The sequence below is a fragment of the Nostoc sp. T09 genome, from assembly GCF_002154695.1.
Lineage (GTDB): Bacteria > Cyanobacteriota > Cyanobacteriia > Cyanobacteriales > Nostocaceae > Aulosira.
Genome location: NZ_MTAV01000131.1, coordinates 1 through 57,671, shown reverse-complemented (window position 1 = coordinate 57,671; position 57,671 = coordinate 1). Strand labels below are relative to the sequence as shown.

Genomic DNA, 57,671 nt, shown 5'->3' with positions numbered 1-57,671 from the left:
GATGGTTTGCATCTTTCGCATGACGATCGCTACAAACTTACAGACGAATTTTTGACAGTGTGGCGGCAAATAGCAGCAAGCGAAGTGACTAATTTTCAAGGCGACTATCTCAACGTCCAAGATGGCAAGATACTGTTTCCACCTGTACAAAAACCTTATCCGCCTTTGTGGTTTGGTGGTTCTTCACCGATTGCGCAAGAAATCGCTGCTAAACACGTGGATGTTTACTTAACTTGGGGGGAAACACCTGCACAAGTTGCTGAAAAAATTGCCTCAGTGCGTCGGCTAGCAGAAGCACAAGGACGGACAATCCGCTTTGGTATAAGGCTACACGTAATTGTCAGAGAAACCGAAAGCAAAGCTTGGGATGCGGCAAATGATTTAATTCGCTATGTAGATGAAGATGCGATCGCCAAAACTCAACAAGCTTACGCCCGCATGGACTCAGAAGGGCAGCGCCGGATGCAAGAATTACACAAAGGTAGCCGGGACGCTTTAGAAATTAGCCCCAATTTATGGGCAGGAATTGGTTTAGTGCGCGGTGGTGCGGGGACTGCTTTAGTCGGCGATCCTGATACTGTGGCTCGCAGAATGTTGGAATATACAAATTTAGGGATTGAGACTTTCATCTTTTCTGGCTATCCTCATTTAGAAGAAGCGTATCGTGTCGCCGAATTACTCTTCCCACATTTGCCTTTAGAAAATTTACCTGCCATCGAACCACAGATGACTAGTCCGTTTGGCGAAATAGTTGCCAATCGTGAATTTCCCAAACAACAAGTTAATAAAACAGCAGCAGCGACTGTAGATTAAACATTTAAGTAGTAAGGCAGATGGCAGAGGGCAGAAGGTTAAATTAAGTTTTTCAGTAAAACTTTTGCCTCAAAACAAAAAAGCATACAAGCCCTGAGATTTATTTATGAATAAGCTAAAAACTTCTTCCTACTTAAATCCGAACATACTTATTCCTGGGCTTTCCTTCCGCCTCCTGCCCTCTGCCTCCTGCCTTTCTTCAAATATAATTCCCAGGAGAACTTCAAACCATGCCCCACATTTTAGCGATCGCAGGTAGCCCTTCCCATCCTTCCCGAACCTACTCTTTACTGGAGTATGCAAGCAAAATTCTTGTGCAGCAAGGCTTCACAGTAGATATTATTTCGGTGCGTGACATTCCTGCTGAAGATTTAGCATTTGGACGTTACGATAGTCCAGCTTTAGAAAAACCGAAAGCTATTTTAGCAAAAGCTGATGGTGTTATTATTGCAACACCCATCTACAAAGCAGCATACACAGGTGTCCTGAAAGCATTCTTGGACTTGTTACCCCAAAAAGCCTTAGCGGGGAAAGTCATAGTTCCGTTGGCAACAGGCGGGACGATCGCTCATTTATTGGCAATAGAGTATGCTTTAAAACCCGTGCTGTCAGAATTAGGAGGACGGCACATACTCAGTACTATCTACAGTGTCGATAAGCAAATTCAAGTACAACCTGATGGCAGTATTCAGCTAGATGCAGAAATTGCCCAGAGGCTACAGGATGTTTTGCATGATTTGGTAAAAGCGATTAATACTTCTTCAACCACAAAAGAAGTCGCTCATGCTGGTTAGCCAATAATCTTTACTCCTTTCTGCTCCCAGTAGCAGTTGGGTTGCTCTTGCCTAACTGCTACTTTTTTTAAATTTACGAATGCTGTGCCATTGCTATCTCTAGACGATTTCCGCCAGGATCGCGGATATAAAAGCGATTGTATCCGGGTATGAGTTGGCGATCGCTAATAATTTCTACCCCATGCGCTTTGAGATGCTCTTCAAAAGCATTCAAGTTATGCACTCGAAAACAAATATGTCGTCTTGACGCTTCATTATGGGAGTTATTCTCTATACTGATGTGGATCTGGATATTTCCCAGCCCATACCAAGCGCCTCCATTGTTTTTAAGTGCCTCAGGCTTGGCAATTTCAGTTAGTCCCAGAACTGTGCCGTAGAAAAATCGCATTGCATCCTCCACTTCGGAAGGCGATGTAACTTGAACATGATCGATTGCATCTAGCCACACTTTCGCTTCCTCCAGTTTGCTGCTGTATTGGGGAATCATGCTATTTCGCTACAATATCTCTGACTTGATTTTAATACTACGATAAATCGGTCAAATTAACGTAGTAATTAAAGTAACAAAATTTTAGGCTACCCAAGATGACAAATAGAGAAATTCGCACTAGTCAAGTTAAAGTCCCAAACGGTGATTTGCAAATTGATGCTTACCTAGCTGAACCAGCAAATGAAGGGACATTTCCGGCTGTAATCGTGATTCAGGAAATTTTTGGGGTTAACATTCACATTCGGGAAGTAACCGAGAGACTTGCTCAAGAAGGATATGTAGCGATCGCTCCGGCTCTATTTCAACGCATTGCTCCTGGTTTCGAGGCTGGATACACTCCTGACGCTATCGAGATTGGCAGGAAGCATAAAGAGCATACCAAAGCCGATGAAATATTGAGCGATATTCAAGCGGCGATCGCTTATTTACGAACTTTACCAAATGTCCAAAAAGATGCGATCGGTTCCATTGGTTTTTGTTTTGGTGGTCATGTTGTTTACCTTGCTGCCACACTACCAGATATCAAAGCTACAGCTTCTTTCTACGGTGGTGGTATTCCCACCTCGACTCCTGGTGGTGGTGCGCCTACTATTACTCACACTGCCGAAATTAAAAATCCTCTATACGCCTTCTTTGGCTTAGAGGACAAGGGGATTCCCTTAGAACACATAGAGCAGATTGAAGCGGAGTTGAAAAAACATCAAATTCCTCATGCAGTCTTTCGCTATTCCGGAGCAGACCACGGCTTTTTCTGCAACCATCGAGCTAGTTACAATGCAGAAGCATCTGCTGATGCTTGGAAGCACGTTTTGGAATTATTTCAACAGAACTTAAAAAAAGTAGAATTGTTGCAAACAACCTAATCTCATATTTTAGTGAGTTCGTAGCGATCGCTTTAGCACTTAAAAATTAAAAACTAAAGTTCTAACTACGAACTCATTTTGATTTCCGTGCAATAAAGGCTGCATGAGCTTTTGGCAAAGCATATTCACCATAATTACGCATCGTCTGAACTTCAAACCCAACTTGATGGAGTTCATTGGCAATATCTGTCGCTTCGTATAACTGCTGGTAATGTACTTCATCATCCCGTCTGTAGTGTACCCCCACTTTGCGAAAGCTGATAATCCGACGGGTTAAAATGCTTTTCTCCTGATTTTCCTCTTTTTCAACAAGTACTACCCAATCTTTACCTTCAGTAAATCCCTTAGTTATTCCTTCTGTAACCTGTCCTGGTTCTGCAATGTCGAAGATGAATACACCGCCAGGAGTTAAGGCGCTATATATGCGTTGGAAAAGATTAATTAGCGTTTGGCGATCGCTGTTTTGATCGAACAGGTAGTTAAGACATTCACTAATCGATGTCACAACATTGCATGGTGGGATATCAACCTGAAACAGTGAGCCAATGAGAAACTCAGCATTTGGTACTCTTGCACGTGCGATTGCAATCATCGACTCAGAGATGTCAACTCCCAAAACATGATAGCCAGCTTTCGTGAATTCTTGCGCCGATAAGCCGCTACCACAACCTAAGTCTAATATCAGCCCTTCTCGAATGTTATTTTCAGCCAGAATTTTTAAGATGCCTGGAGCAGATTTGAGAGCATAATCATTAAAACCAACATCATGAATAAATGCGAGGTCTTCTTTGTAATACTCTTGCATAATTTCTAGATGGCTCTATTTATGCCTACATGAAATTAACAGTAAGCCTAAAATTTTATCTTGTCTATTTCTTAACCTTTATTTATCGAAAAGTCTACTCTCTAAAGGTATAAAATTTTATTTTTTCAATTAAAAATTTTGAAAATCAAGATTTTTTTTACATATTTAATTTTTTTATTAATTGCTAAAATATTTAAAAACCTTTGTACAGGTATCTATAGCAATCCGATTTGATTCCTAAAATTACTTACATAGGGAGGAAACAGGAAACAGTAAAAAATGCTATTGGAGTTGTAATGAATTTTTTAAAAAATCAAATATGAGTACTATATATTTAAGATTATATTTAAGATTTGATATATCTTTATAAGGCTTTTTTTAACTAATGTAATTGAAGTTTAGCCTAAAAAGTAATATGAATATACAAGAACAGGCTCTAACCCAGAACTCAGAAAAACATAAAGTAGCAAAAATTGCGATTATCGGTGCTGGTCCAGGTGGTTTGGCTACTGCTATTGCACTACGAAACAAAGGATTTGATGTTCAGGTATACGAAAAAGCACAAGAGTTTCGCCCAGCTGGTACTGGTCTAGGACTAAGTCCCAACGGCTTGAACTGTCTAGAAGCGATTTCCCCGGGAATAGTCGAGAGTCTTAAAATTTCTGGCACTGAACTTCGTCAGACAGCTTTAAAAAATGTTAGTGGAGAAACAATCCGGGCTAACACAGCCAAGTATTTAGAGAAATACGGACAGACATTTATCATTGTTTGGTGGTGGAATTTACAGCAAGTTCTGGCATCCAGATTGCCATCAGACATTATCCATCTGAATCATCGCTGCATCGGCTTTAAACAAAATGACAGCAATGTGGAAATCTATTTTGATGGTGGAAATACAGTAAATGCAGATTTACTAATTGGTGCTGATGGCGTCAACTCTGTTATTAGAGAAACTTTAACTGGTGAAGGTAAGCCTAATTATTTGCGCAGTATGTGTTGGCGTTCAGTCATCAAATATAACCACGAACTGTTTAATTCCTACGATCTAGTTTTTATTAAAGGTAATAAACAGTTCATGTACCTGCTCAATGTGGGTGATGGCTATACCAGTTGGATTAGTCGTAAATTTTTACCAGATTGCTCTCTTTCTCAAAGTGCCGAACAAGTCAAATCTCGTATTCTTCATGAATTAAAAGACTGGGACAAATCCTTTCGAGCGGTTGTAGAAGCAACACCAGCGGAGGAAATCAAGGAACATCCTATCTGCGATCGCCCACCATTGAGCCATTGGAGTCAAGGCAGAGTCACACTTTTAGGCGATGCTGCCCATCCAATGGCACCTGCTATGGCGCAGGGAGCAAATTCTAGTTTTGAAGATGCATATGAACTGCAAGCGTGTTTGTCCCAGAAATCTACTCTGGAAGCAGCTCTAATTAGGTATGAACAGCGGCGCATTGAGCGCACACAAGTTATTCAAGGTCGTAGCGCCTTGGGTGAGATGCGCTATTACGAAACCGATACTGAGACATCTGAAAGACAAATGCAAGAGCGATCGCAATTAGCAAATAATGATGATTTTCAAACTTGGCTCTATGGCTACAAGCCATACTGAATCGAAAATTAGCGTTGTGACTAGCTTTTGTTGAAACAGTTACGCAAGATGTCCTTGCTCTAGCGATTAGCTGGGGTTGATAGCTTTTAGGCTCTTGACTTACACCAAATATATGAGAAGCTAATAATTAGCTTACCTAATTATATTCTCAAGGAAGTGCATCTTACTCGTGACAAAACTTACGGGAAGAGCCGATCGGTTAGAAACGCCTACCAACTTTCCGAAATCGGTCATATTGGAAACACAGGAACTCACGCGCCGTTTTGACAAGTTCACAGCCGTTGATGGGCTGAATATCTCTGTCGCACCTGGTGAAGTGTTTGGCTTGCTCGGTCCTAATGGAGCAGGGAAAAGTACAGTAATTAAGATGTTGACAACGCTGCTACCACCAAGTAGTGGCAGGGCAACTATAGCTGGTTATGATGTAACTCATCAATCTCAGGCTGTGAGAAGAGCAATCGGCTATGTACCGCAGGCTCTTTCTGCTGATGGCAGTCTTACAGGCTATGAAAATCTCTTAATTTTTGCCAAGCTGTACGACATTCCATCTAAACGACGCCAACAGCGCATCCGCGATGTATTGGAATTTATGGGTTTGGAGGAAGCAGCTCATCGCTTGGTGAGAAATTATTCTGGGGGGATGATTCGCAAGCTAGAAATTGCCCAATCCATCTTGCATCGACCCCAAATTATGTTTTTAGATGAGCCAACAGTCGGACTCGATCCAGTTGCGCGCAACCAAGTCTGGAATTTGGTGCAGGAACTCCGTGCAGATTACGGCACAACTATATTTTTAACCACTCACTTTTTAGAAGAAGCCGACAGTTTGTGTAATCGGGTGGCGATTATGAACCAAGGTAAGGTGATTGCAACTGGCACACCCACCGATTTAAAAGCTGGCTTAGATAAACCAAACGCAACTTTGGATGATGTGTTTATTCAGTATACAGGGGCCGAATTAGCATCAGGAGTTAGTTATCATGACACGGCAAGAACCAGACGTAATGCTCAACGGTTGGGTTGAACCCAAGCCTGCACATCGAGGCAATTTTATCTCTGCAATCGCAGAATTATTTAGCAAAACTTTTGTAATCGCTGAACTAGAAGTACGTAAACTCCGCCACGATCCCTATGATTTATTAATTCGGGGCGTACAGCCTGCGTTGTGGCTACTAGTTTTTGGACAAGTTTTTACCCGTACTCGCGCTATTCCTACAGGAAACTTATCTTATTTGGAATTTATGGCTCCTGGTATTCTCGCTCAGAGCGTATTATTTGTAGCGATTTTTACAGGCGGGATGACGCTGATTTGGGAGCGAGATTTAGGAATTGTGCATAAATTTCTCGCAAGTCCTATACCTCGTGCGGCGATGGTATTGGGTAAAGCTGTCGCTTGTGGAATTAGGAGTTTATCACAAATAGTGATTATTTATGGATTAGCACTGCTGTTAGGTGTCAAACTTAACCTTAATCCCTTAGCGCTACTGCAAGTAGTAGTAATTGTACTTTTAGGCGCAGCTTGTTTTTGTGTTTTTTCATTAATCATTGGCTGTTTGGTAAGAAGCCGAGAAAGGTTTACAGGTATAGGGCAATTAATCACAATGCCGTTGTTTTTTGCTAGTAATGCCATCTATCCCTTATCGCTGATGCCAGGGTGGTTGCATATTATTTCTAGTATCAATCCCTTAACTTATGAAGTTGATGCTTTACGCGCCACAATGATCGCCAATGGCTCCAGTGTTTATGGGTTTGGTCTGGACTGTACAATTCTCTTGTTAACATTAATAGGCTTGACTGTTATCTGTGGACGACTTTATCCACGGGTGGCGATGTAATTAGGAGAAAAAGATGCCCAAGCTCGGAAAACCCTCTGAAGAATGTGCCTCTAGAGTAATGGAAACAGTTCCTTTACTGATGCGGTTTATCCGAGCCGATATGCGCAGTCACAATGCTGAATCTCTATCCATACCTCAGTTGCGATCGCTAGCATTTCTTAACCGCAATCCTGGTGCATCATTATCTGAGGTAGCGGAGCATTTAGGTGTCACCTGTGCTACAGCATCAACAACCATAGAACGGTTAGTACAACGCAATCTGGTACAACGTACAGATCATCCTCAAGAACGGCGGCGAATAGTTCTGAATTTAACAGAAGAAGGAAAACTGTTATTACAGCAATCCCAAGCAACAACTCGCACTCATATTGCCGACATTCTAGAGAGTCTGACACCAGAACAAGTATCACATATTGAAGAAGGCTTGGCTCTACTCAAAAATGTCTTCGAGCAAACAGAAATTAAAAAAGCTCCTTAATGCTGAGGCGACACAACACGACCCCTTTGCAGCCTTAAGGTTTCGAGATTATCGACTATTTACGATTGGGCGTGTACTCCTGTTTACAGGCTCACAAATGCAGACAGTGGCGATTGGTTGGGAACTCTATGAACGTACCAACTCAGCACTGGTATTAGGTGGGGTAGGGCTAGCGCAAGTGCTACCGATGATTGCCCTGACATTGATAACTGGACACGTCGCTGACAGACGCGATCGCAAGCTTACTACTTTACTATCTATTTTGCTGCTGGCTATTTGCTCATTGGCTTTGGCAGTAGTTTCTTATACCCAAGGTGCAATTATTCTTTTTTATACCTGCTTATTTTTAACAGGTGTAGCAAGGGCGTTTTTAAAGCCTGCCAGCGATGCAATGATGTGGCAGTTGATACCTACCACTGCTTTCACGAATGCAGCTACTTGGAATAGTACCAGCTTTCAGTTAGCGACAGTCATTGGCCCAGCCTTGGGAGGATTTGCTATTGCTGCTTTAGGAAATGCCACAGGGGTATATGTATTGGCAGCGATCGCAGCATTTTTGTGTTTTGCCTTAACATTGCCAATTAAACAGCAAAACACTGCTCTTTCCAAAGAACCAATATCACTCAAAACTTTAGCTGGTGGTGCGGAGTTTGTCTGGCAAAATCAGATAATTTTAGCGGCAATCACCCTAGATATGTTTGCAGTGCTGCTAGGGGGTGCAGTAGCTTTATTACCCGTCTTTGCCAAAGATATTTTGCACGTTGGCCCTGTAGAGTTGGGGTATCTGCAAGCCGCCCCATCTATTGGTGCGCTAATTATGGCGGTAACCTTAGCACATCTGCCACCCTTACGCAAAGCCGGGCCTGCCTTACTGTGGTCTGTGGTCGGTTTTGGTGTAGTAACAATTATCTTTGGCTTGTCGCGGTGGTTTTGGCTATCACTGCTGATGCTGGCATTGAGTGGCGCATTAGATAGTATCAGCGTTGTGATTCGTCATACCTTAGTTCAGATTCGCACACCCAACCATTTACGCGGTCGAGTCGCTGCAATTAACAGCGTGTTTATCAGTGCATCCAATGAGTTAGGGGGTTTTGAGTCAGGTTTAGCTGCTGCTTTGTTTGGCCCCATAGTTTCCGTGGTTGGCGGCGGAATTGGCACGATTATTGTGGTGATTGCAACAGCGATGATTTGGCCAGAGATGCGGAAGTTAGGGGCGTTGCACGAGTATGAGTAAGAAATGAGTTGAGGAATACTTAACTATTAGCTGTCTTTACCCTTATGGTAAGCTTATTGAAATAATTTTTTCTTTGGTAAGATGGCAAGCCTCCAGCATCTGGTTCAGTACCAAAGCAGTAAAAGAAACCTTGCGTCAGATATTCTCAAATTTCTCCCTAATGCTGTGGATAGATTGGTAGAGCCATTTGCGGGAACTGCTGCAATTAGTATTGCCGCCTCTTATCAAAGAATTTCCCAAAAATTTTGGCTCAATGATTTAAATCAACCCCTAGTTAAATTATTAGAAAGCAAGAGATGTTCGAGAACATGGAATTCCTCTAGAAACTTTCCGCGTTACAGGAAGCAATGGTAGAAGGATCGCTGCTTATAGATTTGGCGATATTAGTAAGGCTAGATTTTCTAGATTCTCTGGTAGAACTGGTCTGATCCAGAATGGCTGAACTCTCATGTAAAAACTTGCTCCCAAATGTTTCTATAAGTCACTATGGAGGCAGAATCTAAGGTGACTATAGTATTCAGGTAACAACTGTTAAAATAGGCAATAGGTGGAGTAAGTGACTGGAATGCCTACTGCTGCTCAATTAGAGAGTTTATATCGCGTCGGCTATCAACTGACATACATCATGCTTCAGCCCATACATCTTATTTGTGTTGATAACCAAACTCGTAACGTATATATATTAGCTGGGTATAACGAAGAGCTTGAGTTCCAAATCCTACCCAATGGGGAGTTTTCTGATGAGCCAAGTTAATTACAATGAAATGTCTGATCCTGAATTGAAACAGTATTTTCTCAAACATCGAGAGGATCACGCTGCTTTTCAAGCATACTTAGACAGAATCAATCAGCGTCCACGTAGGATTATTGCAAGTCTGAGCGATCCCGATTTTGATGAGAAGGTTCAAGCAGCGATTCGTCAAAAGCTAGAAGCAGCTAGAAGCAGTAGCGATCAGCAGCCTAACATCACATTGGACGCAACCGACCAAGGTTGATCTACGAGAGCCAAATGTTATCTATGGCAACAAACTGTAACGTTGAGCGATCGCATCGGCTCGTTATATTAATGCATCGCCCTGCAATTGAATTGCATCGGCTCGTTATATTAATGCATCGCCCTACAATTGAATTGCATTGGCTTGTTATGTTAATGCATCGCCCTGCAATTGAATTGCATCGGCTTGTTATATTAATGCATCGCCCTGCAATTGAATTGCATCGGCTTGTTATATTAATGCATCGCCCTGCAATTGAATTGCATCGCCCTGCAATGCAATTGTAACCTTGGCAAGCTGGGCAACCATCTCAGCACGAGAGGAAACCTCAAGCTTACGAAACATTCGCTTGAGAGCTTGCTTGACAGAATTCTCTGTAATCCAAAGTTTATGACCAATTTCGGCGTTTGTGTACCCTAACGCAACTAATTCAGCAATTTCCAATTCACGGGATGTTAAGCGATCGCTCTTTAAAGGTTGATATCGCGATCGCACTGTTGCATTCCAAATTGATAGGTGCAGGCAAAGCGCGCTTAAATCTGCTAAATCTTGTGCGTCAAATGCAGTCATTGTCTGTTCACGAGTGAAGCCGACTACACCCACTAATTGCCCGTTACTCACAATCGGCCCTGCCATCACGTGCCAATGATCGGGTCGGGGACAAATCATTCTCCAGACATTGGGTGTTGCTACCAAGGCTTCATGCACAGGAGCATGACGCTCTACTAAGTAACGCACAACAGGGTTATGTTCGATTGATAGCCCAACTTCCAATATTTTCTGAAGTTTACTATCTGCAAAGAGAAGTTGATCGAAAAAGAAAACGCCACATTTTTTAGTCGTAAAATACTCACTGAGTTTTGGCACGACACGCGATCGCAGTTCTTGTTCATTCTGCGCCTGGTTGATGGCTTCAAAGAGCAACTGCAACGAATTTCTCATGGTCACTGTGTCGGAAACTGTACACGATCGAGGACTGGGCGAAGCTAATACTCCTCTTTTAATCTTAGCTTTAGTGCAAATGACAGGAGAAAAGCCCATGTCTCAGTATGCTCATCCTGAAGTTCTCATCGATACACAATGGCTGATGGATCATCTCAACGATCCCACAGTTCGCGTAGTCGAGGTTGATATGAGTCCAGAACCATACAACAACGCTCACATTCCTGGTGCAGTCTTTTGGAATATCTTCACGGATCTGCTGATGCCCGATCTCCGCATAAATTTAGATCCAACGACCATAGAAAAGCTGCTTTCACGGTCAGGTATTTCCAATGAAACAACCATTATTGCTTATGGCAGTTATCCTGGAACAGGAGCTTGGATTTTCTGGCTTTTGAAAACCTTTGGACATGAACAGGTATATGTTCTTAATGGTGGATATCAGAAATGGCTAGCAGAAGGTCGCCCATTAATAGCGGAGTTGTCGAACTTTACCCCCACTAACTACCGTGCGAAAGCTCCCGATGCCAACTTGCGGGTTTTGCAGTCCGAGGTTCAAGCATCTTTGAGTCAGGCAGATCGCGTTTTGTTGGATGTCCGTACCGCTCAAGAGTACAGTGGCGAAATATTCATGATGCAGCCGCCACAAGCAGCAGAACGCGGGGGACATATTCCGGGTGCTGTGCATATTGAGCATACCCTGTCCCTCAACGCCGATGGAACGTTTAAGTCAGCCAAAGAGTTACATCATCTCTACAGTAGCAAAGGTATTACAGCTGACAAGGAAGTGTTTCCTTACTGTGCCATTGGTGGGCGATCCGCATATACCTGGTTTGTGTTGAAATATTTACTGGGGTATCCCAAAGTGCGAAATTATGATGGGTCGTGGAATGAATGGAGCCGTCTCCCTAATGCACCGATTGAGCAATATAACAACGCAGTGCAATGGATGAAAGAGCCTGGTGGAGTTGCATAGTTTGAGCTAATGCGCGTCTAAATAGGACATTTTCTTGTGAAGATGTCCTACCCTGCAAAAGCTGCTAGTGCGCGAGCTCACTTCACCTGCTTGTATCTGGTCGTTGCCCCCGCAAATTTTCCAACGTTTGTTAGGCCAGATATCGCTCTGGGAATTCTAATCTCAGTACAAGAATTCTCGTCAAAATGTATGAGTGCAAAAGTTGATGGAACTGTAAGGCTGGCTGGCTACCAAATTATGGAGCGACTTTATTCAGGTTCTCGCACCCAAGTATATCGGGCAGTCAGAGAACGCGATCGCCTAGCAGTTGTCATCAAGCTTTTAAAATGGCAGTACCCTACCTTCAACGAACTAGTACAATTCCGCACCGATTCCAGCCCAGACTTCTCATAAGAACTGACACACAGACATGGAGATAGATGTAATGAGACTGTCAGTTCGGAAAAAATTACGTTATTTATTCCAGCTTGAGCAAAATGGAAATCAACCAGAAAAGCGATCGCATAATTTAGCAACGCCGTTGATTTTAATTGGTACTACTTTTGCTATAGGTGTGATTGGCATTGCTAGCTATTTAGTAGTTAGGGGATTAATTCTTCAGCAACTTCAAGAAAAAGCACTGCTTCAGGTTCGTCAAGGAACCGATGAGATTGATCAATGGTTAGCCATTTGTTCTATTGAAATTCAAACTATTGCTAATACAGATGTGGCGCGTTCTTTAAATTGGTCACTTATTGAACCATATTTAAAAGCAGAAATTAAACGCACTAATGAATTTTCCAAGATAGCGCTATCGCTTCCTGATGGTTCTTATTACAACACTGAAGTAGGCAAAACCAATGAGAACAACAAAGATCGGGATTTTATTAAAAAAGCGATCGCCGGACAAACAAATATATCTGACCCCTTCATCAGTCGTACTACTGGAATTCCTTCAGTGGCGGTTGCTTCCCCGATTCGCCAAAGTTATGACCTTACCAGCCGTCCCATTGGAGTTATGAACGGTAGTTTGAAAGTAGATCGCATTAATCAAGTAGTAAATAGACTACACTACGGTAATGGTAGTTATGCATTTGCACTTAACTCATTGGGAGAAGCAATTGTTCATCCCAATCCAGCCTTGATGTCAACGGTAGAAAAACCAGCTACTAGCTTTCTGAATTCAACCGATCCTGACTTAGCTGCGATCGCTCGTCGGATGGTGAAGCAACAGCCAGGAATTGAATTCATTTCCATTGACGGTACAAACAAATATGTTGCTCATGTTCCTCTCAAACAAGTAAATTGGTCAGTAGCTCTGGTTATACCGCGTGAAAATATCGAATCTCAGCTAGGAGCGCTCAACTTACTTGCTTCTATATTAGGTGGACTGCTTGGCGTTGCGACGATTGTAGCTTGGCGACAAATCCAACTATCTCAACGAGCAAAAATGCAAGTTGTGCTGCTGAGTCAACAACAAAATACGCTGCAACAGCAAGCGCAAGAATTAGAGCAAACCTTAAGAGAATTACAACAAACTCAAACGCAGTTGATTCAAACTGAAAAAATGTCTAGCTTAGGTCAGTTAGTAGCGGGGTTAGCTCACGAAATTAACAACCCTATCAGCTTTATTTATAGTAATATGAATCCGGCCCATGAATATACTCAAGATTTGCTGAGATTACTGCAACTTTACCAACATCACTATCCTGAGCCAGTAGCAGAAATTCTCGATGAAGCAGAAGCAATTGAATTGAATTTTTTGATGGAAGATTTACCGAAGTTGCTAACTTCAATGAAAGTAGGTGCCGACAGAATTAAACAAATTGTGCTATCTCTACGAAATTTTTCGCGCTTAGATGAGGCGGATATGAAAGCGGTAAATATTCATGAGGGTATTGATAGTACACTAATGATTCTCGAAAGTCGTCTCCGAGCTACATCTGATTATCCGGCAATTGAGATTATTAAAGAATATGCTGATCTGCCACTGGTAGAATGTTACGCCGGGCAACTTAATCAAGTATTTCTAAATATTTTAACAAACGCAGTTGATGCCGTAGAAGAGTTATTAGTGATGAGTCAGAACCTACGGGAAGCTGAAGCAAGCATGTCTACATTATTGACAAATAACAAAGGAGAAATTCGCATTCAAACTGAACTTACTGCTGACAAGCAAGTAATTATTCGTATTTTCGATAATGGAGTTGGTATTCCAGAAAGCGTACAAAAGCAATTATTTGATCCATTTTTTACTACTAAACCTATTGGTAAAGGTACAGGTTTAGGTCTATCTATCAGTTATCAAATTATTACTGAAAAACATCAGGGTAAATTGCAGTGTAATTCTTCTTTAGGTAAAGGTACAGAATTTGTGATCGCAATTCCCTTAAGCCAGCAAAGTCAGCTTGCTGCGTAATTAGCTAATTTTAACAATAAAGAATTCAGGAGTCAGAAGTCAGAATTCTCCAATTGAATTCTGTGCGACTGGCGAATGAATGGGTTTAAATCCTCCACTGATTGCATTCTGAATTCTAAATTCTGAATTCTGAGTTCTGGTTTAAATATAAGGCTGAAAAAGCTTGAATGTAGAGACGTTGCATATAACGTCTCTACAGCCGATCCATGTTTCGTAAGGATGTTTGGAATCGGTATAACTATTCTCTATTTGCTAAAAGTGTCCTTGATGTTATCAACAGTGCGTTCAATAACATTCTTGGTGTTATCTACTGCTTTTTCAGTCCGAGCTGCATCTTCTTCTGCTCTTTTGTGAATTGTAGCGGTATCTCTCTTTGCTTTGCGCTCAATAAAACTACCATCGTTATCTGTTGATTGCTCAACTCGCTTGGCATTATCTCTGGCAGTTTGCTCAACTTTATCTGCTGTATCGCGGATGAAATTCTTGGCGCGTCCAGCATCTTCACTAGCTTTCCCTTTAACCTCTGAACCAGCGTCTGCTGATGCGATCAAGGTTGCAGATGGAGCAGCCATTGCGGAGTTATTTGCAAAAAACGCACCCTGCCAAACGAATGCGATCGCTGACACACAAAACAGAGCTGTAGCCATCCAGCGTCCTACAGTCGAAAACCGTTTCGTTACATAATTTAGTTTCATAGAATACAATCTTCTTGCGATTTAGTATTCTATTTTTACTTCATCAGGCTCATCAGTTATATCGATCCCAAGGCAGAGGTTCTTGCGTCATAAGTTGTTAGATCAATTCGCTCTTTCTGTAGATTAAATCAACGAACAAAATAGTTTAATATTTCTACCAATAGATAGATTAATGAATAGACTTCTTGCAGAAGTCGGGAAAAGGGTAAGGGGGAAAGGGTAAAGGGATAAAAAAACCCTTTCCCTTTTACCTTTACCCTTTCCCCCAAGAGTACAAAACTATTTTTGCAAGAGACTTCATGAGCTGCGCTCACAAGGAACAATGAAAATGATCTTGGAACGATTTTGCGTTGTTTCAGCCTCTATTTTCAAGGCAGGTCTAATATTCCCATCTTTTTCTCTAAGCGATTAGAGGTGCTTTAGCCTAGGAGATAGCACTTGACAATATTTCTACTTCACCAACCTGAAATCCGCTGTGTAAGTTTAATTCTTTGTCTATAGGGAGGGAACAGGGAACAGGGAAGAAGGGGAATAAAACTGTACTGAGTTTTTTTCAAAAATCAAATATGAGTCCTATATTAACTTGCTCTAGACGCAGGCAATAGGCAATCATGATTTAAGATTGCCAGATGAGTCCTAGCAAGGTAGATTTTTCTAATTGATATTTGCCAGGAAACTGCCGAGATCAAAATTGAGTGACAGTCACACTAATACCAGAATCAAGTTTAGGCACTTTTAAATATTCAATTGGTTCGCTGCTTCTAGGAGGAGGAGTTTGATTATTATTTAGCTGCTGACATTTTTCAAAGGCCGCTGCTGGATCTTCCAAAAATTCCAAAGGATTCATTTTTCGGCATCCTTGCTCCTGCACTACTGTAATTCTGTTGTTATTTGGGATGAGATTATTAGTTGGGATGATAACATTTTTCCACTTGCTATCAATTGTTGCACCTTCTGTTAGTAAATCAGCCGCCTGATTGGGTTCATCTGTTGTAGGTACTATAACAGCAGGCTGATTGGGTTTTATCCTTGTGGGAAATAGATTTTCTTGTTGAGCATAGGCACTTTTGCTTCCGGCGATCGCACTAATGATAACTAAGAAAAATAGAACTGAATATTTCATACTAAATTTTCTCAAAAATTAATGTTAAGTGTAGGGTGAGCATTGTCCACTAAAAATCAGATGTTGTGGGCAATGCCCACTCTACAGATACGCAATATTTTTTCAAAACTCCAACCGGATTACTATATATTTCAAAAAGTGAATAATAATCCTATACCAACCAGTATAGTTATAGCAAAAATAACTGTAAGAATAGGATAAGATTTCCCCTTGATGTCCATCATTTGTGAATAATATTCTTTTTGTCACATATTGTAAAAATTCAGTACAACTACTAACTTCACATTCCGCTACAACACCACCATTTTTTTCCGTAATCGCGTAACCTAAAACAGTATTAATTAATTATTCCCATCTTTTAAAGATAGATATAGTTGAATGCTGCTAACGATCGCAACTACACACTCCCCAGCAACCGAGTTAGGCTACCTGTTACATAAACATCCAGACCGTTGTCAGTCTTTTTCTTTGACGTTTGGACAGGCGCACGTCTTTTACCCCCAAGCGCAGCCAGAACGCTGTATGGCGGCGTTGCTGTTGGATGTCGATCCGGTGAAGTTAGTGCGGGGAAAGGGTGCAAGGCTAGAACAGTATGTAAGCGATCGCCCTTATGTTGCTTCTTCATTTTTGAGTGTGGCGATCGCGCAAGTATTTAGCACTGCATTGTCAGGTCGTTGCAAAGATAAACCAGAACTTGCACAAACTCCCATTCCTTTAGTTGTAAAAATCTCTGTCTTACCCTGTCGTGGTGGTGAAAGTTTTCTGCGCCAACTATTTGAACCGTTGGGTTACACTGTTAGTGCCCAAAGTTACACTTTAGATGATGAATTTCCTGATTGGGGACAGAGCCAATATTTTACAGTCGAACTGCAACATAGATTACCACTCAGCGATTTATTGAGTCATCTTTATGTGTTGATTCCCGTGTTGGATGACGATAAACATTACTGGGTAGGTGAGGATGAAATAGAAAAGTTACTGCGTCATGGCGAAGGTTGGTTAACCGGACATCCAGCGCGATCGCAAATTACCAGACGTTACCTCAAACGCCAGCATCGCTTAACTCGTGAAGCTTTAGCCCAACTCGCAGAAGAAGATAATCCCGATCCCGACAGCGCTGAAGAAAGTCATGCTGAGGAAGAAGCGGCGGTAGAAAAGCCCATTAGCTTGAATCAGCAGCGGATGAATGCTGTAATTGCTGCTTTAAAACAAAGTAATGCCAAGCGATTAATAGATTTAGGTTGCGGTCAAGGTAATCTTGTGAAAATCTTGCTCCAAGATAGCTTTTTTGAAAAAATCACAGGTGTAGATGTTTCCTACAGGGCATTAGAAATTGCTCAAGAACGATTAGACCGCCTGCGCCTTCCCCGTAATCAGTGGGAACGTTTACAACTAATTCAAAGTGCGCTTACTTATCAAGATAAACGCTTCAAAGGTTACGATGCTGCTACAGTAATTGAGGTAATTGAGCATCTAGATTTACCGCGTTTAGGAGCTTTTGAGCGAGTTTTATTTGAGTTTGCACGTCCAAAAACAGTAATAGTGACAACACCAAACATTGAGTACAACGTTAAATTTGAAAACCTCCCCGCTGGCAAACTGCGACATAAAGACCACCGCTTTGAATGGACGCGGTTAGAGTTTCAAAATTGGGCAAATCAAGTAGCAGAAAGATTTGGTTATGCTGTGGAATTTCAATCTGTAGGCACAGAAGATACAGAAGTAGGTTCACCTACACAAATGGCGGTGTTTAATTGTTAATAATGCAGGAGGCAGGGAGCAGAAGGGAACTTCCGACTCTCATACTCTCTGCGTCTCTGCGTCTCTGCGTGAGATTTTCATAATTTAAGAACCACAGATGAATGGAAGCAATCATATTTATAGGCATCCAAGGAGCAGGTAAATCTACTTTTTATCGCGATCGCTTCTTTAATACCCACATCCGCATTAACCTGGATATGCTCAAAACCCGCCATCGAGAGCAAATTATTTTCCTAGCTTGTTTAGAGGCTAAACAGCCTTTTGTAATAGATAACACTAATCCCACTGTTGAGGAGAGAAGACGCTACATTACACCAGCTAAAGCCAAAGGTTTCCGGGTTGTGGGTTATTACTTTCAAGCTTTATTAGAAGATTGTAAGCAACGAAACAACCAGAGACCGCCTAAACAAATTGTTCCTTTAGGCGGGCTGTTAGCAACTTACAAAAAGCTAGTTGTGCCGAATTGGGAAGAAGGATTTGATGCCATTTATACAGTTAAACCTGAATTAAATAATTTATTTATTGTTGAGGAATGTAACCGTGAAATTTGATGAACTTGATAGCAGAATGCGGGTATTTGAAACAGCACACGATCATTGTGTGTTACCGGGACTTTATATAGTTGCTAGATTGGATGGACGCGGCTTTACCCGACTAACAAAAGAAGTGCATCAATTTGAGGCTCCTTTTGATACCCGCTTTCGCGATTTGATGCTAGAAACAGTCGAACATTTGATGAATTGTGGCATCGATATCATTTATGGTTATACCCAAAGTGATGAAATCTCTCTACTTTTTGCTCACAACGAAACCACTTTCAGCCGTAAATTAAGAAAGCTCAATTCAGTTTTAGCAGGTGAAGCCAGCGCTAAATTTTCAGTACTGTTAGGTGCTTTAGCCTGCTTTGATTGTCGGATTTCTCAGCTTCCCAACAAAGAAGAAGTAGTGAATTATTTTCGCTGGCGAAATGAGGATGCTCACAGAAATGCGCTAAATGCTCATTGCTATTGGTGTTTACGTCGAGATGGGAAAAATGCTACAACAGCAACCAGCATGATGAAGGGGTTATCTGTTGCTGATAAAAACGAATTGTTATTCCAACATGGAATTAATTTTAATCAGCTTCCTAATTGGCATAAACGAGGTGTAGGCATTTATTGGGAAGAATACGAAAAGCAAGGATTTAACCCAATTAAAGGTGAAATTGTTCCAGCATCACGGCGACGCATCCGGCGAGATTTAGACTTACCAATGAAGGATGAATACAGCAAATTTATTGCCGAATTAGTTAGTGCTGAGTCCTGAGTATTTTTCAGTAGGGTGTGTTGTCGCGCAGCGCAACGCACCGTCAACAAATCAGTGCTGAGTCCTGAGTATTTTTCAGTCAAAAATCAAGGTGCGTTAGCCTACGGCATAACACACCCTACAAATAATTTACTAACAAATGACTAATTACTAATAACTATGAAAATCACTATCCCCGAACTTTCTTTAATTGTCCTTATCGGTGCTTCTGGTTCCGGTAAATCAACCTTTGCACGCCGACATTTTCAAGTCTTTGAAGTCCTATCTTCAGATTTCTGTCGCGGCTTGGTTTCTAATGATGAAAATAATCAATCTGTTTCTGGTGATGCTTTTGCGGTGCTGCACTTTATCGCCGCTAAACGATTAGCAGCAGGTAAATTAACTGTAATCGATGCTACTAACGTGCAGATGGAAGACCGCAAACATTTGCTGCAAATGGCACGAGATTATCATTGCTTTGCGATCGCAATCGTTCTCGACCTACCAGAAGAATTATGTCACGAACGCAACCAACAAAGAAGCGATCGCAATTTTGGCCCCCATGTCGTGCGTCGTCATAGCCAAATGTTGCGGCGTTCTCTACGGGGTTTAGAAAAAGAAGGCTTCCGCTATGTCTACACTCTCAAATCTCTGGAAGAAATAGAATCAGTTGAAATTGAACGTCAACGACTGTGGAATAACCTGAAACACGAACACGGCCCCTTTGATATCATCGGTGACATTCACGGCTGCGGCGATGAACTCGAAGCGTTATTGCAACAGTTGGGGTATGTGAAGGACAAGGGAGAATTTGCTTCCTCATCTTCTTTATGGGAATTTCCCACTTACCACCATCCCCAAGGACGCAAAGCTGTGTTTTTGGGTGATTTGGTAGACCGAGGCCCCCGGATATTAGATACAGTCAAGTTAGTGCGAAACATGGTGACAGCAGGTACAGCAATCTGTGTTCCTGGTAATCATGAAAACAAGCTGTTGCGGAAACTACGCGGTAAGAATGTCCGGGTTAATCATGGTTTAGAGCAAACTTTGCAGGAGATTGAGGCGTTACCTGATACGGTGCGGGAACCGTTTACTAAAGAATTGCGAGAATTTTTAGATTCCCTAGTTAGTCATTATCTCCTCGATGATGGGCAGTTGGTCGTAGCCCACGCAGGGATGAAGCAGGAAATGCAAGGACGGGGTTCTGGTGCGGTGCGCGAGTTCGCCCTGTATGGCGAAAGTACAGGGGAGATTGATGAATTTGGCTTACCTGTGCGCTACAACTGGGCGGGTGAGTATCGCGGTGAAGCAATGGTGGTATATGGGCATACTCCTGTACCAGAAGCAGAATGGCTGAATAATACTATTGATATTGATACAGGTTGCGTCTTTGGCGGTAAATTGACTGCTCTGCGCTATCCTGAAAGGGAACTGGTGAGTGTACCTGCGGCGCGTACTTACTGCGAACCTGTGAAACCTTTGGTACAAAACACCTTTACCCGCACATCTCAGCAAGAACTCGATGACGTTTTGCACATAGAAGATGTTTTAGGTAAGCGCATCATTAATACTCGACTGCAATCTAACATTACCATTCGCGAAGAAAATGCGATCGCAGCCTTAGAAGTGATGAGTCGGTTTGCAGCCAATCCCAAATGGCTGATTTACTTACCTCCCACCATGTCCCCAGTGGCGACATCCTCATTACCAGGATTGTTAGAACATCCTGCACAAGCTTTTAACTATTACCAAAGCCAAGAAATTGCTGAGGTAGTATGCGAAGAAAAACACATGGGTTCGCGGGCAGTAGTGATTGTTTGCCGAGATGCGGCTGCCGCGGAGAAACGCTTTGGTGTGGTGGATGAAGGTATCGGTATTTGCTACACTCGCACCGGAAGGCGATTTTTCGATGATTTAGCATTAGAAGCAGAACTCCTAGCGCGGGTAAATGCAGCCCTATCTGAAAGCGGTTTTTGGGAAACATTTAATACCGACTGGGTATGTTTAGATTGTGAATTAATGCCTTGGTCAGCGAAAGCGCAGGGATTATTGCGATCGCAGTATGCACCTGTGGGAGTAGCATCACGCCTTGCTCTTAATGATGCGGTATCTTTGTTACAACAAGCAAGCGATCGCGGTGTGGAAGTTACTAGCCAACTCAGCCATTACCAACAACGCGCAGACATGGCGCATCAATATGTTGCAGCTTATCGCCGTTACTGCTGGTCTGTCACCGATATTTCTCAGTTAAAGCTGGCTCCTTTCCACATCCTAGCAACAGAAGGAGCCGTGCATATTGATAAAGACCACCGTTGGCACATGGAAACAAGTTGCCAAAATCTGCCAAGCCGATCCAGCTTTACTCCTCGCCACTGCTTACAAAATCATCGATTTAACAGATCCTAGTAGCCAAGCCGAAGGTGTTCATTGGTGGGAAGAACTCACCAAAGCTGGGGGAGAAGGAATGGTAGTCAAACCCATGCAATACATCGTCCAAGGTAGCCGGGGGATTGTACAACCAGCGGTGAAATGTCGCGGACAGGAATATCTGCGTATTATCTACGGCCCAGAATACTCTAGCCCAGAGAATCTAGAACGCCTGCGTCAACGGGGGTTATCCCTGAAACGTTCTCTAGCTATGCGCGAATTTGCTCTTGGTGTGGAAGCATTAGAGCGATTCGTCAACAATACCCCACTGCGTCGCGTCCATGAATGCGTTTTCGGCATTTTAGCATTGGAGAGCGAACCAGTAGATCCACGACTTTAATACATCGCCCTGCAATTTGATTGCATTTTATAGCAAAAAATCGATTTGTTATAGTAAAACATCGATTTGTTATAGCAAAGAATCGATTTGTTATAGCAAAAAATCGATTTGTTATAACAAAACATCGACTTGTTATAACAAAACATCGACTTGTTATAGCAAAGAATCGATTTGTTGTAGTAAAACATCAACTTTTATAACAAAAAATCGACCTGTTACAGCAAAAAATCGACTTGTTATAACAAAACATCGACCTGCAATTGAATTGCATGAGGTGGCAATATGATTACCCCTGTGGATTGGAGATTACAAAAATACACACATGGGTAGGGGCACGGCAGTGCCGTGCCCTCAAGAGTGCTCAACCAAAACCGCTATATATAGTGTCAAAACGCTGCATAAGTTCTCTGCAATTGAGTTGCATCGGCTTGTTATATTAATGCATCGGTCTGCTTGCACGCGTCTCAATAGAGAATGTCTTGGAATTTTGTTGCTAAATCGAAAACCAGCCTCATTCAATTTTCATGTAAGGTTTAAATTTAACCATGTAGCTCAGTATATATTCTGTCTATAATTGATTATTTAACTTGGCACACTGCATTGATGCGGTATAAGACGCTGTGCATAATTAACTACTCAAATATGAATAAGAAAACCACAAAAAGCCACTTTTCTACATATCTAAAACCCACGTTTAAGCTTTACAGTTTAATTTGCTTGCTGAGTGTAATTTTATTATCCGAGTCTGTGGGGGCACAAGCCATACTTAAACAAACGCAAATTGCACAGCAACCAACCACAACAGAGCAAGATGCAACCGATACCGCAGCACAAAAAGCCTATATTGAAGCAGGCGAATTTTACAAACAAGGTACAGCAGAATCACTGAGACAGGCAATAGAAAAATTGCAAGAAGCGCTCTTTTTGTGGCAGAAAGCAGGAGATAAAAAATGGCAAGCTACTACCCTCAACAATATTGGCTTAGTCTACGACTCATTAGGAGACAAGCAAGAGGCACTCAAATTTTACAACTTGGCTCTGCCTTTGAGTAAAGAAGTGGGGAATAAAGGAGGCGTTGCTACTACCCTTAACAATATTGGCTTAGTCTACGACTCATTAGGAGACAAACAGCAGGCACTCACATTCTACAACTTGGCTCTGCCTTTGATGAAGGAGCTGGGGTATAAAGCAGGCGTTGCTACTACCCTCAGTAATATTGGCTTAGTCTACTACTCATTAGGAGACGAGCCGCAGGCACTCGAATTCTACACCTTGGCTCTGCCTTTAAGTCAGGAAGTGGGGGATAAAGTACAGCAAGCAAAAACCCTCAACAATATTGGCGCTGTCTACCAGTCATTAGGAGACAAGCAAGAAGCACTCAAATTTTACAACTTGGCTCTGCCTTTGATGAAGGAGGTGGGCAATAAAGCAGGGGTTGCTACTACCCTCAACAATATTGGCTTAGTCTACCACTCATTAGAAGACAAGCAGCAGGCACGCAAATTGTACAACTTAGCTCTGCCTTTGATTAACGAAGTGGGAGATAAAGCAGGGGAAGCAAGAACCCTCAACAATATTGGCTATGCCTACAACTCATTAGGAGACAAGCAGCAAGCACTCAAATTCTTCAACTTGGCTCTGCCTTTGTTAAAGGAGGTGGGTAATAAAGCAGGCTTTGCTACTACCCTTTCTAACCTCGCTGGGCTAGAACGCGATCGCGGTAACTTGCAAGCAGCCCGCACTAACATAGAAGCAGCGATCAAAATTATTGAAGAATTACGCACCAAAATTGTCAGCAAAGACCTTCGTACTTCTTACTTTGCTACAAAGCAAGGTTATTACAAATTCTACATTGACCTGTTGATGGAACTGCACAAAAAAGACCCATCACAAGGATATGACGCATTAGCTCTGCACTACAGCGAACGCTCCCGCGCCCGAAGTCTCATAGAGTTGTTAAACGAAGCGAATGCCAAAATCACAAAAGGTGCGAACCCACAACTACTAGCACAAGAACGTGATTTACGGCAGCAAATTGATGATAAGGATACACTGCGGCGAAATTTAGAAACTTCAGCAAATAAAAACGACTCGACTACTCAAGAATCTATTGAAAAACTAACCATAGAAATCACAAATCTTCTTAGCCAATATCAAGAACTGCAAGCCAAAATTCGTGCTAGTAGCCCAGCATATGCAAAGTTGACAAATCCAGACCCCGAAAAAGACATTCTCAAATTACCGCAAATTCAACAACAACTCGATCGAGACACGTTGCTGTTGCAGTATTCTTTGGGAGAAGAACGCAGTTATTTGTGGGCTGTCACTCCTACATCGATGCAAGTTTATACGCTTCCCCCAAACCAGGAAATAGAAGAAGTTGTCAGAAGTTTCCCTTCAAGTTTGCAACAACCAGATGCAACAAACCTATCGATTGCCAGGGCAAGAAAACTGAGTAAGCTTATCCTCGCACCCGTCGCTGATAAATTAGCCGGAAAGCGTTTGGTAATTGTGGCTGATGGTGCATTACAAACAATTCCCTTTGCAGCGTTGGCTGATCCTAGCGTCAATAAATACCAGCCATTAATGCTCAATCATGAAATCGTGAATTTACCCTCAGCCTCAACTATTGCTTTTCAACGTCAACAACTCGCCAAGCGTCAACCTGCACCGAAAGCTTTAGCTATTCTCGCAGACCCAGTATATAGTGCTACTGATGAGCGAGTCACAGGTAAACCCGAAACATCCCAACTCGCCCCTAACCTTGAACTTGAACGTTCTGCCCTCTCCCGTTCTGCTAGAAGCCTCAAACGTAAAGGTTGGGACAGGCTCAAATATACACAAATAGAAGCACAAGCAATTTTAAAACTGATACCAGCAGCAAACAGCTTGCAAGCCTTGAGCTTTGATGCTAACTACAATTGGGCAACTAGTGGCACTTTAAATCAATTCCGCATTCTCCATTTTGCTACTCACGGTTTTGTCAATTCTGACCAACCAGAGCTATCAGGGATTGTACTGTCTTTAGTTGATAAAAAAGGCAACCCCATTAGCGGTTACTTGCGCTTGGCAGATTTATTTAACCAAGATTATCCAGCAGAGTTAATTGTCTTGAGTGCTTGCGAAACTGGACTGGGTAAAAACGTCAACGGTGAGGGATTAGTCGGCTTAACACGCGGCTTGATGTACGCGGGTGCAGCGCGGGTGGCGGTATCCCTGTGGCAAGTTAGCGATGAAGGCACATCAGTATTAATGCAGGAATTTTATAAGCAAATGTTGCAGCAAGATAAAAAGCCAGCTGAGGCATTGCGTGCAGCACAGAAGACGTTGTGGGAAAATCCTAAATGGCGTAGTCCGCACTACTGGGCAGCTTTTACGGTACAGGGGGAATGGCGGTAGGGAAGGCAGAGGGCAGGAGGCAGAGGGCAGAAGGGATTAGAGGCAATACTGCTCGGTTAAGCATTTTTAACTCGGAATTGGTTAAGGGGAAAAGGTTAAAGGGTAAAGGTTAAAGGTTTTTTCTTTCCCCTTCCCCTTTTCCCCTTAACCGACAAGTATTGGGATGAGAGGGAGAAGTTTTTAGCGATGTCAACGACAAGTCGCTCCGCGTCTACGCACATTGACGCGAATTTGAGTTATGCCAATTGTAAGCGATCGCATCGGCTGCCATTTGATTGTGTAGGCTAAAAATGCGATCGCACTCTTCCCGTTTCAAGCAAGATCGGATATTACAACAATGGTAGCGATCGCGCGGCAAGATCGGCGATCGCTGGCTAAAATAAATGCTCAATTACTAGTATTGGGGACGCTATGTTTTAGCGTCTTATCTAGTAGATTCAAAGATTTGAGATACCACAATACTACAACTAGGGGGAGAACATATTTCTCCCAAGGGTAAGCTTTTAGCATAATGCCACAGTTCATTACCAGCAACCAAAAGACCAAATTAATCCGAGAGAACCGCACACATGCTAATAAAGCTAAACCATAAAATACAGCAATCTTGAATAAATTCCCTGGTAAAAAATCAGTTAATTTAGCAATGAGTCCATGCGATTGCAAGGGACTAGAAAATATCAAAAATAAAAGTAATAAAGCGGCAGCTATAACAAAAATTTTCCGAGTAAATAACTTTTGTTTTTGGAGCTTTCTCGAAAATACCAGCCATTCAGGAATCACAAAATGTAACCCGATCCATGATAGAAAGTAAAGGCTACCATTTATTGAAAAAGACCAGGCTAATTGTTGAACTACTGGTGTTACTTCCTTTCCTAAGCCAGCTTTGGGAGCAAGTCCACCAAACAGCCAAATCCAAACAAAAATAGATGATAAGGCCACAACAGGCGCTAACAATTGAATGCGTAACTTTACCCCTGTTTGCCTAGAAGTAACCAACTCGTGAACAGCTATAGCTACGGGGAAAGCCAGCATATATTGGCGTGAGGCAATTGCTAAAATAAAAGCAAAGCTGCTTAAAATATGATGAGAACGGGTGTAGAACCAAAAGCCCAGTAAAACAAAAAATATCGCAATATTATCTGTATATAAAAGGACACTATAAAACAAATAATATGGACATAGTAAAAGTCCAAATGCTGCTAATAAACTGGCTCTCCTATTTTTGCGGCTAGAAAATCCAATTAGGCATAAAATTATAAAAGAAAGCAATAAATTTAATAGTCTTCCAGCAAATAAACCACCGTGAAATAGATACTCAAGAATCCCAAAAATTATAAACGGTAGTGGTGTATTCAACTCAGCATAATTTTTTAACTCAGCTATATCAGGAATCAAACTCTTGCTAAACAACAGACTAGTTTGCCAAAAGCTTTTTTCATCCCACATTGCTGGAAATTGAAGTTTGTTTAAAAAAAAGAATATTGCTAAATATAATGTAATTAAAGCAAAGATGAAAAATACAGATAATTTATTTTTTTTATTATAAATATTAAACACAAAGCTATTCTAGTAATTTCAAACAATATTAACTTTCACTGCACTCTGAAATCAATTAATTGGTAGATGACCGTCTTTGATAACTAATTGCCAACTTGCATTAGAGAGCGATTTTCGCTTGAGATTCAATTGCGTTGTAATAGCAGTGCCTTTGGTGTCTTCTTCAGTTCATCTTGCGTAAATTCTTCATAGTAAGAACGTTCAGTATTGACTTCCCACAAATCATGCTTTTCACCTAGCAGATTCCTGACTGCTAACATACCTGTCAACATCGAATGATCTTGATTGTTGTAACGATGCATCCCATTGCGTCCAATCGTTTGCATGTTATCAAATCTTGCCAAAAACTTTTGAATAACTTGCAAATGCTGACGATAATCACGGTCGTATACTGGATAAGCTTTTGCTTGGCGTAATACAACACCATCCTCAACAATATTTGTATTAGCGATTCCTAACCTAGCAACTTCAGATGTTGCTAAATCAAGCAATTCACTATCAGACATAGTCCAGATCTCATCACCATCGCTACAAAAATATTCCATACCCAAACAAGTTTTATTTGGATCGGGAACCATAGCAGCGCTCCAATTCTTAAAGTTTTGGATTCGACCTACTTTGACTTCTGAACTATGAACATAAATCCAGTTGTCGGGAAACAGATCTTTGGCATCAATAATCAGCGATACAATGATGAAATTTCGATAATTTAGTGATTTTGCTGCCTGGATTACATCGTCTGGTGCTGGAGGATCGAGGCGATTGACCAGTAGAGTTACAGGCATGGTGGAGATAAAATGTTCTCCGGTGATTTTGCAAATTTTTCCATCTTGCTGAACAGTGATACTCTTAATATTGGTTCCTTCGCGTTGAATACGAGTGACTTTAGCATTGAGAGAGACTTGACTACCTTTGCTTTCTACAGCTTCTTGGAATCGCTGCCACATCAAGCCTGGCCCCAAAACTGGATAATCAAATTCCTTAATTAAGGTTTTAGTATCGTTACTACCAAACAAGGCGTTCAAGACAGCGGACTTCAACGACAATCCTTTAATTCGTTGTGCTGCCCACTCTGCTTGAATTTTATTGCACGGAATACCCCATACTTTTTCAGTATAGGTTTTGAAGAATATTTTGTAGAGGCGACTGCCAAAACGATTAGTTACCCACTGATCTAAAGTTTTTTCTTCAAGGTTAGGCCACAATTTTGCTTTGAAATAGCTCAATAAAATCAGTAGACTTTCAACGATACCAAGATTTGATAGAGCGTTGAATGGTGATAGGGGATAGTTAAAGAACTTACCTCGGTAATAAATGCGTGACAAACGAGGAACTTTGACTAACTCTTCTCCCAGCATTTCTTGCCAGAGTTGCTTGACTTCCTCGACCTTAGTGTAAAAACGGTGACCGCCAATATCGAAGCGGTAATCTTTGTAAACTTCAGTGCGAGAAATCCCACCAACTTTGTCAGCTTTTTCGAGCACTACAGATTTAATTCCATGCTTTATCAGTTCATAGGCAGCAGTCAAACCAGCTGGGCCTGCTCCAATGATCACTACAGGATGTTTTTTCAAAGTCATAGTTGCGAATTCTACAATATTGATTGAATTACCCAACAAGGAACTGAAGTAAGCGGCAATTTATCTCTCTCTCCAACTTCATAACGCTACTGTGCAATATCACAGCTAGCATTTAATTCTTAGCGACTACCGAAAGAAAACTTTTGAAACAGCCCCAAGGAAAGCCAACGATTATTAAATATTTGATGACGGATTACACCAATAGCAAATGCAAGTCCACTGTAAAAGTAATACAGCCAATGCCAGATAACGGTTTGGAATGCAAATAACAAACCCCGTTTTGTCCAAAAGAATTGGTAGACAGGAGCATTGAGTACCAGAAGTACAAGACTCAGAACAAAGGTAAGTATGAGGCAACTTGTCCACCAACAGCTTGCTATGAAGCTAAGCAAAATTGTGTAAATTAACACAATACTAATTCGGCTTTTCAACCTCAAATTTAAATCGTTAATCATTTGGCGATCGCGTAAGATTAAAGCAGTCCAAGGAAGGGCACGATAGAAAAATTCGGCTTTGAGTAAAGAAATTACTTCCCATCGCTTGAGATGTTTAACCTGGATGTGCTTACACAGCTTAATTCGATAATTATGCCGCTTCAGCCGATAGCCTAAATCAATGTCTTCTACAGATGGTTGACGATAACTTTCATCAAAACCACCAATTTGCCAAAAAATATCTCTGCGGATTGCTCCACAAGCACCCCAAAAGGTAGATGCTTCTTCTGAAGCTGTCTGGTGAGTATAGTGATGAAATAAATTCTTGTACTGGGACAAGAAATTGCTTGCTCCTGGTGCATCATCGTAACAGCCAATTAGCGCTGATATATCTGGTTCCTGTTGGAAAGTCATGGCAACTTTCTCTATAGTGTCAGGATAAATTTCTACATCAGCGTCTACAAAAAACAGTAGCTCACCTCGTGCCACCTTTGCACCTAAGTTACGCGCTTTGGCCGGGCCAACAGAAATAGGATTTCTAATTACTGTTACGCCAAAATTCTTGGCTAGGAGCCAAGAACCATCTGTATCACCATCAGCCACCACAATCACTTCATAGGCAGAAGCTAAAGCTTGAGATATACTCGTAAGACATTTGTAAAAATTTTTGCCCCCGTTGTAAACAGGAATAATCACAGAGATACTAGGTAAATGTTGCAAGTTAGATGAAGTCAATTTTCTTTACCTAAGTAGTAACTTGTGCGTGTATGTATTTTAACTAATATTATGAAGATCTATTAAAGTAGAACAATATTACTCGTATCTTCACGGAATCTTAAAAGTTATATAAATTTTTCGTAAAGTATTAAAGACTACAAATTTAATGTGTTAGCCTCACTCTTTAGAGGGCAGCTACCATTGTGCATTAACTGGTCATCAATCGGATGATTTTCAATTGACGGAATAAAATATACCTAAGTACCAGATGTTTTGCCGTACAACTGAGAAAAAAATCACATACGTAAGTATACAATGGGTAGCGATCAGCAGTGTTATCAGACGTCTTTAGGTCCTTTAGTATCAGTTATAGTTCCTGCATATAATGCAGAGAAGTTTATTCAAAAGACATTGCATTCAATCCTCTCGCAAACATATAAAAATATAGAAGTTTTGGTAGTAGATGATGGTTCTCAAGACAGAACAGCCGAGATAGTGCAATCAATTGCGTTGAATGACCAACGTGTAATACTGTTACAACAGCCGAATTCAGGAGTAGCTGCTGCTCGCAACTTAGCGATTCAAAATTCTCAAGGAGAATTTATTGCACCAATTGATGCAGATGATATCTGGTATCCCCAAAATCTAGAAAGACAAGTGCAATGTATTTTAGAGGGAGGAAGGGATATTGGGTTAGTCTATGCATGGTCGATGGATATTGATGAAAATGATACGCCTACAGGCGGCTTTCGTGTTTCTCATATCGAGGGAAATGTCTACAAAACATTGCTATGCCATTATTTTTTGGGCAATGCTAGTGCTTGTTTAATCCGTAGTACTTGTTTTGAAAAAGTAGGTGGCTACAACTGTAATTTAAAAGCAAACAATGCTCAAGGCTGTGAAGACTGGGAACTATCCCTACGCATTGCTGAGCATTATCGATTTAAAGTCGTTCCAGAATTTCTCATTGGCTATCGACAGATTTGCAGCAGTATGTCAGGAAACTATCAGATAATGGCGAAATCTCATCAATTAATGTTAGATAGTGTGCAACAAAAGCATCCGGAGATTTCCAGATTTCTCTATCGACTGTCTAGCAGTAGCTTCTATATGTATTTAGCGCGGCAAAGTAGCCAAAGTGGAAGCGATCGCAATACATTATTCTGGCTAGTCCAAGCTTTAAAATCAAATTTATTTACACCTATTTTGCATTTAAGTCTATATACCTTAAGTATTAAAAGCATTTTTAGAAGCATAACTAAATCGCTGCCTTCGGTAATTTTTTCCCAGCAAGATATTTTTATTAGACTAATACATTCGATAAAAAAAACTCATAAGTATAAATATACTAATATCACCAAAATCAATAAACCTCAATTAAACATCCAAGTAAAAATTTTATTTAGCAGTATGTTACATCGAGCAATGAAATTGATTTAGGAAATACAATATGGCAACTGCTGTCCTTGACATTGATTTAAAGCAACTCCCCCAAAAAATTTGCGGATTAGATAGTTACCAAAAAGCATTAATTTTAATTCGACTGCAAGGCCAACCAATTGGTAAAGCACTACTACCAGTAATTAAAGGACGAATCAGTGGAGTTGAATTGCAAGATCATCTTATCAGTGCAGCAGGCCCATTGTTGTGGGAGCGTTGGCTACAAAATTACTTAGAGTGGGATGAAACAGGTACAAGTAACTCTACACTACCAAAAGCAACTGTAGCTGTTTGTACGCGCGATCGCCCGGAAGATCTGCGCCGTTGCTTGGATGCACTGATGCGGATGCCTGACGATCAACAAGAGTTTTTAATTATTGACAACTGTCCCTCAACTGAGGATACACAGCAGCTCGTCAAAAACTACGAGCGCGTCCGCTATATCCGCGAACCTCGACCAGGTTTAGACATAGCTCGTAATCGGGCAATGCGCGAGGCAAAAAACGAAATTGTCGCTTTCACTGACGATGATGCTGCTCCCGATCCTAATTGGCTCAGAGCATTTCTCAGGAATTTTAACGATCCACTCGTTTTATGTGTGACAGGTTTGACAATGCCTTTAGAACTAGAAACTGAGGCTCAAGAGTGGTTTGAACAATATTATCCTTTTGGCAGAGGTTTCAGACGTAATGTATTTGACAGTAATCGCCACAACCCGCTAGCAACAGGTCGAGTAGGAGCAGGAGCCAACATGGCTTTGCGTCGCAGCGTGCTAGATCTAGTTGGTTCTTTTGATGAAGCACTAGACGCAGGCACTATTACCCGCTCTGGTGGCGACCATGAGATGTTTGCCCGCATATTAGTCGCTGGCTACCGCATCGTCTATGAACCGACAGCCGTTAGCTGGCACCGACATCGACGGACTTGGGAGGAATTGCGCCAAACATTCTACGGTTATGGGGTAGGGGTTTATTCTCTGTTTACTCGTCATTTACTATTCGAGCGGGAATTTAGTATCCTCCAGATAGCCTTAGCCTGGTTCTGGCACGATCAATTACCAGCACTAGTGCGATCGCTATTGGGTCGGCCTAGCAGTGTACCACTCGATCTGATCTTGGCAGAATTGCAAGGTTGTCTAGCTGGTCCTTGGGCTTACATTTCTTCTCGAAGAAAGCTTCAGACTGTAAGGAGCCAAAATGAATAAAATCACACCAAGCATTAGTGTAATTATTCCAACTCATAACCGCAGTGCCTCTCTTAAACGCAACCTAGATGCCCTGAAACTGCAAACTTATCCTCTACAGGAGATGGAAGTTATTGTCGTTGCTGACGGTTGTAACGACGGCACGCTGGAAATGCTCTGCAATTATGAAGTGCCCTTTGCTCTTAAGGTCATCGAACAGCCAGGACAAGGAGCCGCCACAGCGCGAAATCAAGGAGCAGCATCTGCTACAGGCTCACTGCTGCTTTTTTTAGATGATGATATCGAAGCGTCACCGCACTTAGTAGAGGCTCACATCAAAGCTCATCAGTTCCACCCCGAACTAGTAGTTATTGGCTATCTCCCGCCTCGGCTTCAAAACTCGTCTAGCTTCTTCCATATCCAGCTTGGAACTTGGTGGGAAACAAAGTTTCAGAGTATGCGCCAGCTAGGTCATCGCTATACTTATGAAGACTTGCTCAGCGGTAACTTTTCCTTAGAAGCAGAATTATTCCAGCGCATTGGTGGATTCAATACTACTTTTCGGTGTCGAGAAGACTACGAACTTGGTGCGCGCTTGATTAAGGCTGGTGCTGACTTCGTATTTGCTCATAATGCCTTAGGTTATCACCACGACGAAGTCACTAATCTTGACCGTTCGCTTTCTCGAAAACGTAATGAGGGGCGTGCTGACATCCTATTTGGTCGTTGTCATCCTGATTTAATACCTAACCTACGACTTTATTATTTTGGAACTCCTGTTTCCTGGTTAGATCGCCTAATAATCTTTCTCAGCTTTAGCATACCAGCCCTTACCGATCTACTAGCGGCTGGATCTCGGTGGTTATTAAACGTACTAGAATCGCTGCGAATGCGTGGTTTTTGGCAAAATTTGAATGAACGACTGCATGGCTATTGGTACTTTCGAGGAGTTGTAGATGAATTGAAAACTCACAAAGGACTAGCCAGCTTTTTACAAGGCGGATCGATCCGCCCAGATCAATCGGGTGTTGAGATTGAACTCGATCTTCAAGAAGGATTAAGCTTGGCAGAGCAGCAACTAGACAAGAAACGTCCGGCGGCGGCTCGTCTTCGCTATGGGCAATATGCTGTGGGTCGTATCCCTTGTCAATCTGGTGCTGAAAGACTGCGAGGAGTGCATCTTCGCCCAATTTTGGCGCATACCTTAGCTTTTTCACTACTACAAGCACTAGCAATGGAGGGTGCAATCAACAAATTTACTAGTGTTGATTGATGAGTTTTTCACTAAGTTATCTACTCTCCTAAAAATCTCAGGAATTAATCATGAAAAGCTTGATAGAAAATCCTATTAAAAGACTACCTCTAGTGAAACAACTTTATTCGGAAATTAAGCAATTACATACTCAGATAAATAATTTACAATCTTCAATCAAACAATACCAGCTTGGATGGCCGCCAGGACATTTTTACTCCCCCATTCCTTCTATTGAAAAAATTAAAGATAAGGAAGCAGAAATTTTTGGAAATATACCTAAAGAAATTTTGGGTGTTGATCTCAATGAAGCAGAACAACTTGGTTTATTAACTGAGTTTAAGTCATACTACGCTCAACAGCCATTTAAAGAGCAAAAAACAGATAATTTGAGATATTTCTTCGATAATCCTAATTATTCTTATGGTGAAGCAATTATTCTCTACAGCATGATCAGGCATATCCAGCCAAAGAAGATTATAGAAATTGGGTCTGGGTATTCCTCATGCGTGATGCTAGATACAAATGAAATGTTTTTTAATAATGAAATATTATGTACATTTATTGAGCCTTACCCAGAATTATTACTATCATTAATAAAACATTCTGATGTAGATAGAATTAAAATTATTCCAAATAATCTTCAAGATATCGAACTTAGCAACTTTTCATCTCTGAATGCAGGAGACATTCTGTTCATTGACTCTACCCATGTCTCCAAAATAGATAGTGATGTAAATCATATTTTCTTTAGAATATTGCCTCATATTAAAAGCGGTGTTTATATTCACTTACATGATATATATTACCCTTTTGAATATCCCAAAGAATGGGTATACCAAGGTCGGGCATGGAATGAAGCTTACCTGTTGAGAGCATTTTTACAATATAACAGCGCGTTTAAGATAGTTTATTTTAATTCTTTTATTGGTCACTTATATAGAGACAGATTACAGAATGAAATGCCTTTGTGTGGTCAACATGCGGGATCGAGTATCTGGATTAAAAAGATATAAGGTAAGTTTCTATGCCAACTAAGGTGCTTGAGCTTGAACTCTCAGAAAAGATCGTGCCAATTTGGGGCGGTGAAGGATACGATAGCCTCTGGATTCTGGTACGTTACCATAAGCAGCCACTTAGCTGGGTTTGGGTTTCTATTCCTAACCCAAGTACACCTATGGTTTCAGCCGAACAACTTCAACAGGAGATTGCCAACCAGCTGGGAACAGAGCTGATGCGAGCCGTGAGCAAGCGAAATCTTAGTGATAGGGAAACTAGCAGTAAACCACCAGAAGCAATTAGTCCCATTAGTGTGATTGTTTGTACCCGCGATCGCACTACACAATTAGAACGCTGTCTGCAATCACTCTTATCGCTAAATTATCCAAACTATGAAATTATCGTCGTTGATAATGCACCAAGTAATGATGAAACCGCGAAGTTAGTAGCGCGCCTACCTGTGCGTTATGTACGCGAAGATCGCCCAGGATTAGACTGGGCACGCAACCGTGGAATTATTGAGGCGCGTTATGACATCCTTGCCTTTACTGACGATGACGTGCAGGTAGATAATTTTTGGTTAGAAGCGATCGCTAACGCTTTTGCCGAGTCAGAAGTTATGGCAGTCACTGGGTTAGTTGCTCCCGCAGAATTGGAAACCTTGCCACAGTTTCTCTTTGAGTTTGATTATGGTGGCATGGGCAAAGGCTTTCGGCGGAAGATGATCAGGCGGGATACACTCAGCGAGCGAGAAATAATTTGGGCAAGTAGCTTTGGTGTAGGAGCCAACATGGCTTTTCGCCGTAACCTCTTTGCTAAGATCGGCTTTTTTGATGTAGCGCTGGATGTTGGTACTCCTAGTGGGGGTGGCGGTGACATCGAGTTGTTCCATCGTGTCGTTGCCCAGGGACACACGCTCCTTTATGAGCCTGCAATGTTAGTTTGGCATACTCATAGACGCTACTTCTTGGCCCTGCGCCAACAAATCTATGATAATGGTCGCGCTTTTGGCTGTTATCTCCTCACCTGTATTCGTAACCAGACTGTCAGTAGGTCATCAATTCTGAATTTCTGGTTATCCGATTGGTTAGGTAAATGGATTCTTCGCAATCTTATTCTTCCTCCGCGTAAACTGCCACGACAGTTGGTTGTTATGGAATTAGCTGGAATGTTCTTCAGTCTATTCGCCTACAGAACAACGCAGGCATCGGCAAGACAAATTGCCACCCAGCCCCCAAAAGCAAGTGTCGGGAAAGCAGTGAGCGATGAGGTGCTGTTGTGAAAGTTTTCGCTAGGCCGCTATACAAACGCCAGGTGATCTATTGGTTAGATCTCTTGCGCGAACTAGTCAATCGGGACATGAAGTTGCTCTACAAGCGATCGGTAATGGGAGTAACTTGGACATTGATTAATCCATTACTGCAACTGGCGGTTTTTGCCTTTATCTTCCAGTTGGTGCTACCCGTATCAATTCCCAAATATTCTTCTTTTGTATTTAGTGGCTTGCTGGTTTGGAATTGGTTTCAAACTGCCCTCTACCAATCAACTGGCGTGATCATTGCAAATCGCGCTCTGATTAGACAACCTGGTTTCCCGATCGCGATTTTGCCAGTGGTGATTACCACAACAGGTTTAATTCACTTTATGCTGGCGCTGCCAGTTTTGATCATTTTTTTATTAATTGATGGGATTGAATTAAAACCTGTCATCCTTTTGTTGCCAATTTTACAGGCTCTTCAATTTGTACTAACGGTCAGCTTATCCTATTTACTAGCTGCTCTCAACGTGACATTTCGAGATACCCAGCATACTCTCGGTATAATTTTACAGCTATTTTTCTATCTCACGCCAATTTTTTACGATATTAAGAATGTACCACTAGGTTATCAGTATCTTTACTATTTAAATCCAATGGTACATATTGTCTCAGCATACCGAGCCATACTGATGCAAGGAACGCAACCCAATTGGCAATCTTTATTCATTCTGGCTGTAGTGATGGTAGTTTGTTTGCCCATTGGTCTACAGTTTTTTAAGCGACAGAGTCATCGCTTTGTGGAGGAACTGTAAATGCCTGAAGCTATTATCGTACAGCGACTTGGTAAGCGGTTTAATCGCTATCATGCGGATCGACCGCGTACTATTATGGAAGCAGCGCTGGCAGGCTGGCGGCGCATGAGAGCAGTAGAGAGTTTTTGGGCTTTACGAGATATCAGCTTTACTGTTTCCCCAGGCGAGATGCTAGGCATTCTTGGTAAAAACGGCGCAGGTAAATCCACACTGCTACAGCTAATTGGTGGCGTTGGTTGTCCCGATGAAGGCAGAGTTATAGTGAATGGGCGAATAGGAGCACTACTAGACTTAGGATCTGGTTTTTCTCCTGATTTAACCGGACGAGAAAATATCTTTGTAACTGGTATTGTCGCCGGATTAACCCGTAAAGAAGTGGCGCGGCGTTTCGATGATATTGTTGATTTTGCAGAATTAACAGAGTCTATAGATAACCCATTGCGGACTTATAGCACTGGAATGCAAATGCGGCTAGGTTTTTCGGTAGCTGTCCATACTAATCCAGAAATTCTTTTGGTAGATGAGTTTCTCTCAGTGGGAGATATTTCATTTCAAACCAAGTGTTTAGAACGCATTGCTGATCTCAAAGAACAAGGCTGTGCTATTGTCTACATTTCTCACAGTGCGGAGCAAGTTCAACAACTGTGCGATCGCGCTTTATGGTTACAGCAGGGAAGAATCGTAGTTGATGGCGAGCCGGAAGTGGTTGCAGGACAGTATGTGGCACAGATGCGATCGGAAACTCAACGACGCACTCCTACAAGGCCACCTCAGATGACAAAAACGGGAAACGAACTCCGAGTTAATGAAAACCGCTTTGGCTCTTTAGAAAGCGAAATTACTGATGTGAGGCTTGCGCCCGTTTCCGGAATTAATAGCGGTGATTCTCTCACAGTTGAAATTGATTATCTCTCACCACAATTTATTGAGTCACCTATTTTTAGTGTCTCGATTAGTCAGCAGGACGGTCAAGTTTGTCTAGACACAAATACGGAAATAATAGGGTTAAACATTCCGGGAATTCAAGGTCAAGGAAAAATCAGCCTTCATATTAATCGCTTAGATCTTGCTCAAGGAAAGTATTTCGTTAATGTGGGAATTTATAAGTCAGATTGGGCTTATGCTTATGACTACCACTGGCACGTTTATTCATTACAGGTTCAGTCATCTGTTAGCAAAAATGGGATTATTTCTCCTCCATGCTACTGGGAATTGAAGGGGATAAAAATGCCAAATCCTCAGCCAGCAAAAATCTCAAATTACGCATTTTTTAAAGAAATAGATTAGTAAGAATTCAGGAGCCAGAAGGGTTAAAGGATGAGGAGAAATATTTGATGAATCAATTTACTAATCTACTATAGCAATCCGATTTGATTACTGAAATTATTTACGTAGGGAGGGAACAGGGAACAGGGAAGAAGGAATAAAACTGTACTGAGTTTTTTTCAAAAATCAAATATGAGTCCTATAGATTACCTCTAAATTCTGACTTCTGACTCCTGGGTGCTGAATTCTTACACAGATTAAATTATTTTAGATTCTTTAATAGGAGAGCAGATCAATTATGATTGCACAGTGGAAAGCAAATCTGTTTAAAAGCCCCTGGCTCAACTTATTACAACGCTACTATAAAACTCAACAGAGTGAGCAGGCTGAAAAATTCCCTGATTGGGTTGCGTATGAGCCTAACTTGATACCACCACTAGAACTAATGGATTTAGAGGGAATTAACACTCTAGAAGAATGGTTCCGTTGGGCTGAAGAGTGGAGTATGTTACTGAGAGTTTACGGATGTATTACTAGAACCAGTCGCATCTTGGAAATCGGCTGTGGGCTAGGAAGAATTGCGTTTCCTCTACGCTATATATTATCTTCTCAAGGAGATTATGACGGTTTTGAAATTTGTCAAGAAAAAGTTGCTTTTCTAGAACGAACATTTCATCAGGCTCATCCTAACTTCCGCTTTATCTGGGCTAATATACATAACACTTTCTACAATCCAGCAGGGCAGATTCAGGCTAAAGACTATCATTTTCCCTATCAAGATAATTGTTTTGATCTGGTTTATGCTGCTTCCGTATTTACGCACATGCTACCAGAAGCAGCTGCCAATTATTTTCAGGAAACTGCTCGTGTACTGAAGCCCAACGGACGAGCTGTATTTAGCTTTTTTTTATTAGACAATTACCGACGTGGACAACCTCGACCACTTGGTTTTGCTCGAACTGGGTTCAATTTTGATCATACTTATGGCTCTTATGGAGATGAATTTGCCATTGCAGAACCGAATAATCCAGAACAGATGACAGCCTATAAACTAAGTTTAATTGAGGATTTTACAACCAAAGCTGGACTGCATTTAGCCCAGTTACCCGTACCAGGAATTTGGTCAGGAAGTACACCAACATGGGTGGCGGCACAAGACTTAGTTATTCTACAAAAACCATCTTCATAGGAGGGAATTTTCTTGCAGGTTTAATCATCTAGAATTCATTAGCCCCTATGTCATAGCCCAAACGATTTGGCAGTACCTTTCCATAAAAATCTTGGGTTCCTGGATTGATACCAAAAAGCAACTTTAAATTTAATCCGGCATCGATTAAGGGTGAAGTTGGGCCTAGTCGATAGGCATTAAGTTTATTCAGCAAAGCTGGATTGTTAATTGTCTTTCCAGCATTAGGGTTGATGAATAATGGATTGAGGCTCATGCCGACATTTCTTGATAAAACCTTTTCTTGACCTGTAATTATGCGCCAGCTATTAAGACTATTGTAAGTCATCTCACCCCAACGAATATTAAAAGAACTACCAGTTGCATAGTAATTGTTTCCTTGAAAAAGTAGATCTGTGGAATTCTGAGGAGCAACAATGAGTTTTAAACCGTTTTTAGTCTGAAAGATATTGTTACGAAAATGTACGCTGTTAACGGGGTTATAAATCAGGACTGCTGACGGGCTATTAGTTGAGCCTGCTTGCATAAATACAGTATTGTTATAAATTTCGGCATTCCTAACCTTCCCGAATATATGAATTGCCCCATAATTCAGCTTTCTTGCGTCATTTTGGCTGATGTTATATCTAATGGAGTTACCCGTATGATTTAGATTATCTGCACCCTGCGAAAGTAAAAATCCAGCGCCATCATTGTCATGAGAAAAGTTATATTGCACAACAGAATTAGAGACATTTTGGTCCAAGTCAAAACCATCTCCGTCAGCTGTTCCACCCGTACGATTTTTATAGGATTCATTATATTGAATAGTAATATTAGTAGAATCGTAAGTCCAAATGCCAACCGGACCATTAGGAGAATTATTGAGAGCGCCATTATTATGAGCTACAGAGCGTTCAATCACACCAGTATTTACGCTTCCCAAAACAATTCCACTTCCTGTCGGAGTTGAATCTTCGGGAATGCCCAAATTGTTGTAAGCTCTCACATAGGCAACATAAATATTTTGGTTGACGTTTAACATTTGAGCGTAAGTAATTAGTCCCGCTTTCCTGTTATCATGAGTCAGAACATTGGTCACTCTGACATTGCGATATCCACTTTGCTGATTCCAACCACCAATAGCAATTCCGTAGTTGCCAAAGCCACTAACTTCGATGTTGTTAAAAGTAATTTTCTCAAGCTTCACGTTACCAGCTAGATCATTGTAGAAATTAATTCCATCTCCCCTATTAGTTGAACTACCTGAGCCAAAAACGTTGAGATTAGAGATATAATAACCAGCAGTATTATGAATATTAATTCCCGTCTCATTTCCTGCATTAATAGTGGCACGACCTCTTCCATAAGAACTGATAATAATTGGATTTATGGCTGTGCCGCGATCATTAGCATCAAAGATGAGATTACCCTTAAAAATAGCTCCTCCTCGAAATAGGATGCGATCGCCTGGGCGAAATTTGGAATTATTAACTTTGTTGATAGTTCGCCACGCACTTGCTGGTGAAGTGCCTAGATTGAAATCATTGCCTAAAGGGCTGATGTAATAACTATTTATTTTTTGTTCAGAGGAACTGTTAATAACGGAAACGCGCTGATGATGTTTTGGAATATTTTGTATCAGATGCCCTGGGCTAACATCTAACAAATTTTTTGTAAAAACCTTACCGATTTTCTGCTCGTATCCAACACTATTAGTCTGATGGCTAGCTATAAGAATAGTACGCTCATCTGCTTTATTACCAGGATTTTGATCTCCTAGCAAGAGATTGAATAAATTTAGAAAAAAATAGTCCAAAGCTCCTCACCAAATATTATAATTAATGCCAAAATTGAGATTAATAACACTATTTATAGAAAAATCTTCATTAAATTACTAAATTATAAGTAACGCTGGGTATAAGAAAAAATAAATAAAAAATCTGCGAATACATCTCATAAATTAAAATTCTAACTCCAAGAGTCTTCTTTCACCTAATAACCTACTGGAATTCAAAATTTCAACCAAAATAATATGCCAATCTTACGTGTATCTGTTGTCATACCAGCTCATAATGCAGCACAAACAATTGCTGAAACTATTAAATCTCTCTTGTGCCAAACTTATCCGCATTGGGAAGCAATTGTAGTTGATGATGGCTCTACTGATGAAACCGCTGCGATCGCTCATCAATTTACATCAAAAGATAGCCGTATTCGCACAGTTAGTCAGTCAAATCAGGGAGTTTGCGCGGCTCGAAATACTGGCATCGACCTTGCTAATTTCGACTGGCTTTTATTTCTAGATGCCGATGATTGGCTGGCTCCCCAACATTTAGAAAAAATGACAGCCGCACTAGCTGCTGATTCTAGCCTAGATGCTGTTCACTGCGGATGGAGCCGCGTAGCTGCTGATGGCACTCTTTACAATCAAAAGTACGCGCCTGCTTTGGCAGATATGTTTCCCTTATTTGTGCGTTCCTGTGCTTTTGTGATTCATGCCTGCCTGATTCGTAAATCTCTGATTGAGGCTGTTGGCAGATTTGACACCTCGCTTTGTATCTGTGAAGACTGGGATCTCTGGCAGCGAATTGCTCGTAGTGGTGCTCGCTTTGGTGCAGTTAGAGAAATATTGGCACTGTACAGAATGCGTCCGAGTTCGCTTTCGAGAAATGGAAATCAATTTTTTACTGATGCCATACGTGTACTTACTCAGGGATACTCTTCCGATCCTCGGGTTCCCAATCCTCATCATGATTATGTAGATGGGCTGAAGTCGAATCAACTTGCTAGCCAAAAGCTTTATTGGGCAAGTTGGTGTGCGGGACTGTTTTTAGGTGTTGGTCAAGATGCTCGGCATCTTCTGCAATTAATTAAGGATGAGTATGCACGAAATCTAGATCCGCTTTGGATTGCCGAATGTATCTTTGAGTCTTCACTCCTCCCTAACTGCCAGCTACCAACTGTTTGGTACAAGCTCTGGCCTAATGTTAATCAATATCTCAACGACTTTCTACAGGCTCTAGAATCGCAGTCGCATACTACCGGGTTGACTCGTCGAACTTCTACCCTTCTAGAGCGTATGGTGTTGCAACACGCTCAGATAAACGAACCGATAACTATTGGGACTACTCATGGAGTTTGCTTAGATTTAACACAACCAATTGTTGATATACATACCCCCGCATCATCTGAGCGTTTGTACTGCATAGTAAAAATGGAGGGAATCGAACTCGGTAGTATAGAATTACCTATCTGCGATGGATTAGTAGCTAGTTGGGTAATTCAGGATGCGATCGCATCTCAATTTGCATGGCAGATTCTGGGGAGATTTTTTGAGCAAACAATTTACTCGCAAACTGACAAAAATTCCCACGACCAAATCGGCTGGACGGTGTTTTTGCAACAACTTTGGGGGCTTCCAGATTGGCCTTCAGAACGTTTTTATGACTCTGAATTTGCAGCAGCAACGACAACAAAAAAAGTAAATTCTGCTTTTGTGGTCGTAGAAGTTAGCGAAGAACTTGCTGATTTAGAAGTAGCGCTTCCAGAGCTTGATGTCATGATCACAGTCGGCGGTGTGGCTTTGGGTGTTGTCACTATCCCTGTGAAAAACAACTTAGTCACATCCCAAGCTCAAAGGGTAGCGATCGCCACAGCCAGCGGTTTTGAGTTATGCATTACTTGTGTGCGGGAAGCCTTGATAGGTAAGCCTTTCAAAGATTTAACATCGCTGCGATCGCGTTTGCAACAAGCAGCTAAAGCAAAAGCTCAGTTACCAGAATGGTTGGCTTTTCCCGGTTCAAGTGCAGTCATTGAGCATCAGCTAGTAACTTCTCAAACAATAGTGTTAGGTCGTCGTTGTGGTTTTAATGGCAGTGTTTCTCGACGAGCAATACTCCCGAAAGCAGTGGCGCGTGAATTAGTAGAAATGGCTAAAGTCACCGCAGAATCAATAGTACAGCTTTCTAGCCCGGGAGAGATGCCAGAGCGAGTCATCTATGCACCAGAAGCACTGGGTTTGTGGTCTAAATGCTCAACCATCTCCTCTGCAACTGATCTGGCAGAAGTTAACACCAGCCATGAATACGATCGCTCTCATTTCGAGAGTCTATTTTCTACCCAACCAGATCCTTGGAAATATACCAATCCCTACGAGCAAACTAAGTACGAACAAACACTCTCTTTACTTCCTTCGCAGCGAATTGAGAAAGCACTAGAACTCGCCTGTGCCGAAGGTCATTTTACCGTTCAACTGGCTCCTCATATTGAAAGTCTAATTGCTGCTGATATCTCGCAAGTTGCCCTGGAGCGAACTGCTCAACGTTGTAGCAATTTTCAAAATATTAGTTACCAACAGTTGGACATGAATAAAGATCCACTGCCGGGACGCTTCAATTTAATTGTTTGTAGCGAAGTGCTTTACTATACTGGGGGCTTAGCCCAATTGCAAGCAGTAGCCGAAAAAATCGCCGATGCGCTCGAACCTGGTGGCTATCTAATTATGGCTCACGCCCATCAGATCGTTGATGAACCAGATAAACCTGGTTTTGATTGGGGTTTGCCCTTTGGAGCCAAAGCGATCGGTGATACCTTTGCCAGGCTACCTTCATTAAACTTGGTTAAAGAAATCAGAACACCTCTTTATCGTGTGCAATTGTTTCAACGTCAACCTCGCCTGCAATTTCCCTGGCTTCGCCATACGCCAGAAATAGTTGAACTAGCTAAGCAGCCTACACCAATACCATCTCAGGTTGAGGCTTCTGTTCGCTGGCATGGGGGACAGCCTTCAGAAATTTGGAATTCACAGCCTGTTGTTACCCACAGATTGCCAATTCTGATGTATCACCGCGTTGCACCAATGGGTACAAAGAAAATGGATCGTTACCGAGTAACACCCCAAGCATTTGAGGAGCAGTTGCAATATTTGCGGGATACGGGTTTTTACAGTGTAGGGTGGCAGAAGTGGCAATTGGCAATGGCAACCAGACAACCCTTGCCAGGAAGGGCGATCGCAATTACTTTTGATGATGGCTATCTGGACTTTTATGAATATGCTTGGCCGCTATTAAAAAAATATAACTTCACTGTAACTGTATTTCTCGTAGCAGAGCGAGTAGGAACCTCAAACAGTTGGGATGAGGCTTATGAAGAAGAAGTACCGTTGTTGGGATGGCGAGAAATTCATCAACTTCAAAGTGAGGGGGTTGAGTTTGGTTCTCATGCAGCAACTCATCAGCCGCTAACGGCTTTATCTTTGACAGAGATAGTACAAGAGGGAGCGCGATCGCGAGCTATCTTAGAACGAGCTTTAAATTTACCAGTTAAAACTTTCGCTTATCCTTACGGAGATTGCGATCGCGTTGTCGAGCACTTAATCGGCGCTTGCGGCTATACTTTGGGTTTATCTTGTCGCTCAGGTTTGAGTCAGTTTGGCGATCGACCCCTCAGTTTACCCAGGATTGAGGTTATGGGTTCAGACAGCTTACAGGAATTTATCAGGAAAATACCGCGGTAACTCCACAATATATATTCAGTAGACCGCAACTATGAAATAGCTTGTGAAGTTTATCTGCCCTAAAGCTGACTTGGGTTGATTCTGGATTTTTACTGGCGGCGTTAGGAGTAGGAGCGATCGCTCTCACGATTGTGGGTATCCTGTGATGGCAGTTCAGCTTGACCTGCAAGGCTACCAAGTTGCCTTACAGCAAGCCCAAGCAGCGTTGCAAACCGCCCGCCACAAAGTTGATCGATGTCGCCCAATCAGAAGTGCTGTATAGTTTGAGGTATGCCAGATTATACTCTCCAGAGAAGCTCTATGATTGCTTTACCTGGTATTGCCATCCAAGACAAGATATACGAAAGTTCTAATTCTCTGGTATATCGGGGCATTAGAGTCGAAGATGATCTAGCGATCATCATCAAAATGCTAAAGCTTGATTATCCCTCTCCTCAAGAACTGATCCCCTACAGGCAAGAATATGAAATTACCCGTTCTCTTCACCTGGAAGGAGTTGTCAAGACATACAGTCAGCAAGACTATCAACGCACACTTGTCATTCTCTTAGAAGACTTTGGCGGAGAGTCCCTAGAGCAATGGATACACAAGTGCCCAGACTTCTGCCCCATGCCCTTATTCACGTTTCTACATCTTGCCATCGATCTCACCGATATTCTGGGCAGAATCCATGCCGCTAATGTTATTCATAAGGATATTAACCCTGGTAACATTGTTCTCAATCGAGATACTAGCGTTGTCAAAATTATTGACTTCGGAATTGCCACCCAATTTAACCGCACGAATCCGACTTTCAAAAGTCCTCATGTGTTAGAAGGGACACTCGCATACTTGTCTCCAGAGCAAACAGGGCGGATGAACCGTTTGCTCGACTACCGCACCGATTTTTACTCGCTCGGTGTGACGTTCTACGAACTTCTAACCGGACACCTGCCGTTTCTCACAACAGACATACTTGAGCTAGTTCATTGTCATATTGCCAAACAGCCTCCTCCGCCTCATGAAATAAATGCAACGATTCCCAAACCAGTTTCAGATATAATTCTGAAACTGATGGCGAAGAATGCAGAGGATCGCTATCAAAGTGCTTGGGGAATCAAAGCAGATTTAGAAATCTGCGTTCGCCAATTAGAAGAAATCGGACACATTAACAGCATTCAACTGGGTCTTCAAGACGTTTGGGATCAGTTTCAAATTCCCCAAAAATTGTATGGGCGCGACAAAGAAGTTGCAATGTTACTAGCAGCTTTTGACCGCGTTGCTTCTTCACCAAACCATGCAGAACAGACTTTAGAACAAGAACAAACTAGCAACCCAACCTTCAAAGTCGAAATGATGTTGGTATCTGGCTATGCGGGAATTGGCAAATCTGCGTTAGTGCAGGAAATCTACAAACCTATCACCCAAAAGCGCGGTTATTTTATCTGGGGTAAATTTGACCAATTTCAGCGCAATATTCCTTACAGCGCGATCGCAGATGCTTTGCAAAAATTGGTGCAGCAAATACTTGGTGAACCTGATGAACAAGTGCAACAGTGGCGATCGCACCTGCTAAAAGCTTTGGGAACCAACGGACAAATTATCATTGATATCATTCCGGAAGTTGAATTAATTATTGGCAAGCAGCCGCCCGTAGCGTCCGTTGGAGCAATTGAAGCACAAAATCGTTTTAATCGGGTTTTTCAGTCGTTCGTGCGGGTGTTTTGTTCAAAGGAACATCCGCTTGTAATTTTTTTAGATGATTTGCAGTGGATAGATTCAGCAACGCTGAAGTTAATTGAGCTGATGCTGCTGGATGAGCAAATCCAATTCCTATTTTTGATCGGAGCTTATCGAGATAATGAAGTCAATCCAACGCATCCATTGGTCTTAACGTTGGAACGACTGCGAAAACAAGGAGCAGTGCTTCAGGAGATGATCCTGGCACCATTAACGCTTGAGCCATTGTGCCAGTTGATTGCCGATACGCTACATCACAATACTGACACCGTTGGTTCCTTAGCTGATTTGGTATTGCGTAAAACTGAGGGCAATCCCTTCTTCGTCGGCGAATTTTTGCGAATGCTGTATAGCGAAAATCTTCTGACTTTTGACGCAGAACACTTAAGCTGGCAGTGGAACATTTCTCAAATTAAAGCCCAAGCTATTACCGATAATGTGGTGGAGTTGCTGCTCTTGAAGTTGAAAAAACTACCAGAGAACACACAGCGAATTCTCCGATTAGCGGCTTGTGTCGGGGCTGAGTTTAATTTAGATACGTTAGCGATCGTTTGTGAGCAACCTCCTAAAGCAGTTTCTCTAGATTTGCTGGCAGCGATACAAACTGGATTAATTCAACCTATATCTGAATTAGATGAGAACTTGTTAGTTCAAGAATATAAGTTTTTGCACGATCGCGTACAGCAAGCAGCATATGCCTTAATCGATGAGTCGCACAAACAAGTGGTTCATCTCCAAATCGGTCGCAACTTATTAGAAAAGACTTTACCAGAGCGACTATCGGAGCAGGTGTTTGAAATTGTCGATCATCTTAATCATGGGATTGAGCTTGTTACAGATCAATCAGAACAAGATGAAATTGCCAGATTAAATTTAATCGCAGGTCAGAAAGCAAAAGGGGCGATCGCTTACACTATTGCCAAAAAATATTTAGCTACAGGAAGAGAATGGCTGGCAGCTTCTAGTTGGCAAACAAACTATGACCTGACCTTAGAGTTATATATAGAAACAACAGAAGTTGCGTATTTATGTGGCGATTTTGAGCAGGTAGAATCCTGGGCAGCGATCGTTCTACAATCAGCTAAAACAGTTCTCGACAGCCTAAAAGTTTACGAAGTCAAAATTCAAACCGACATCGCACAGAACCAGCTATTAGAAGCGATCAACACTGGATTGCAAGTTTTGCAGCAATTGGGGATCAGTTTTCCCGAACAGCCAAGCCAGTCTGATATTCAGCTTGAACTAGACGCAATCTCATACCTTCTCAGTCAGAAATCGATCAAGGACTTGATTCATTTGCCCCAAATGAGCGAGCCGGATAAATTAGCAGCGATGCGAATCCTATCTAAGATTACGCTTGCGGCCTGGATTGCCGCTCCTGATTTAATGCCGCTACTGGTATCTAAACAAGTCAGCTTGTCAATCGAACATGGAAATGCGTTTGCGTCTCCCTTTGCTTATGCCAACTTTGGATTAGTTCTGTGTGGGACGATCGGAAATATTGAGACTGGCTACGAGTTTGGGCAGCTGGCGCTAAGTCTGTTGTCACACCCTCAGACTTATTCACTCAGAGCTAGAACATTGCTGATCGTGAATAACTGCACCATTCATTGGAAAGAACATGTTACAGAAATATCACAGCCATTACTAGAAGCCTATCAAATTGGGCTAGAAACTGGAGATTTAGAGTTTGCCGCTTATTGTGCTCATTGTTATTGCTTTCAATCTTATGCCATCGGAAAGGAACTCGTGGAAGTTGAACATGAGATGACAATATACAATGAAGCAATCCGTCAAATTAAACAGGGCACAGCACTAAACTGGCATCAAATATTTCAGCAGGCGATCGCAAATTTGATGGGCTTCTCGGTCAATCCAACCCGTCTAGTTGGTAAATTCTACAATGAGGAGAATGGATTGCCACAACACGAAGCAGCAAATGATGGAACTGCAATCTTTGATGTCTATTTCAATAAACTTTTCCTGTGCTACCTTTTTTCTGAGTATGCTCAGGCAGTTGAAAACTCAACCGTAGCAGAACGTTATTTGATCCGAATAACAGGCTCACCTCTTGGCCCTTTTTACCACCTCTATGATGCTCTAGCAAGACTTGCAACATACCCTGAAAGCAGCGTTCAAAAACAAGCGGAAATATTGGAAAAAGTTGCTGTGAGACAGGAGAAAATGAAGCAATGGGCACAGTATGCGCCCATGAATCATTTGCATAAATACCATCTGATAAAAGCAGAGACAGCACGAGTTTTGGGTCAGTTGCTTGAGGCAGAAGAATTCTACGAACAAGCAATTCTTGGAGCGAAAGAAAATAACTATCTTCGAGAAGAAGCCTTAGCCTATGAGTTAGCCGCTAAATTTTATTTAGAGCGGGGTCGGGAAAAATTTGCCCAGCTCTACATGAAAGAAGCTCACTACTGCTATGAACGGTGGGGAGCAACTGCGAAAGTAAGAGATTTAGAGACTCGTTATCCACAGTTTTTTCCTCAGTCGTCGGGCGTGGCTTCCACGTCAATCCGCACCACTGCTGGAACTACCTCTAATACCTCACATATCGCTTTCGATTTAGCGACGGTAATGAAAGCATCACAAGCGATTTCGAGTGAAATTGAACTGGATCAGTTGCTTCGTTCCTTGATGCAGATATTAATCGAAAATGCTGGCGCACAAACTGGATGTTTGCTGTTGGAATACGCCGGGGGATGGGTGATTGAGGCTGCTTGCGAACTCAATGATGGTGAGAAGGTCTGTGATACGCGAGTGCTGCAATCGATTCCGATAGCAAATCGCTTACCTGAATCAATTATTCAGTATGTAATCCGGACTCATGAACCTGTCATCTTAAATGATGCGGCTCATGAAGGTAATTTTATCAATGAGCCATACATTCAGCACAATCAAACTCGATCACTTCTGTGTTTGCCGCTGCTAAATCAAGGTAAGCTCGTCGGCGTGTTCTATCTGGAAAACCAATTAGCAACAGGAGCATTTACACCGGAGCGAACGCAAGTTTTAAATCTTTTATCAACTCAAGCAGCCATTGCAATTGAAAACGCCAAACTCTACTCAAAGCTACGGGAGAGCGAAAGTAAGATGGCTCAATTTCTAGAAGCAATTCCGGTGGGAATTGGAGTAGTAGACGCTGTTGGTCGTCCTTACTACTTCAATCAACAAGCAATTCAGCTATTGGGCAAAGGGAGTGATTCTTCTGTGACACCAGATCAACTTGCAGAAGTTTATCAGGTTTATCTATCAGGAACTGATCAAATATATCCAACTGAGAAATTGCCAATCATCCAAGCGTTGAGAGGCGAACACGTTAGGATAGACGATATAGAAATTCATCGAGGCGACGCAATAATTCCTGTTGAGACATGGGGGACCCCCATTTTTGACGAAAGGGGCGATGTGGCTTATGCGATCGTAGTTTTTCAAGATATCACAGAGCGCAAACAAGCCCAGAAACTGCTAGGCGATTACAACCGAACATTGGAACAACGAGTAATTGAGCGGACTTTGCTGCTTTCACAAGAGATTGAAGAGCGCCAACGAATTGAAAACGCCCTGCGGCAGAGTGAAGAGCAACGCAGGCTGACGATGGATTTTACCTACATCGGCAGTTGGAACTGGAATATCGTTGAGAATACAACAGATTGGAACGATAACCACGCCCGATTGCTGGGGTTAGTCCCTGGTGAAGTTGAGAGCAGCTATCAGGCATGGCGCGATCGCGTTCATCCAGAAGATATTCATCGGGTCGAGCAAGCTGTTACAGCAGCTCTAGCAACTCATACTGATTTTGAAGCTGAATATCGAGTAATCTATCCAAATGGTAGTATTTACTGGTTAGTTGGCAGAGGTCGAGGCATTTATAACGCAGCCGGACAGCCTGTGCAAATGTTGGGGGTGATTCTTGATATTAGCGAACTGCGCAACGCAGCACTGCGTGAACGCAAACTCGCCGAAGCCGCCTCGATTCTGGAAGAACGCAACCGCATGGCGCGAGAAATTCACGATACACTGGCACAGTCGTTCACGGGCATTGTGATTCACGCTAGATCTGCTGCTAGCAAAATAACAGTAGACCCTGAAAAAGCTCAAACTTACCTAGCTCAAGTACAGAACTTAGCCCAAACTGGACTCACAGAGGCACGCCGCTCTGTAGAAGCGTTGCGCCGTCCATACTTATTAGAAAATAATGATCTGTTCAGCGCTTTCAAGCATTTAACAACCCAGCTAGAATCATCCACTGGTACGATAATTATGTGTGAAGCTATCGGTATCCCCTATCCGCTACCCTCTGAGGTGGAGAATAATCTGCTCAGGATTGGACAGGAAGCATTGACTAATGCACTGAAGTACGCCAAAGCAACTGAGATTCGCGTTGAACTCATCTATCAATCTACGCAGTGTACATTACGAATCAAGGACGATGGACAGGGATTTACCATTGATCGTTCTTCTAATCACAATGGTTTTGGTTTATTGGGGATGTCAGAACGTGCCGATCTCATTGGGGTACAGTTCCAGATCCAGAGCGCCCCTGGACAAGGGACAGAAATCGCGGTGTTCGTGAATCAGGAAAAGCCATCATGAGCCAACCCAATGCCATTCGTGTTCTGGTTGTAGATGATCACCCCGTTGTGCGTCAAGGCTTGGTTGCTATGCTGGAAGAAGCGCCAGATATCCTTGTAATTATACAAGCTGAGAATGGTCATAAAGCACTCGCCGTCTTTCGTCAACAGCAGCCAGATGTGACTTTGATGGACTTGCGAATGCCCCAGATGGATGGGGTTGCTGCCATTACTGCCATCTGCGCCGAGTTTCCTGATGCTCGGATTATTGTGTTGACAACTTACGACGGTGATGAAGACATTTATCAGGGATTGCGGGCAGGGGCTAAAGGGTATTTACTCAAGGATGCCGAGCCAGAAGAATTGCTGTTTGCTATTCGCGCAGTTCATAAAGGACAGAAGCACATTCCACCCCAGGTAGGTGCCAAACTCTTAGAGCGCATGGTGAGTCAAGAATTGAGCGATCGCGAGTTAGAAGTGCTTCAACTCATTACAACGGGCAAGAGTACGCAAGCCATTAGCAAGGCTCTACATATTACTGAACGCACTGTCAACTTTCATATCAATCATATTTTAACTAAGCTGGGCGTGGAGGATCGCACTCAGGCTGTGATCGTTGCATTAAGGCGAGGCATTGTTAGCTTATAGCCTCATACCTGTCAAATTTGTCAGTTTATCAGTTGCCTAATTTGTCAGCTGATCTTCTGAGGTTTTTCTCAGCGACAGAATCAACTTAACTCTCTAAATTGAGATTATGCAACAGATAACAGAGCGGCATTGGTCTACCCAATTGTGAAAGAGGTTTCATAGCAATCATCTGTCTCTACCTGCTGCACTCCTTTCCTAAGAGGTGCCAAATGAGTCTTGATGATTATAATCGGTTGCTTGTGCCGATTTCAGAACAAGATCATATTCAGGGATTGGTAGGCAATTCAGTGGCACTCGTCGAATATGGTGACTACCAGTGTCCCACTTGTGGCAAAGCTCACCAATTAATCAAGGCAATCCAGCAACAGGTCAAAGACTTGTGTTTTGTATTTCGCCACTTTCCACAGCTGCAAATACATCCTTATGCTCAACGTGCGGCGGAAGCGGCCCAAGCCGCAGCTGCCCAAGGTCAGTTCTGGCAGATGCATGACATTTTGTTTACCCATCAACAAGCGTTAGGAAACGATTATCTTGTGGAGTATGCCAATAATCTAGGACTCGATATTCCCCAATTTCTGCAAGATATATCCAATCAAGTACATATTGATCGCATCAATCAAGATATCGAAAGTGGATTACACAGTGGAGTAACAGCTGCCCCAGCACTGTTTATTAATAGAATTCGCTATCTTGATCGCTGGACTGTTGAGCAGATAATGGCAGCCATTGTTACTGCAAATGATTAAGATTCCAGAGATTTCGGCAATTTAGCAAGAATACAGAGGCGATCGCAATGATGGTATTTACAGGGAAAAAAGTTCAAAAATTGTTGCTGTGGTTATTTGCATTAAGTGTTGTCGTTGGCATATCAATGCATCCAACATCAGCTACCTCCAGAGAATTACCTCAAGCGTCCAACTCTAAACCTGCGATCGTTCTCGTTCATGGGGCTTTTGCTGACGGTACATCATGGCAACATGTTATTCCATTGTTGGAGCAGGATGGCTACAGAGTGACTGCTGTGCAGATTCCGCTCACCTCGCTTGCTGATGATGTGGCAACGACGAAGCGGGTGATTGACAATCAAAAAGGTTCCGTTGTTTTGGTCGGACATTCCTATGGTGGAAATGTAATCACAGGTGCGGCGGCTGGCAATTCACAGGTGAAAGCTCTGGTTTATGTTAATGCTTTCGCACCAGATGTCGGTGAAAAGACGAGTGATTTGAATAAAAAGTATGCAGCAGCTCCGATTAGCAAGGCGATTATACCTGATGCTGCAAACTTTCTCTATATTGATCGCGGGAAGTTTCACGAATTTTTTGCCCAGGACGTATCGAAGGCTGAAGCGCGAGTGATGGCAGCAACTCAAAAGCCGATCGCTAGCGCAGCGTTTGAGCAATCATTGAACGAAATCGCCTGGAAAAAAATTCCTTCATGGTTTATCGTGACTCAAAGCGATGTCTGACGACAAGCCGCTGCGCGTCTACGCGCCATCAACCCTGAACTTCAACGATTTATGGCTAAACGGATTGGTGCTAAGACAACCGAAGTTAACTCCAGTCATGTTCCTTTTATCTCTCATCCACAAGAGGTTGCCAAAGTGATTAAAGCTGCAAGCACTGCTTTTTAGTAATCTCAATTTAACGATTTGTTAGTAAGCTAAGCCCAGCCAACCAATGAGACGCAAGTTTGGTTTCTGGCACAACATTTGGTGGATACACCATTGGTACGCAGTTAAATTTAGCAGATTTAATTAAAGCGGAGCGTACCTCGCAAAGCCTTTCCAGCAAGCTTAATGTTCAAAATTTGTCACACTTGTTTATCTAGAAACGGCATGAACGCCTGCTTTATCTGAGCCGTAAGCTTGAGCGTTCGTAACACAATTCATTCATTAGAAAGAGTACTTCCATGACACAATCATTCTGGCTTCTTGGTACCCACCTCACTATTCTCGCCGATCGCACCACGACTGACGGTAAATATGACCTGATTGAGGGCTATTTCCCTCCTGGTACGCAAACTCCACCTCATCGCCATACACGCTATTCCGAACAAATTTATGTGCTGGAAGGAGAGTTGACTGCCTGGGTTAATAAGAATAAGGTTGTACTAAGCGCAGGTGAAAGTGTGTTCATTCCGATGGGCACACCCCATGTCGTTGCTGCACTCAGCGATAAACCAGCTCGCGGGTTAACCGTTTCTGCACCCAGTGGCTTTGCTCAACTAATTGAAGCAACAGGGACGCTAAACGAGAATGAGGCACCTGACATAGCATTGTTCAATCGCATCTCTAGCGAAATTGGCGACGAAATTCTAGGTGCGCCCGGAGATATCCCTTAGAGGGTGTTATGAACTTCTACATAACCTAGTCCAGAAGCGAAATTCAGCCCTCGTTGCGATTTTTGAGGAATGGTTGGAACTGGCTCACAGAGCCGATGATTTTCAGAGTTCATAACACCCGCTATGCCGCTTGAAAACTGGTCTGTCACTTAAAAGGAAAACTCAAAACTATGAATTCACAAGCAGCTCAAACCACCACTACTGCTGACGAGTCGGCAATCCGTGCTTTCCATCGCCAGATGATTGATGCTTGGAATCGAGGTAGCGGCGAAGGCTTCGCTGCCCCGTTCAGCGAAACTGCCGATTTCATCACGTTCGAGGGCACGCATCTCAAGAGTCGAAAAGAAATCGCTGCATTTCATCAGCAAGCGTTCGACACAGTTGTCAAAGGAACACGCCTGGAGGGTGAGGTGAATTTTGTCCGCTTCGTGAACTCGCAACTCGCGCTCATGCTCGTAGTTATCAGGGTAATACTGCCCGGACAAACCGAAACTTCACCGTCACGAGATTCGCTGCCGCTATACGTCCTAACGAAAGGCGACGAAGGTTGGCAGATCGAAGGGTTGCTCAATACCCGGAAATTAACGCTAGAACGTCAATTCTTCTTAGACGACTTTGACTCACTGAGCGCAGAGGCTCAACGTCAAGTGACCGACCTCGTTTCAAGTCTCAAGCAGCAGGTGAAATGATTTCGACGGTGTAGATGGTAATGCAAGTTCAGATGCCCTATACCGTTTTGCGCGATCGCATTTTAACTCATCCAACAATGACTGAAGGGTTAAATCTGCTGTTCTCAAAGCTGTGATGCAACAGAACTGATAACACTTCAATGGTTTATACAAATCCAGAATCCCCATCAGATTAACCTATGAAAAAACTAGAAAGAAAAGTTGCTTTAATCACAGGTGGCAATAGTGGTATCGGTCTTGCCACTGCCAAACAGTTTGTTGCCGAAGGTGCATACGTTTACATCACGGGTCGTCGCCAAGTCGAACTGGATGCTGCTGTAGAAGCCATCGGTAAAAATGTTACGGCTGTGCAGAGCGATGTTTCTAATCTGGCAGACCTCGATCGTCTATTTGCCACCATTAAGCAAGAACAAGGACACCTCGATATCATCTTCGCTAATGCTGGCGGTGGACAAATTGCCCCACTTGGAGCAATCACTGAAGAACACTTTGACAAAACATTCAACATAAACGTCAAAGGTCTGCTTTTCACCGTGCAGAAGGCATTACCTTTGTTGCCAGAGGGGGCTTCGATTGTCCTCAATGCTTCGACTGCTTCTGTGAAAGGCACCCCAGCCTTCAGTGTTTACAGCGCCACCAAAGCCGCCGTGAGATCGTTTGCCCGGAATTGGACACTCGACCTCAAAGAGCGCAAAATTCGCGTCAATGCCATCAGCCCTGGCGTGGTTCCTACTCCTGGTTACAATCTCATAGGGCTTAGTGATGAGCAGGTGCAGGCATTCGTGGACAGCCAAGCCAGTACCATCCCCCTGGGAAGAGTAGGTACGCCTGACGAAATTGCCAAAGCCGTTGTCTTTCTCGCTTCAGACGACAGCAGCTTTGTCAACGGTATCGAGCTGTTTGTCGATGGCGGTATGGCACAGATTTGAAACACCTTAAAAGCGATCGCTAAGGTTGCAAGCGGGCTGTGTAGTGTTCACGTTTCGCGCAACTCAAAGCACAGAGGAATAAACTAGAGGAAATCGCTGCTTTAAATTGGAGCTAGCTTATAGAAACGCTATAAATGCTAGTTTTACACCACACTATGAATAACCCCGAAAATCCTCGACTACCCCTGCCGCGTTTTGATCGTCAATCCGCCATCCAAAAAGTCCGAATTGCAGAAGATGCTTGGAACACACGTAACCCTGAACAAGTATCACTCGCTTACACGCCGGATAGCGTTTGGCGTAACCGCTCAGAATTTCTATCCGGTCGTGAGGCGATCGTACAGTTCTTGACACGTAAGTGGCTTAAAGAATTGGACTACCGTCTAATCAAAGAACTTTGGGCTTTTCAAGACAACCGAATTGCTGTCCGCTTTGCTTACGAATGGCATGATGATTCCGGCAACTGGTTTCGTTCTTACGGCAATGAAAATTGGGAGTTCGACGAACACGGATTCATGCGGTGGCGGATTGCCAGCATCAATGACCTGCCAATTCACCAGAGCGAACGCAAATTCCACTGGTTACTGGGTCGTCGTCCTGACGATCATCCCGGATTGTCAGACCTCAATCTTTGAGAAGCTGGAGCAACGACCATATCACCCAGTTTTTATCCTGCAAGGAATCTACTGCTATGAATGCAAACAACGGCATCATCAACCAGCTCAGCCCGTATGCAGTGACTGAAACTATCGATCGCTTTGTAGCCATCCTTCAAGCAAAAGGCATCACCGTTTTTGCCCGCATTGATCAACAGGCTGAAGCCGAAAAAGTCGGACTAAGCTTATGTCCGACGCAGTTGTTGCTGTTTGGCAACCCGAAAGCCGGAACTCCGCTCATGGTGGCAGAACCAACAATAGCCCTGGATTTACCCCTGAAAGTACTGGCATGGGAAGCCACTGACGGCAAGGTGTGGCTGAGTTACAACGATCCCAATTACTTAAAACAGCGCTTTTCTCTCTGCGATGAGTTGGTGAAGAACATCGCTATCATTGCACCTTTAATCCATCAAGCACTCCTTTAATTAACTTATTTGTTGATTCAATTTAGATACTTGATTTTTAACCCAATTTAATATTCTTATGAAACTCATCTCTGTAAACGTTGGACTGCCGCGTGAAGTCACCTGGAAAGGAAAAACAGTTAGTACTGGAATTTTTAAAGAACCAGTCAGCGAACGGGTAATGGTGCGATCGCTCAATTTAGACGGTGATGGACAAGCTGATCTAACTGTTCATGGAGGAGCAGACAAAGCAGTCTATGTCTATCCGTTCGAGCATTACGATTACTGGCGAGGTGAATTGCCTGATACAGATCTGCCATTAGGCATCTTTGGTGAAAATTTCACAACCACTGGGCTGAAAGAAGAGGAAGTGAACATTGGCGATCGCTTCCAGATCGGCACTGTAAAACTGATGGTGACACAACCTCGCCTACCCTGCTACAAACTGGGGATTCGGTTTGGAAGACCTGATATGGTTAAACGATTTCTTGCAAGTCGTCGCACTGGATTTTACTTTCGTGTTTTGCAAGAGGGCGAAGTCGGATCTGGAGACACTTTAGAGTTGGTGAGCCGAGATGATAACAAAATTACGGTTGCCAATATCACTCAACTTTATACCCGTGAGCAGAACAATCCAGAGTTACTGCACCGCGCTACTCAACTTGAAGCCTTACCCGAAAGTTGGCGCGAATATTTCCAAGAGCAAAGTCGTCGTCAGGATGTGAAATAGATGCTGTTGTTTCGAGTATTTCTAAGGCCGAAACTGGTGCAGAAAGCAATGCTCATACCCATTTCAAAATCAGTGCCCCGGAATACACGCCGCTGACAACCCAAATTTTTATTGCTGGCGATCCTCACCTGGATTCAGATACAACCTTTGCAGTGCGATCAGCGATCATGCAATTGCAAAAGCACGAAGCATCAGACGAACTCAAAGCGCAAAATCAAAGTAAACCGTTTTACTCGATACCGGACATTTTGCCCTGGAAGAGGAAGGGAATGCGATCGCAAACCATATCTCTCAATTTCTCGCCTCACGACTGCAACACGTCCCTGCCTAATGAGAACAAACACCACTTTGATTTCTGTTGATTTCTTAGTCTATGAATCAAGCAATGAGAAACATTGAATGAGAAAGATACTGCTAGGAACAAACTTTTAGAGGGTTTACAAATGAAAATTTTTGTTGCCGGGGCAACAGGAGCGATCGGGCGTCCGCTACTCGCCCAATTACTTGCGAAGGGTTGCAGCAGCA

The 57,671-nt window shown here is 42.5% G+C and carries 48 protein-coding genes and 1 pseudogene (1 of these 49 running past the window's edge); 39 read left to right on the top strand and 10 right to left on the bottom strand.

The window, feature by feature from the left end; genetic code table 11:
• A protein-coding gene (gene ssuD, locus BV372_RS24890; protein ID WP_086689169.1) for an FMNH2-dependent alkanesulfonate monooxygenase crosses the window boundary here: on the top strand, positions 1-813 show its 3' portion. It extends 348 nt beyond the left edge of the window; only the last 813 of its 1,161 coding nucleotides appear in the window; its start codon lies off the left edge, out of view; it ends in the stop codon at positions 811-813.
• 230 nt (positions 814-1,043) lie between these two features.
• On the top strand, positions 1,044-1,607 hold the full coding sequence (gene ssuE, locus BV372_RS24885) for an NADPH-dependent FMN reductase (RefSeq protein ID WP_086689168.1): 564 nt from the start codon (positions 1,044-1,046) through the stop codon (positions 1,605-1,607).
• A 73-nt stretch (positions 1,608-1,680) separates the two neighbouring features.
• Here the strand turns inward: ssuE and BV372_RS24880 are convergent, their stop codons facing one another.
• Positions 1,681-2,094 carry a VOC family protein gene (locus BV372_RS24880; RefSeq protein ID WP_256973441.1) on the bottom strand — a complete coding sequence of 138 codons (414 nt, stop codon included), beginning with the start codon at positions 2,092-2,094 and terminating at the stop codon, positions 1,681-1,683.
• Between the two features lie 98 nt (positions 2,095-2,192).
• Between BV372_RS24880 and BV372_RS24875 the strand changes: the two genes are divergently transcribed.
• The gene (locus tag BV372_RS24875) at positions 2,193-2,960 is read left to right on the top strand and encodes a dienelactone hydrolase family protein (protein WP_086689167.1); all 768 of its coding nucleotides are present in this window, start codon (positions 2,193-2,195) and stop codon (positions 2,958-2,960) included.
• Positions 2,961-3,033: 73 nt separating this feature from the next.
• On the opposite strand, the gene BV372_RS24870 is transcribed toward BV372_RS24875, so the two are convergent.
• Entirely contained in the window at positions 3,034-3,765 is a 732-nt protein-coding gene (locus BV372_RS24870; RefSeq protein WP_086689166.1) for a trans-aconitate 2-methyltransferase, read from the bottom strand.
• A 415-nt stretch (positions 3,766-4,180) separates the two neighbouring features.
• Here BV372_RS24870 and BV372_RS24865 point away from each other — a divergent pair, with 415 nt between their 5' ends.
• The 8 genes from BV372_RS24865 (at position 4,181) to BV372_RS24825 (ending at position 9,919) form a co-directional block, all read left to right on the top strand.
• Positions 4,181-5,377, top strand: coding sequence for an NAD(P)/FAD-dependent oxidoreductase (locus BV372_RS24865; RefSeq protein WP_086689165.1), 1,197 nt, complete (start codon positions 4,181-4,183; stop codon positions 5,375-5,377).
• Positions 5,378-5,546: 169 nt separating this feature from the next.
• On the top strand, positions 5,547-6,401 hold the full coding sequence (locus BV372_RS24860) for an ABC transporter ATP-binding protein (protein WP_086689164.1): 855 nt from the start codon (positions 5,547-5,549) through the stop codon (positions 6,399-6,401).
• Positions 6,358-7,212, top strand: a complete 855-nt coding sequence (locus tag BV372_RS24855; RefSeq protein WP_086689163.1) for an ABC transporter permease — start codon at positions 6,358-6,360, stop codon at positions 7,210-7,212. Before BV372_RS24860 ends, BV372_RS24855 begins: the two co-directional genes overlap by 44 nt.
• Before the next feature lie 13 nt (positions 7,213-7,225).
• The gene (locus tag BV372_RS24850) at positions 7,226-7,690 is read left to right on the top strand and encodes a MarR family winged helix-turn-helix transcriptional regulator (RefSeq protein ID WP_086689162.1); all 465 of its coding nucleotides are present in this window, start codon (positions 7,226-7,228) and stop codon (positions 7,688-7,690) included.
• On the top strand, positions 7,653-8,924 hold the full coding sequence (locus tag BV372_RS24845; protein ID WP_086689161.1) for an MFS transporter: 1,272 nt from the start codon (positions 7,653-7,655) through the stop codon (positions 8,922-8,924). The genes BV372_RS24850 and BV372_RS24845 overlap by 38 nt, the downstream gene beginning before the upstream one ends.
• An 81-nt stretch (positions 8,925-9,005) precedes the next feature.
• Positions 9,006-9,278 (top strand): DNA adenine methylase, encoded by a 273-nt coding sequence (locus BV372_RS24840; RefSeq protein WP_086689160.1) that lies wholly within the window; start codon positions 9,006-9,008, stop codon positions 9,276-9,278.
• 211 nt (positions 9,279-9,489) lie between these two features.
• Entirely contained in the window at positions 9,490-9,678 is a 189-nt protein-coding gene (locus BV372_RS24830) for a hypothetical protein (protein ID WP_086689159.1), read from the top strand.
• Entirely contained in the window at positions 9,665-9,919 is a 255-nt protein-coding gene (locus BV372_RS24825; protein WP_086689158.1) for a hypothetical protein, read from the top strand. The genes BV372_RS24830 and BV372_RS24825 overlap by 14 nt, the downstream gene beginning before the upstream one ends.
• 231 nt (positions 9,920-10,150) lie before the next feature.
• Here the strand turns inward: BV372_RS24825 and BV372_RS24820 are convergent, their stop codons facing one another.
• On the bottom strand, positions 10,151-10,861 hold the full coding sequence (locus BV372_RS24820; protein WP_086689157.1) for a LuxR C-terminal-related transcriptional regulator: 711 nt from the start codon (positions 10,859-10,861) through the stop codon (positions 10,151-10,153).
• 97 nt (positions 10,862-10,958) lie between these two features.
• On the opposite strand from BV372_RS24820, the gene BV372_RS24815 reads away from it, so the two are divergent.
• From BV372_RS24815 to BV372_RS24805, 3 genes are all read left to right on the top strand, one after another.
• Positions 10,959-11,837, top strand: coding sequence for a sulfurtransferase (locus BV372_RS24815; protein ID WP_086689181.1), 879 nt, complete (start codon positions 10,959-10,961; stop codon positions 11,835-11,837).
• Between the two features lie 189 nt (positions 11,838-12,026).
• Positions 12,027-12,230, top strand: a complete 204-nt coding sequence (locus BV372_RS24810; protein WP_086689156.1) for a hypothetical protein — start codon at positions 12,027-12,029, stop codon at positions 12,228-12,230.
• 31 nt (positions 12,231-12,261) lie between these two features.
• Positions 12,262-14,235: an ATP-binding protein gene (locus BV372_RS24805; protein ID WP_086689155.1), complete on the top strand. Its 1,974-nt coding sequence runs from the start codon at positions 12,262-12,264 to the stop codon at positions 14,233-14,235.
• Positions 14,236-14,480: 245 nt separating this feature from the next.
• On the opposite strand, the gene BV372_RS24800 is transcribed toward BV372_RS24805, so the two are convergent.
• Positions 14,481-14,930, bottom strand: a complete 450-nt coding sequence (locus BV372_RS24800) for a hypothetical protein (RefSeq protein ID WP_086689154.1) — start codon at positions 14,928-14,930, stop codon at positions 14,481-14,483.
• A gap of 685 nt (positions 14,931-15,615) precedes the next feature.
• Complete coding sequence (locus BV372_RS24795) at positions 15,616-16,053, bottom strand: hypothetical protein (RefSeq protein ID WP_086689153.1); 438 nt, start codon at positions 16,051-16,053, stop codon at positions 15,616-15,618.
• 378 nt (positions 16,054-16,431) lie between these two features.
• On the opposite strand from BV372_RS24795, the gene BV372_RS24790 reads away from it, so the two are divergent.
• The 5 genes and pseudogenes from BV372_RS24790 (at position 16,432) to BV372_RS24770 (ending at position 25,264) form a co-directional block, all read left to right on the top strand.
• Positions 16,432-17,814 carry a 3' terminal RNA ribose 2'-O-methyltransferase Hen1 gene (locus BV372_RS24790; protein WP_086689152.1) on the top strand — a complete coding sequence of 461 codons (1,383 nt, stop codon included), beginning with the start codon at positions 16,432-16,434 and terminating at the stop codon, positions 17,812-17,814.
• 101 nt (positions 17,815-17,915) lie between these two features.
• On the top strand, positions 17,916-18,365 hold the full coding sequence (locus tag BV372_RS24785; RefSeq protein ID WP_086689151.1) for an ATP-binding protein: 450 nt from the start codon (positions 17,916-17,918) through the stop codon (positions 18,363-18,365).
• The gene (locus tag BV372_RS24780) at positions 18,355-19,119 is read left to right on the top strand and encodes a tRNA(His) guanylyltransferase Thg1 family protein (protein ID WP_086689150.1); all 765 of its coding nucleotides are present in this window, start codon (positions 18,355-18,357) and stop codon (positions 19,117-19,119) included. The genes BV372_RS24785 and BV372_RS24780 overlap by 11 nt, the downstream gene beginning before the upstream one ends.
• Before the next feature lie 159 nt (positions 19,120-19,278).
• Positions 19,279-21,865, top strand: a pseudogene (locus tag BV372_RS24775) (polynucleotide kinase-phosphatase).
• A 642-nt stretch (positions 21,866-22,507) separates the two neighbouring features.
• Positions 22,508-25,264: a CHAT domain-containing protein gene (locus tag BV372_RS24770; RefSeq protein WP_086689149.1), complete on the top strand. Its 2,757-nt coding sequence runs from the start codon at positions 22,508-22,510 to the stop codon at positions 25,262-25,264.
• Between the two features lie 211 nt (positions 25,265-25,475).
• Here BV372_RS24770 and BV372_RS35430 read toward each other — a convergent pair whose 3' ends face one another.
• From BV372_RS35430 to BV372_RS24755, 4 genes are all read right to left on the bottom strand, one after another.
• Positions 25,476-25,655, bottom strand: coding sequence for a hypothetical protein (locus tag BV372_RS35430; protein ID WP_143845265.1), 180 nt, complete (start codon positions 25,653-25,655; stop codon positions 25,476-25,478).
• The gene (locus BV372_RS24765; RefSeq protein ID WP_086689148.1) at positions 25,652-26,821 is read right to left on the bottom strand and encodes a hypothetical protein; all 1,170 of its coding nucleotides are present in this window, start codon (positions 26,819-26,821) and stop codon (positions 25,652-25,654) included. The genes BV372_RS35430 and BV372_RS24765 overlap by 4 nt, the downstream gene beginning before the upstream one ends.
• Before the next feature lie 125 nt (positions 26,822-26,946).
• Positions 26,947-28,401, bottom strand: coding sequence for an NAD(P)/FAD-dependent oxidoreductase (locus BV372_RS24760; protein ID WP_256973440.1), 1,455 nt, complete (start codon positions 28,399-28,401; stop codon positions 26,947-26,949).
• A 119-nt stretch (positions 28,402-28,520) separates the two neighbouring features.
• Positions 28,521-29,570 carry a glycosyltransferase family 2 protein gene (locus BV372_RS24755; RefSeq protein WP_256973439.1) on the bottom strand — a complete coding sequence of 350 codons (1,050 nt, stop codon included), beginning with the start codon at positions 29,568-29,570 and terminating at the stop codon, positions 28,521-28,523.
• A 297-nt stretch (positions 29,571-29,867) separates the two neighbouring features.
• Here BV372_RS24755 and BV372_RS24750 point away from each other — a divergent pair, with 297 nt between their 5' ends.
• From BV372_RS24750 to BV372_RS24715, 8 genes are all read left to right on the top strand, one after another.
• Positions 29,868-30,992 carry a glycosyltransferase family 2 protein gene (locus tag BV372_RS24750; RefSeq protein WP_086689147.1) on the top strand — a complete coding sequence of 375 codons (1,125 nt, stop codon included), beginning with the start codon at positions 29,868-29,870 and terminating at the stop codon, positions 30,990-30,992.
• Between the two features lie 10 nt (positions 30,993-31,002).
• On the top strand, positions 31,003-32,196 hold the full coding sequence (locus BV372_RS24745) for a glycosyltransferase family 2 protein (RefSeq protein ID WP_086689146.1): 1,194 nt from the start codon (positions 31,003-31,005) through the stop codon (positions 32,194-32,196).
• Complete coding sequence (locus BV372_RS24740; RefSeq protein WP_086689145.1) at positions 32,189-33,448, top strand: glycosyltransferase family 2 protein; 1,260 nt, start codon at positions 32,189-32,191, stop codon at positions 33,446-33,448. Before BV372_RS24745 ends, BV372_RS24740 begins: the two co-directional genes overlap by 8 nt.
• A 50-nt stretch (positions 33,449-33,498) precedes the next feature.
• Positions 33,499-34,443 carry a class I SAM-dependent methyltransferase gene (locus BV372_RS24735; RefSeq protein WP_086689144.1) on the top strand — a complete coding sequence of 315 codons (945 nt, stop codon included), beginning with the start codon at positions 33,499-33,501 and terminating at the stop codon, positions 34,441-34,443.
• 11 nt (positions 34,444-34,454) lie between these two features.
• Positions 34,455-35,708 carry a glycosyltransferase family 2 protein gene (locus BV372_RS24730; protein WP_086689143.1) on the top strand — a complete coding sequence of 418 codons (1,254 nt, stop codon included), beginning with the start codon at positions 34,455-34,457 and terminating at the stop codon, positions 35,706-35,708.
• Positions 35,705-36,496 (top strand): ABC transporter permease, encoded by a 792-nt coding sequence (locus BV372_RS24725; protein WP_086689142.1) that lies wholly within the window; start codon positions 35,705-35,707, stop codon positions 36,494-36,496. The genes BV372_RS24730 and BV372_RS24725 overlap by 4 nt, the downstream gene beginning before the upstream one ends.
• The gene (locus BV372_RS24720; protein ID WP_086689141.1) at positions 36,497-37,783 is read left to right on the top strand and encodes an ABC transporter ATP-binding protein; all 1,287 of its coding nucleotides are present in this window, start codon (positions 36,497-36,499) and stop codon (positions 37,781-37,783) included. It begins immediately after the preceding gene.
• A 277-nt stretch (positions 37,784-38,060) separates the two neighbouring features.
• On the top strand, positions 38,061-38,951 hold the full coding sequence (locus tag BV372_RS24715; RefSeq protein WP_086689140.1) for a class I SAM-dependent methyltransferase: 891 nt from the start codon (positions 38,061-38,063) through the stop codon (positions 38,949-38,951).
• Positions 38,952-38,979: 28 nt separating this feature from the next.
• Here BV372_RS24715 and BV372_RS24710 read toward each other — a convergent pair whose 3' ends face one another.
• Positions 38,980-40,746: a right-handed parallel beta-helix repeat-containing protein gene (locus BV372_RS24710; protein ID WP_086689139.1), complete on the bottom strand. Its 1,767-nt coding sequence runs from the start codon at positions 40,744-40,746 to the stop codon at positions 38,980-38,982.
• Positions 40,747-40,962: 216 nt separating this feature from the next.
• Between BV372_RS24710 and BV372_RS24705 the strand changes: the two genes are divergently transcribed.
• The 12 genes from BV372_RS24705 (at position 40,963) to BV372_RS24650 (ending at position 57,508) form a co-directional block, all read left to right on the top strand.
• Positions 40,963-44,445: a trifunctional glycosyltransferase/class I SAM-dependent methyltransferase/polysaccharide deacetylase gene (locus tag BV372_RS24705; protein WP_086689138.1), complete on the top strand. Its 3,483-nt coding sequence runs from the start codon at positions 40,963-40,965 to the stop codon at positions 44,443-44,445.
• Positions 44,446-44,745: 300 nt separating this feature from the next.
• Complete coding sequence (locus BV372_RS24700; RefSeq protein ID WP_086689178.1) at positions 44,746-50,772, top strand: AAA family ATPase; 6,027 nt, start codon at positions 44,746-44,748, stop codon at positions 50,770-50,772.
• Complete coding sequence (locus BV372_RS24695) at positions 50,769-51,398, top strand: response regulator transcription factor (RefSeq protein ID WP_086689137.1); 630 nt, start codon at positions 50,769-50,771, stop codon at positions 51,396-51,398. Before BV372_RS24700 ends, BV372_RS24695 begins: the two co-directional genes overlap by 4 nt.
• Before the next feature lie 209 nt (positions 51,399-51,607).
• Positions 51,608-52,144: a DsbA family protein gene (locus BV372_RS24690; protein WP_086689136.1), complete on the top strand. Its 537-nt coding sequence runs from the start codon at positions 51,608-51,610 to the stop codon at positions 52,142-52,144.
• A gap of 125 nt (positions 52,145-52,269) precedes the next feature.
• Positions 52,270-52,863, top strand: a complete 594-nt coding sequence (locus tag BV372_RS24685) for an alpha/beta fold hydrolase (protein WP_179198224.1) — start codon at positions 52,270-52,272, stop codon at positions 52,861-52,863.
• 443 nt (positions 52,864-53,306) lie between these two features.
• On the top strand, positions 53,307-53,738 hold the full coding sequence (locus tag BV372_RS24680) for a cupin domain-containing protein (protein ID WP_086689134.1): 432 nt from the start codon (positions 53,307-53,309) through the stop codon (positions 53,736-53,738).
• 170 nt (positions 53,739-53,908) lie between these two features.
• A complete protein-coding gene (locus tag BV372_RS24675) occupies positions 53,909-54,427 on the top strand; it encodes an SgcJ/EcaC family oxidoreductase (RefSeq protein ID WP_086689133.1) in 519 nt (172 codons plus the stop codon).
• A gap of 179 nt (positions 54,428-54,606) precedes the next feature.
• Positions 54,607-55,356, top strand: coding sequence for a glucose 1-dehydrogenase (locus tag BV372_RS24670; protein ID WP_086689132.1), 750 nt, complete (start codon positions 54,607-54,609; stop codon positions 55,354-55,356).
• A gap of 134 nt (positions 55,357-55,490) precedes the next feature.
• A complete protein-coding gene (locus BV372_RS24665; protein ID WP_256973438.1) occupies positions 55,491-55,991 on the top strand; it encodes a nuclear transport factor 2 family protein in 501 nt (166 codons plus the stop codon).
• 56 nt (positions 55,992-56,047) lie between these two features.
• Positions 56,048-56,437, top strand: a complete 390-nt coding sequence (locus BV372_RS24660) for a DUF302 domain-containing protein (protein WP_086689131.1) — start codon at positions 56,048-56,050, stop codon at positions 56,435-56,437.
• 58 nt (positions 56,438-56,495) lie between these two features.
• Entirely contained in the window at positions 56,496-57,146 is a 651-nt protein-coding gene (locus BV372_RS24655; RefSeq protein WP_086689130.1) for an MOSC domain-containing protein, read from the top strand.
• Positions 57,098-57,508, top strand: a complete 411-nt coding sequence (locus tag BV372_RS24650; protein WP_218776763.1) for a hypothetical protein — start codon at positions 57,098-57,100, stop codon at positions 57,506-57,508. Before BV372_RS24655 ends, BV372_RS24650 begins: the two co-directional genes overlap by 49 nt.
• Positions 57,509-57,671: the final 163 nt, after the last annotated feature.

Coding starts and splice junctions, on each gene's coding strand:
- ssuE (WP_086689168.1), top strand. CDS start 1,044: ATGCCCCACATTTTAGCGATCGCAGGTAGCCCTTCCCATCCTTCCCGA.
- BV372_RS24880 (WP_256973441.1), bottom strand. CDS start 2,094: ATGATTCCCCAATACAGCAGCAAACTGGAGGAAGCGAAAGTGTGGCTA.
- BV372_RS24875 (WP_086689167.1), top strand. CDS start 2,193: ATGACAAATAGAGAAATTCGCACTAGTCAAGTTAAAGTCCCAAACGGT.
- BV372_RS24870 (WP_086689166.1), bottom strand. CDS start 3,765: ATGCAAGAGTATTACAAAGAAGACCTCGCATTTATTCATGATGTTGGT.
- BV372_RS24865 (WP_086689165.1), top strand. CDS start 4,181: ATGAATATACAAGAACAGGCTCTAACCCAGAACTCAGAAAAACATAAA.
- BV372_RS24855 (WP_086689163.1), top strand. CDS start 6,358: ATGACACGGCAAGAACCAGACGTAATGCTCAACGGTTGGGTTGAACCC.
- BV372_RS24850 (WP_086689162.1), top strand. CDS start 7,226: ATGCCCAAGCTCGGAAAACCCTCTGAAGAATGTGCCTCTAGAGTAATG.
- BV372_RS24845 (WP_086689161.1), top strand. CDS start 7,653: ATGTCTTCGAGCAAACAGAAATTAAAAAAGCTCCTTAATGCTGAGGCG.
- BV372_RS24840 (WP_086689160.1), top strand. CDS start 9,006: ATGGCAAGCCTCCAGCATCTGGTTCAGTACCAAAGCAGTAAAAGAAAC.
- BV372_RS24830 (WP_086689159.1), top strand. CDS start 9,490: ATGCCTACTGCTGCTCAATTAGAGAGTTTATATCGCGTCGGCTATCAA.
- BV372_RS24825 (WP_086689158.1), top strand. CDS start 9,665: ATGAGCCAAGTTAATTACAATGAAATGTCTGATCCTGAATTGAAACAG.
- BV372_RS24820 (WP_086689157.1), bottom strand. CDS start 10,861: ATGAGAAATTCGTTGCAGTTGCTCTTTGAAGCCATCAACCAGGCGCAG.
- BV372_RS24815 (WP_086689181.1), top strand. CDS start 10,959: ATGTCTCAGTATGCTCATCCTGAAGTTCTCATCGATACACAATGGCTG.
- BV372_RS24810 (WP_086689156.1), top strand. CDS start 12,027: ATGAGTGCAAAAGTTGATGGAACTGTAAGGCTGGCTGGCTACCAAATT.
- BV372_RS24805 (WP_086689155.1), top strand. CDS start 12,262: ATGAGACTGTCAGTTCGGAAAAAATTACGTTATTTATTCCAGCTTGAG.
- BV372_RS24800 (WP_086689154.1), bottom strand. CDS start 14,930: ATGAAACTAAATTATGTAACGAAACGGTTTTCGACTGTAGGACGCTGG.
- BV372_RS24795 (WP_086689153.1), bottom strand. CDS start 16,053: ATGAAATATTCAGTTCTATTTTTCTTAGTTATCATTAGTGCGATCGCC.
- BV372_RS24790 (WP_086689152.1), top strand. CDS start 16,432: ATGCTGCTAACGATCGCAACTACACACTCCCCAGCAACCGAGTTAGGC.
- BV372_RS24785 (WP_086689151.1), top strand. CDS start 17,916: ATGGAAGCAATCATATTTATAGGCATCCAAGGAGCAGGTAAATCTACT.
- BV372_RS24770 (WP_086689149.1), top strand. CDS start 22,508: ATGAATAAGAAAACCACAAAAAGCCACTTTTCTACATATCTAAAACCC.
- BV372_RS24760 (WP_256973440.1), bottom strand. CDS start 28,401: ATGACTTTGAAAAAACATCCTGTAGTGATCATTGGAGCAGGCCCAGCT.
- BV372_RS24750 (WP_086689147.1), top strand. CDS start 29,868: ATGGGTAGCGATCAGCAGTGTTATCAGACGTCTTTAGGTCCTTTAGTA.
- BV372_RS24745 (WP_086689146.1), top strand. CDS start 31,003: ATGGCAACTGCTGTCCTTGACATTGATTTAAAGCAACTCCCCCAAAAA.
- BV372_RS24740 (WP_086689145.1), top strand. CDS start 32,189: ATGAATAAAATCACACCAAGCATTAGTGTAATTATTCCAACTCATAAC.
- BV372_RS24735 (WP_086689144.1), top strand. CDS start 33,499: ATGAAAAGCTTGATAGAAAATCCTATTAAAAGACTACCTCTAGTGAAA.
- BV372_RS24730 (WP_086689143.1), top strand. CDS start 34,455: ATGCCAACTAAGGTGCTTGAGCTTGAACTCTCAGAAAAGATCGTGCCA.
- BV372_RS24720 (WP_086689141.1), top strand. CDS start 36,497: ATGCCTGAAGCTATTATCGTACAGCGACTTGGTAAGCGGTTTAATCGC.
- BV372_RS24715 (WP_086689140.1), top strand. CDS start 38,061: ATGATTGCACAGTGGAAAGCAAATCTGTTTAAAAGCCCCTGGCTCAAC.
- BV372_RS24705 (WP_086689138.1), top strand. CDS start 40,963: ATGCCAATCTTACGTGTATCTGTTGTCATACCAGCTCATAATGCAGCA.
- BV372_RS24700 (WP_086689178.1), top strand. CDS start 44,746: ATGATTGCTTTACCTGGTATTGCCATCCAAGACAAGATATACGAAAGT.
- BV372_RS24695 (WP_086689137.1), top strand. CDS start 50,769: ATGAGCCAACCCAATGCCATTCGTGTTCTGGTTGTAGATGATCACCCC.
- BV372_RS24690 (WP_086689136.1), top strand. CDS start 51,608: ATGAGTCTTGATGATTATAATCGGTTGCTTGTGCCGATTTCAGAACAA.
- BV372_RS24685 (WP_179198224.1), top strand. CDS start 52,270: ATGCATCCAACATCAGCTACCTCCAGAGAATTACCTCAAGCGTCCAAC.
- BV372_RS24680 (WP_086689134.1), top strand. CDS start 53,307: ATGACACAATCATTCTGGCTTCTTGGTACCCACCTCACTATTCTCGCC.
- BV372_RS24675 (WP_086689133.1), top strand. CDS start 53,909: ATGAATTCACAAGCAGCTCAAACCACCACTACTGCTGACGAGTCGGCA.
- BV372_RS24670 (WP_086689132.1), top strand. CDS start 54,607: ATGAAAAAACTAGAAAGAAAAGTTGCTTTAATCACAGGTGGCAATAGT.
- BV372_RS24665 (WP_256973438.1), top strand. CDS start 55,491: ATGCTAGTTTTACACCACACTATGAATAACCCCGAAAATCCTCGACTA.
- BV372_RS24660 (WP_086689131.1), top strand. CDS start 56,048: ATGAATGCAAACAACGGCATCATCAACCAGCTCAGCCCGTATGCAGTG.
- BV372_RS24655 (WP_086689130.1), top strand. CDS start 56,496: ATGAAACTCATCTCTGTAAACGTTGGACTGCCGCGTGAAGTCACCTGG.